Origin of the sequence: Clostridium cylindrosporum DSM 605, assembly GCF_001047375.1 — a bacterium.
Taxonomy (GTDB): Bacteria; Bacillota; Clostridia; order Clostridiales; family Caloramatoraceae; genus Clostridium_AB; species Clostridium_AB cylindrosporum.
This window is the reverse complement of the sequence record NZ_LFVU01000028.1, coordinates 115,343-173,013: the sequence shown is the minus strand read 5'-3', so window position 1 is coordinate 173,013 and position 57,671 is coordinate 115,343. Positions and strand designations below refer to the sequence as shown.

The 57,671-nt window shown below is 31.7% G+C and carries 56 protein-coding genes and 1 other annotated feature (2 of these 57 running past the window's edge); of the genes, 40 read left to right on the top strand and 16 right to left on the bottom strand.

What is annotated here, in order from left to right; translation table 11 throughout:
• The 3 genes in view from gcvPA to lpdA are tightly spaced (at most 26 nt apart) and all read left to right on the top strand, a layout consistent with a single transcriptional unit that may run on beyond the window.
• Nucleotides 1-971 carry the 3' portion of an aminomethyl-transferring glycine dehydrogenase subunit GcvPA gene (gene gcvPA / locus CLCY_RS11680; RefSeq protein ID WP_048571326.1) on the top strand. 370 nt of this gene lie to the left of the window's left edge, so the window shows 971 of its 1,341 coding nt (coding positions 371-1,341); its start codon lies beyond the left edge, outside the window; the stop codon is at nt 969-971.
• A gap of 2 nt (nt 972-973) precedes the next feature.
• A complete protein-coding gene (gene gcvPB, locus CLCY_RS11675) occupies nt 974-2,428 on the top strand; it encodes an aminomethyl-transferring glycine dehydrogenase subunit GcvPB (RefSeq protein WP_048571325.1) in 1,455 nt (484 codons plus the stop codon).
• Nucleotides 2,429-2,454: 26 nt separating this feature from the next.
• Nucleotides 2,455-3,852 (top strand): dihydrolipoyl dehydrogenase, encoded by a 1,398-nt coding sequence (lpdA, locus tag CLCY_RS11670; RefSeq protein WP_048571324.1) that lies wholly within the window; start codon nt 2,455-2,457, stop codon nt 3,850-3,852.
• Between the two features lie 49 nt (nt 3,853-3,901).
• Here lpdA and CLCY_RS11665 read toward each other — a convergent pair whose 3' ends face one another.
• Nucleotides 3,902-4,150 (bottom strand): GIY-YIG nuclease family protein, encoded by a 249-nt coding sequence (locus CLCY_RS11665; RefSeq protein ID WP_048571323.1) that lies wholly within the window; start codon nt 4,148-4,150, stop codon nt 3,902-3,904.
• A gap of 139 nt (nt 4,151-4,289) precedes the next feature.
• Nucleotides 4,290-4,540, top strand: a binding site (T-box leader).
• Nucleotides 4,541-4,590: 50 nt separating this feature from the next.
• Here CLCY_RS11665 and trpE point away from each other — a divergent pair.
• From trpE to nadC, 13 genes are all read left to right on the top strand, one after another.
• Entirely contained in the window at nt 4,591-6,012 is a 1,422-nt protein-coding gene (gene trpE, locus CLCY_RS11660) for an anthranilate synthase component I (RefSeq protein WP_242844976.1), read from the top strand.
• Nucleotides 6,009-6,581 (top strand): anthranilate synthase component II, encoded by a 573-nt coding sequence (locus CLCY_RS11655; RefSeq protein WP_048571322.1) that lies wholly within the window; start codon nt 6,009-6,011, stop codon nt 6,579-6,581. Before trpE ends, CLCY_RS11655 begins: the two co-directional genes overlap by 4 nt.
• Before the next feature lie 16 nt (nt 6,582-6,597).
• Complete coding sequence (gene trpD, locus CLCY_RS11650) at nt 6,598-7,614, top strand: anthranilate phosphoribosyltransferase (protein ID WP_048571321.1); 1,017 nt, start codon at nt 6,598-6,600, stop codon at nt 7,612-7,614.
• Nucleotides 7,614-8,363 carry an indole-3-glycerol phosphate synthase TrpC gene (gene trpC, locus CLCY_RS11645; RefSeq protein ID WP_048571320.1) on the top strand — a complete coding sequence of 250 codons (750 nt, stop codon included), beginning with the start codon at nt 7,614-7,616 and terminating at the stop codon, nt 8,361-8,363. The genes trpD and trpC overlap by 1 nt, the downstream gene beginning before the upstream one ends.
• Nucleotides 8,356-8,979, top strand: a complete 624-nt coding sequence (locus tag CLCY_RS11640) for a phosphoribosylanthranilate isomerase (protein WP_048571319.1) — start codon at nt 8,356-8,358, stop codon at nt 8,977-8,979. The genes trpC and CLCY_RS11640 overlap by 8 nt, the downstream gene beginning before the upstream one ends.
• A 10-nt stretch (nt 8,980-8,989) precedes the next feature.
• A complete protein-coding gene (gene trpB, locus CLCY_RS11635) occupies nt 8,990-10,189 on the top strand; it encodes a tryptophan synthase subunit beta (protein ID WP_048571318.1) in 1,200 nt (399 codons plus the stop codon).
• The gene (gene trpA / locus CLCY_RS11630) at nt 10,176-10,943 is read left to right on the top strand and encodes a tryptophan synthase subunit alpha (RefSeq protein WP_048571317.1); all 768 of its coding nucleotides are present in this window, start codon (nt 10,176-10,178) and stop codon (nt 10,941-10,943) included. Before trpB ends, trpA begins: the two co-directional genes overlap by 14 nt.
• Nucleotides 10,944-11,132: 189 nt before the next feature.
• Complete coding sequence (locus CLCY_RS11625; protein ID WP_048571316.1) at nt 11,133-11,591, top strand: RrF2 family transcriptional regulator; 459 nt, start codon at nt 11,133-11,135, stop codon at nt 11,589-11,591.
• Between the two features lie 27 nt (nt 11,592-11,618).
• Nucleotides 11,619-12,059, top strand: coding sequence for an RrF2 family transcriptional regulator (locus CLCY_RS11620; RefSeq protein WP_048571315.1), 441 nt, complete (start codon nt 11,619-11,621; stop codon nt 12,057-12,059).
• Nucleotides 12,060-12,113: 54 nt separating this feature from the next.
• Nucleotides 12,114-13,391, top strand: coding sequence for a homocysteine synthase (locus CLCY_RS11615; RefSeq protein WP_048571314.1), 1,278 nt, complete (start codon nt 12,114-12,116; stop codon nt 13,389-13,391).
• Nucleotides 13,392-13,555: 164 nt separating this feature from the next.
• The gene (nadA, locus tag CLCY_RS11610) at nt 13,556-14,473 is read left to right on the top strand and encodes a quinolinate synthase NadA (protein ID WP_048571313.1); all 918 of its coding nucleotides are present in this window, start codon (nt 13,556-13,558) and stop codon (nt 14,471-14,473) included.
• Nucleotides 14,474-14,485: 12 nt separating this feature from the next.
• Complete coding sequence (nadB, locus tag CLCY_RS11605; RefSeq protein ID WP_048571312.1) at nt 14,486-16,009, top strand: L-aspartate oxidase; 1,524 nt, start codon at nt 14,486-14,488, stop codon at nt 16,007-16,009.
• Nucleotides 15,999-16,832 carry a carboxylating nicotinate-nucleotide diphosphorylase gene (nadC, locus tag CLCY_RS11600; protein ID WP_082141811.1) on the top strand — a complete coding sequence of 278 codons (834 nt, stop codon included), beginning with the start codon at nt 15,999-16,001 and terminating at the stop codon, nt 16,830-16,832. Before nadB ends, nadC begins: the two co-directional genes overlap by 11 nt.
• A gap of 30 nt (nt 16,833-16,862) precedes the next feature.
• Here nadC and panD read toward each other — a convergent pair whose 3' ends face one another.
• From panD to panB, 3 genes are read right to left on the bottom strand one after another with little or no spacing between them, the layout of a single operon-like run.
• Nucleotides 16,863-17,246, bottom strand: a complete 384-nt coding sequence (gene panD / locus CLCY_RS11595) for an aspartate 1-decarboxylase (protein WP_048571311.1) — start codon at nt 17,244-17,246, stop codon at nt 16,863-16,865.
• A gap of 14 nt (nt 17,247-17,260) precedes the next feature.
• A complete protein-coding gene (panC, locus tag CLCY_RS11590; protein ID WP_048571310.1) occupies nt 17,261-18,106 on the bottom strand; it encodes a pantoate--beta-alanine ligase in 846 nt (281 codons plus the stop codon).
• Nucleotides 18,084-18,938: a 3-methyl-2-oxobutanoate hydroxymethyltransferase gene (gene panB / locus CLCY_RS11585; protein ID WP_048571309.1), complete on the bottom strand. Its 855-nt coding sequence runs from the start codon at nt 18,936-18,938 to the stop codon at nt 18,084-18,086. Before panB ends, panC begins: the two co-directional genes overlap by 23 nt.
• A 206-nt stretch (nt 18,939-19,144) precedes the next feature.
• Between panB and CLCY_RS11580 the strand changes: the two genes are divergently transcribed.
• From CLCY_RS11580 to bioC, 3 genes are read left to right on the top strand one after another with little or no spacing between them, the layout of a single operon-like run.
• On the top strand, nt 19,145-20,266 hold the full coding sequence (locus CLCY_RS11580) for an aminotransferase class I/II-fold pyridoxal phosphate-dependent enzyme (RefSeq protein WP_048571308.1): 1,122 nt from the start codon (nt 19,145-19,147) through the stop codon (nt 20,264-20,266).
• Entirely contained in the window at nt 20,267-20,983 is a 717-nt protein-coding gene (locus CLCY_RS11575; RefSeq protein ID WP_048571307.1) for an alpha/beta hydrolase, read from the top strand. It begins immediately after the preceding gene.
• Entirely contained in the window at nt 20,976-21,770 is a 795-nt protein-coding gene (gene bioC, locus CLCY_RS11570) for a malonyl-ACP O-methyltransferase BioC (protein ID WP_048571306.1), read from the top strand. The genes CLCY_RS11575 and bioC overlap by 8 nt, the downstream gene beginning before the upstream one ends.
• 30 nt (nt 21,771-21,800) lie before the next feature.
• Here bioC and CLCY_RS11565 read toward each other — a convergent pair whose 3' ends face one another.
• Nucleotides 21,801-22,544 (bottom strand): acyl-[acyl-carrier-protein] thioesterase, encoded by a 744-nt coding sequence (locus CLCY_RS11565; protein WP_048571305.1) that lies wholly within the window; start codon nt 22,542-22,544, stop codon nt 21,801-21,803.
• 297 nt (nt 22,545-22,841) lie between these two features.
• Here CLCY_RS11565 and metH point away from each other — a divergent pair, with 297 nt between their 5' ends.
• The 7 genes from metH to mnmA all read left to right on the top strand — a co-directional run bounded on the left by metH (nt 22,842) and on the right by mnmA (nt 34,792).
• Complete coding sequence (metH, locus tag CLCY_RS11560; protein WP_048571304.1) at nt 22,842-26,444, top strand: methionine synthase; 3,603 nt, start codon at nt 22,842-22,844, stop codon at nt 26,442-26,444.
• 447 nt (nt 26,445-26,891) lie between these two features.
• Complete coding sequence (locus CLCY_RS11555; RefSeq protein ID WP_048571303.1) at nt 26,892-29,024, top strand: xanthine dehydrogenase family protein molybdopterin-binding subunit; 2,133 nt, start codon at nt 26,892-26,894, stop codon at nt 29,022-29,024.
• Nucleotides 29,025-29,126: 102 nt separating this feature from the next.
• The gene (locus CLCY_RS11550; RefSeq protein ID WP_048571619.1) at nt 29,127-29,912 is read left to right on the top strand and encodes an FAD binding domain-containing protein; all 786 of its coding nucleotides are present in this window, start codon (nt 29,127-29,129) and stop codon (nt 29,910-29,912) included.
• Nucleotides 29,913-30,365, top strand: a complete 453-nt coding sequence (locus CLCY_RS11545; RefSeq protein WP_048571302.1) for a (2Fe-2S)-binding protein — start codon at nt 29,913-29,915, stop codon at nt 30,363-30,365. It abuts the gene before it with no gap.
• Nucleotides 30,365-32,674, top strand: a complete 2,310-nt coding sequence (locus tag CLCY_RS11540) for a xanthine dehydrogenase family protein molybdopterin-binding subunit (protein WP_048571301.1) — start codon at nt 30,365-30,367, stop codon at nt 32,672-32,674. The genes CLCY_RS11545 and CLCY_RS11540 overlap by 1 nt, the downstream gene beginning before the upstream one ends.
• 98 nt (nt 32,675-32,772) lie before the next feature.
• On the top strand, nt 32,773-33,384 hold the full coding sequence (locus CLCY_RS11535) for a nucleotidyltransferase family protein (RefSeq protein ID WP_048571300.1): 612 nt from the start codon (nt 32,773-32,775) through the stop codon (nt 33,382-33,384).
• 286 nt (nt 33,385-33,670) lie between these two features.
• On the top strand, nt 33,671-34,792 hold the full coding sequence (gene mnmA / locus CLCY_RS11530; protein ID WP_048571299.1) for a tRNA 2-thiouridine(34) synthase MnmA: 1,122 nt from the start codon (nt 33,671-33,673) through the stop codon (nt 34,790-34,792).
• 37 nt (nt 34,793-34,829) lie between these two features.
• Here the strand turns inward: mnmA and CLCY_RS11525 are convergent, their stop codons facing one another.
• Together CLCY_RS11525 and CLCY_RS11520 are read right to left on the bottom strand one after the other, a co-directional pair.
• Nucleotides 34,830-35,261: a DMT family transporter gene (locus tag CLCY_RS11525; RefSeq protein ID WP_048571298.1), complete on the bottom strand. Its 432-nt coding sequence runs from the start codon at nt 35,259-35,261 to the stop codon at nt 34,830-34,832.
• Between the two features lie 145 nt (nt 35,262-35,406).
• Nucleotides 35,407-35,562, bottom strand: a complete 156-nt coding sequence (locus CLCY_RS11520; protein WP_048571297.1) for a zinc-ribbon domain-containing protein — start codon at nt 35,560-35,562, stop codon at nt 35,407-35,409.
• Between the two features lie 468 nt (nt 35,563-36,030).
• Between CLCY_RS11520 and queD the strand changes: the two genes are divergently transcribed.
• The 5 genes from queD (at nt 36,031) to CLCY_RS11495 (ending at nt 40,431) form a co-directional block, all read left to right on the top strand.
• Nucleotides 36,031-36,384: a 6-carboxytetrahydropterin synthase QueD gene (gene queD / locus CLCY_RS11515; protein WP_048571296.1), complete on the top strand. Its 354-nt coding sequence runs from the start codon at nt 36,031-36,033 to the stop codon at nt 36,382-36,384.
• 3 nt (nt 36,385-36,387) lie between these two features.
• Nucleotides 36,388-37,164 (top strand): GTP cyclohydrolase FolE2, encoded by a 777-nt coding sequence (folE2, locus tag CLCY_RS11510; protein WP_048571295.1) that lies wholly within the window; start codon nt 36,388-36,390, stop codon nt 37,162-37,164.
• A gap of 18 nt (nt 37,165-37,182) precedes the next feature.
• On the top strand, nt 37,183-38,028 hold the full coding sequence (gene folP / locus CLCY_RS11505; RefSeq protein WP_152668163.1) for a dihydropteroate synthase: 846 nt from the start codon (nt 37,183-37,185) through the stop codon (nt 38,026-38,028).
• A complete protein-coding gene (gene folK / locus CLCY_RS11500) occupies nt 38,021-38,479 on the top strand; it encodes a 2-amino-4-hydroxy-6-hydroxymethyldihydropteridine diphosphokinase (protein ID WP_048571294.1) in 459 nt (152 codons plus the stop codon). The genes folP and folK overlap by 8 nt, the downstream gene beginning before the upstream one ends.
• An 89-nt stretch (nt 38,480-38,568) precedes the next feature.
• Nucleotides 38,569-40,431 carry an LTA synthase family protein gene (locus CLCY_RS11495; RefSeq protein WP_048571293.1) on the top strand — a complete coding sequence of 621 codons (1,863 nt, stop codon included), beginning with the start codon at nt 38,569-38,571 and terminating at the stop codon, nt 40,429-40,431.
• A gap of 49 nt (nt 40,432-40,480) precedes the next feature.
• Here CLCY_RS11495 and tyrS read toward each other — a convergent pair whose 3' ends face one another.
• Nucleotides 40,481-41,698, bottom strand: coding sequence for a tyrosine--tRNA ligase (gene tyrS, locus CLCY_RS11490; protein WP_048571292.1), 1,218 nt, complete (start codon nt 41,696-41,698; stop codon nt 40,481-40,483).
• Nucleotides 41,699-41,917: 219 nt separating this feature from the next.
• Here tyrS and CLCY_RS11485 point away from each other — a divergent pair, with 219 nt between their 5' ends.
• Nucleotides 41,918-42,181, top strand: a complete 264-nt coding sequence (locus CLCY_RS11485) for a hypothetical protein (protein WP_048571291.1) — start codon at nt 41,918-41,920, stop codon at nt 42,179-42,181.
• A gap of 29 nt (nt 42,182-42,210) precedes the next feature.
• Here the strand turns inward: CLCY_RS11485 and CLCY_RS11480 are convergent, their stop codons facing one another.
• Both CLCY_RS11480 and CLCY_RS11475 read right to left on the bottom strand, forming a co-directional pair.
• The gene (locus CLCY_RS11480) at nt 42,211-43,650 is read right to left on the bottom strand and encodes a L,D-transpeptidase family protein (RefSeq protein ID WP_048571290.1); all 1,440 of its coding nucleotides are present in this window, start codon (nt 43,648-43,650) and stop codon (nt 42,211-42,213) included.
• Between the two features lie 138 nt (nt 43,651-43,788).
• On the bottom strand, nt 43,789-44,841 hold the full coding sequence (locus CLCY_RS11475) for a hypothetical protein (RefSeq protein WP_048571289.1): 1,053 nt from the start codon (nt 44,839-44,841) through the stop codon (nt 43,789-43,791).
• 206 nt (nt 44,842-45,047) lie between these two features.
• On the opposite strand from CLCY_RS11475, the gene CLCY_RS11470 reads away from it, so the two are divergent.
• The 3 genes from CLCY_RS11470 to lysA are packed head-to-tail and all read left to right on the top strand — an operon-like array spanning nt 45,048 to nt 47,579.
• The gene (locus CLCY_RS11470) at nt 45,048-45,881 is read left to right on the top strand and encodes a sulfite exporter TauE/SafE family protein (protein ID WP_048571288.1); all 834 of its coding nucleotides are present in this window, start codon (nt 45,048-45,050) and stop codon (nt 45,879-45,881) included.
• Between the two features lie 2 nt (nt 45,882-45,883).
• On the top strand, nt 45,884-46,234 hold the full coding sequence (locus tag CLCY_RS11465) for a DUF1634 domain-containing protein (RefSeq protein WP_048571287.1): 351 nt from the start codon (nt 45,884-45,886) through the stop codon (nt 46,232-46,234).
• A 55-nt stretch (nt 46,235-46,289) separates the two neighbouring features.
• Nucleotides 46,290-47,579, top strand: coding sequence for a diaminopimelate decarboxylase (lysA, locus tag CLCY_RS11460; RefSeq protein WP_048571286.1), 1,290 nt, complete (start codon nt 46,290-46,292; stop codon nt 47,577-47,579).
• Between the two features lie 32 nt (nt 47,580-47,611).
• On the opposite strand, the gene CLCY_RS13390 is transcribed toward lysA, so the two are convergent.
• The 3 genes from CLCY_RS13390 to iadA all read right to left on the bottom strand — a co-directional run bounded on the left by CLCY_RS13390 (nt 47,612) and on the right by iadA (nt 49,961).
• A complete protein-coding gene (locus CLCY_RS13390; RefSeq protein WP_053083321.1) occupies nt 47,612-48,205 on the bottom strand; it encodes a hypothetical protein in 594 nt (197 codons plus the stop codon).
• 15 nt (nt 48,206-48,220) lie between these two features.
• Complete coding sequence (locus tag CLCY_RS11450) at nt 48,221-48,664, bottom strand: cell wall hydrolase (protein ID WP_048571285.1); 444 nt, start codon at nt 48,662-48,664, stop codon at nt 48,221-48,223.
• Between the two features lie 136 nt (nt 48,665-48,800).
• Complete coding sequence (gene iadA, locus CLCY_RS11445; protein WP_048571284.1) at nt 48,801-49,961, bottom strand: beta-aspartyl-peptidase; 1,161 nt, start codon at nt 49,959-49,961, stop codon at nt 48,801-48,803.
• 184 nt (nt 49,962-50,145) lie between these two features.
• Here iadA and CLCY_RS11440 point away from each other — a divergent pair, with 184 nt between their 5' ends.
• The 3 genes from CLCY_RS11440 to CLCY_RS11430 are packed head-to-tail and all read left to right on the top strand — an operon-like array spanning nt 50,146 to nt 52,670.
• Entirely contained in the window at nt 50,146-51,288 is a 1,143-nt protein-coding gene (locus CLCY_RS11440; protein ID WP_048571283.1) for a cysteine desulfurase family protein, read from the top strand.
• Nucleotides 51,288-52,433: a tRNA uracil 4-sulfurtransferase ThiI gene (thiI, locus tag CLCY_RS11435; protein WP_048571282.1), complete on the top strand. Its 1,146-nt coding sequence runs from the start codon at nt 51,288-51,290 to the stop codon at nt 52,431-52,433. The genes CLCY_RS11440 and thiI overlap by 1 nt, the downstream gene beginning before the upstream one ends.
• 57 nt (nt 52,434-52,490) lie before the next feature.
• Complete coding sequence (locus CLCY_RS11430; RefSeq protein WP_048571281.1) at nt 52,491-52,670, top strand: hypothetical protein; 180 nt, start codon at nt 52,491-52,493, stop codon at nt 52,668-52,670.
• A 45-nt stretch (nt 52,671-52,715) separates the two neighbouring features.
• On the opposite strand, the gene CLCY_RS11425 is transcribed toward CLCY_RS11430, so the two are convergent.
• From CLCY_RS11425 to CLCY_RS11415, 3 genes are all read right to left on the bottom strand, one after another.
• A complete protein-coding gene (locus tag CLCY_RS11425) occupies nt 52,716-53,870 on the bottom strand; it encodes an aminotransferase class V-fold PLP-dependent enzyme (protein ID WP_048571280.1) in 1,155 nt (384 codons plus the stop codon).
• A gap of 172 nt (nt 53,871-54,042) precedes the next feature.
• Nucleotides 54,043-54,765 carry an HAD-IB family hydrolase gene (locus CLCY_RS11420; protein ID WP_048571279.1) on the bottom strand — a complete coding sequence of 241 codons (723 nt, stop codon included), beginning with the start codon at nt 54,763-54,765 and terminating at the stop codon, nt 54,043-54,045.
• A 147-nt stretch (nt 54,766-54,912) separates the two neighbouring features.
• A complete protein-coding gene (locus CLCY_RS11415; protein ID WP_048571278.1) occupies nt 54,913-55,269 on the bottom strand; it encodes a phenylpyruvate tautomerase MIF-related protein in 357 nt (118 codons plus the stop codon).
• A 200-nt stretch (nt 55,270-55,469) separates the two neighbouring features.
• On the opposite strand from CLCY_RS11415, the gene pdxR reads away from it, so the two are divergent.
• Together pdxR and CLCY_RS11405 are read left to right on the top strand one after the other, a co-directional pair.
• Nucleotides 55,470-56,909 carry a MocR-like pyridoxine biosynthesis transcription factor PdxR gene (gene pdxR, locus CLCY_RS11410; RefSeq protein WP_048571277.1) on the top strand — a complete coding sequence of 480 codons (1,440 nt, stop codon included), beginning with the start codon at nt 55,470-55,472 and terminating at the stop codon, nt 56,907-56,909.
• Between the two features lie 3 nt (nt 56,910-56,912).
• Nucleotides 56,913-57,671, top strand: partial view of a D-alanine--D-alanine ligase gene (locus tag CLCY_RS11405; protein ID WP_048571276.1) — the 5' portion only. The gene runs 156 nt beyond the window's last position; the window shows 759 of its 915 coding nt (coding positions 1-759); it begins with the start codon at nt 56,913-56,915; the stop codon falls past the right edge of the window.

Sequence of the window (57,671 nt, the reverse complement as noted above, 5' to 3'; positions counted from 1 at the left end):
TTACTGGAATGGATGTTGCAAATGCATCAATGTACGATGCTGCAACAGCAGTTGCAGAAGCTGCTATGATTTCAGCATCTTCTACAAGAAAGAAAAAGATAGTTGTATCAAAGGCAGTACAACCAGAAGCTAGACGTGTACTTGCTACATACATGGATTTTAACAATATTGAACTTGTTGAAGTTGATGTTAAAGACGGTGTTACTGACCTTGAAAAGCTTGAAGCTGTAGTTGATAACAAGACAGCTGGGGTTATTATTCAAAGCCCTAACTTCTTCGGATGTATCGAAGATGCTGAAGCAATTGAAAAGATAACTCATGCTAACAAGGCAAATCTTGTAATGAGCGTTGATCCAATATCACTTGGAATTCTTAAGACTCCAGGGGAAATTGGTGCAGATATAGTTGTAGGTGACGGTCAATCACTAGGTAACTACCTAAGCTTTGGTGGACCATACCTAGGATTCATGGCTGTTACAAACAAGCTTATGAGAAAGATACCAGGTAGAGTTGTTGGTCAAACTGAAGATTCAGAAGGAAAGAGAGCTTTCGTTCTTACTCTTCAAGCTAGAGAGCAACATATTAGACGTGAAAAGGCTACTTCAAATATCTGTTCAAACCAAGGGCTTATTGCTTTAAGAGCGACTATATATATGTCACTTCTTGGTAAGAAGGGTATTAAGGAAGTTGCAACTCAATGTCTTCAAAAGGCACACTACGCATTTGATAAGCTAGTTGCTACTGGAAAGGTTAAGCCTGTATATAATGCTCCATTCTTCAAGGAGTTTGCGGTTGAACTTTCAAGTGACGTAGATGCTGCTAATGCAAAGCTTAAGGAAGCTGGAATTATCGGTGGATATAACCTAGGTAATGACTATGAAGACCTTAAGAATGCAACACTAATCTGTGTAACAGAAAAGAGAACTAAGGCTGAGATTGATAAATTAGCTGATGTATTGGGAGGAATATAACGATGAATCAATATAACAGTTTAATATTTGAAGTTTCAAAGCCAGGTAGAGTAGGATATACGCTTCCTAAATGTGATGTTGAAGAAAAAGAAGTAAAGAGTATTCTTCCAGAAGGTCTTCTAAGAACTGAGGATGCAAAGCTTCCAGAAGTTGCAGAAAACGAAGTTGTAAGACACTTTACAAATCTTTCAAATAAGAACTTTGGTCTTGATACAGGATTTTATCCACTAGGATCATGTACAATGAAGTACAATCCTAAGATAAACGAAGATATCGCTAATCTTCCAGGATTTAAGAATGTTCACCCATACCAAAGTGAAGAAACAGTGCAAGGTGCACTTGAGCTAATGTATGATTTATCAGACAGACTAGCTGAACTTACAGGAATGGATAGCGTAACGCTTCAACCAGCTGCAGGAGCTCACGGTGAAATGTTAGGTCTTATGATAATGAAGGCTTACCATAGAGAAAACGGACAAGAAAATAGAAATAAGATAATTGTTCCTGATTCAGCACATGGTACTAACCCAGCTTCAGCTGCAGTTGCTGGATTTGAAATAGTAGAAATTAAGTCAAATAGTGACGGTTCAGTTAACATTGATGCACTAAAGGAAGCTTTAGATGAAAATGTTGCAGGACTAATGCTTACTAACCCAAGCACACTTGGACTATTTGAAACAAACATAAAGGAAATTGCAACTCTTGTTCATGAAGCAGGCGGACTTCTATACTATGATGGAGCAAACATGAATGCTATCATGGGTATAACAAGACCAGGGGATATGGGATTTGATATAATCCACTTAAATCTTCATAAGACATTCTCAACACCTCATGGTGGTGGAGGTCCAGGAGCAGGTCCTGTTGGAGTTAAGGCAAGACTTGAAAAGTATCTTCCAACTCCAGTAGTTACTAAGAGTGGAGATAGCTACAAGCTTGACTACGATAGACCAAGCTCACTTGGAAAGATTAAGAACTTCTATGGTAACTTCGGAATCTCAGTTAGAGCATATACTTATGTTCTTACAATGGGAGCAGAAGGCCTTAAGTATGCTAGTGAAACTGCAGTACTTAACGCTAACTACATGAAGGAAACTCTAAAGAAGCATTACTCACTTCCAATGGACCAATTATGTAAGCACGAATTCGTACTTGCAGGAATAGGTGGATTATCAGAAGTTTCAACTCTTGATATAGCTAAGAGACTTCTTGACTACGGATACCATCCACCAACAATTTACTTCCCACTAATAGTACATGAAGCAATGATGATTGAGCCAACAGAAACTGAAAGCAAGGAAACTCTTGACAAGTTTATGGACGCTTTAATTAGCATAGCTAAGGAAGCTAAGGAAAATCCAGAACTAGTTAAAACAGCGCCTCATACTACAGAAGTAAAGAGACTAGACGAAGTTAAGGCTGCTCTAAAACCTGTTCTTAAGTGGAGTGCTCAATAACTAGAAGCTAGGAAGGTGTAATACTAATGCAAATGGATGTTGTTGTTATTGGTGGAGGCCCAGGTGGATATGTAGCTGGTATTAAGGCTGCACAACTTGGCGCTAAAACTTGTATAATTGAAATGGATAAGGTTGGAGGTACATGTCTTAATAGAGGATGTATACCAACAAAGGCTTTATATAGAAATGCAGAAATACTAAACATACTTCATGAAATTGACGAGTTTGGTATTAGCGTTCCTTCATATGAAGTTGACATAAATAAAGTTCATGATAGAAAAGAAAAGGTAGTTAGTACATTAGTTACAGGAGTTGAACAACTTATTAAGGCTAATGGAGTTGAACTAGTATCAGGAAAAGCTACAATTAAGGATAAAAACACAATTGTGGTTACTCTAAACGATGGTGAAACTAGAGAAATAACTACTAAGAATATTATTATAGCTACTGGTTCTGAGCCATCAATTCCTTCAATTGAAGGAGCAACTCTAGAAGGAGTTCTTACAAGTAACGAAATACTTGAGCTTCGTGAAATTCCAAAGAGACTTCTAGTTGTTGGTGGTGGAGTTATCGGAATGGAGTTTGCTGGTATATTCAATTCACTAGGAACTGAAGTAACTGTACTTCAAAGTGGTGACAGAATTCTTAAGTTTGCTGACTCAGATCTTACAAAGAGACTTGTTGCATCAGTAAAGAAGAAGGGTGTAAACATGCAACTTCATACAAGAATTCAAAAAATTGAACAAGGAGATGGATGCTTAAAGGTAGTTGCTGAAGGTAAAAAAGGCGAAGTTACTTTTGAAGCAGACAAGGTACTTATGTCAATTGGTAGAACACCACTTGTTAAAGGTATAGGACTTGAAGAAGTTGGTGTAGAATTCGACGGAAGAGGAATCAAAGTTAACGATAAGTTTGAAACTAACGTTGAAGGAATCTACGCTATAGGTGATGTTAACGGAAAGAGCATGCTTGCTCACGCTGCATCACATCAAGGAATTACTGTTGCTGAATTAATTATGGGTCACTCAAGTGATGCGGACCATAGCTTAGTTCCAAGCTGTGTATTCGTATTCCCAGAACTTTCAACAATAGGACCTTCAGAGGATGAACTTAAGGCTGAAGGTAAAGAATACAAGGCATCTAAGTTTATGTTTGCCGCTAATGGTAAAGCATTATCTCTTGGAGAAACTGAAGGTCTTGTAAAGGTACTAGCTGACATGGATGACACTATAATTGGGGTTCACATTCTAGGTCCTCATGCATCAGATCTTATCCATGAAGGAGTTTTAGCTGTATCAAGAAAGCTAAAGGTTAAGGATATTGCGGATACAATTCACGCACATCCAACTCTTTCAGAAAGCTTTGTTGAAGCTGTTTTAGGAATCAACAACGAAGCTATTCATATGGTACCAAAAAAGAAGTAATTAAAATAAGTGCACTTTAAAGGCTGTTAACTTTTGTTAACAGCCTTTTTTAATTATTAAATGAATTTATTAATTTAAGTTTTTGTTTTCTTGTGAGCTTTTTTATTGCATATTCTCTTTTCATAGCGTCTTTTTTATCAAGAAACTGTTCATAATAAACTATTTTTACAGGAAGTCTTGCTCTTGTATATTTAGATGCTTTTCCCTTTAGATGCATAGAAAGCCTTTTACTAAGGTCATTTGTCCATCCTGTGTAAAGGCTTTTATCATTACATTCTAAAATATATGTATAATTCATAATCATCACCACTTTTATTATATCTATTGGTTAATTACAGAACAAGAATAAATAAAAATATATTTAAAAATTATAAAAATTGATGTTGACATTGTATAATATTTCATTTACAATTAGTGCAAAGATTAATTGAAATATTTTCAAATCGTTGAGTAAGAGAAGTAGGCATTTTGGAGAACGCAGAGAGTCGATGGATGGTGTGAATCGATTTCAAAGGAATGTTGAATGGACTTACGAGAGGAAACTGAAATCATTATGAAAGTAGGGGACACGGCTTCCACCGTTAAAGGGATAGGATATCGAAAATAGTTTTTTCTGTATCTGAATTTGAGATAAGTGCTTTTGCATTTAATTAGAGGTGGCACCGCGTTAGTATACATCGCCCTCTATAGGTATATAACCTATAGAGGGCTTTTATTTTTTTGAAAGAGGGGATTGTTTTGAATATAAGTAAAGATGAGTTTAATACCTTACTAAAGAATAAGAAAAATTTTATTATAACTAATGCTATTAATGGAGATGAATTAACGCCTATTGGAGTTTTTCAGAACCTAACAAGTAAGAACAAAGCTCTACTTGAAAGTATAGGAAAAGATGGAAATAAGTCTAGATATTCTATTATAGCAATAACTCCATATAAAAAAGTTTATGGTGAGAAAGATATTATAAATATTGTAGATGAAAAAGGAAGCGAGACTTTAAATATAGATCCTTTAGAGTATTTAAAGATTGAAACAAATAAAGATATAAAAAGTGACTTTCCGTTTTTAGGAGGAGCTATAGGTTACTTTGGATATGATATGAAAAAGAACTATGAAAATATTGCAGATGCTAAGAGAGATACATTGAATGTTCCTGATTTTTATATGATGTTTTATAAAAACTATATAATATTTGACCATCTAATGGATACTGTTTATTTTGCAAAAACTATTTTAGCTGATGAAGATAATCCTTTATATGAGGAAATAGAGAAAGAATTTAGTAGTCTTGAAAAAGAAATTACAACAAATAGAGATATAAAGTCTATAGATCAAGGTGAAAAAATAGAATTTAATAGTAATATGGAAAAGTCACAATTTGAGAAAATGGTAACTACTGCAAAGGAATATATTAAAAATGGAGATATATTTCAGGTTGTACTTTCACAAAGATTTTCAGGTAAATTTACTTCGGATGAATTTTCTATATATAGAAAGTTAAGAAGGGCTAATCCTTCATCATATATGTTTTATATTGAATACGATGAATTTAAGGTTTTAGGATCTTCACCTGAAAGCTTAATTAGTGTGAAAGACGGAATTATAAAAACAAATCCCATAGCTGGAACTAGAAAAAGAGGAAATAATGACTTAGAAGATGAAAAAATTATCGAAGGGCTTTTAAATGATGAAAAAGAAGTTGCAGAACACTTAATGCTTGTTGACCTTGGAAGAAATGATGTAGGTAGGGTTAGTGAAATTGGAAGTGTTAAGGTAGAAAGTATGCTTAATCCTCAAAAGTACTCTAGAGTGATACATTTAACAGCTATGGTAAGTGGCAAGATAAAAAAAGATATTCATCCATTAGAAGGATTTAAGTCAGTATTCCCTGCAGGAACACTCTCTGGAGCACCAAAAATTCGTGCAATGGAAATTATTAATGAGCTGGAAGAAGATAAAAGAGGGGTATATGGTGGTGCAGTAGGCTATATTTCTTTCAATGGAGATATAGATTTTGCTATAGCAATCAGAACCGCTTTGTTAAAAGACAGTATTGCATATGTTCAAGCAGGCGCAGGTGTTGTTTATGACTCAATAGAAGAAAATGAATACTTTGAAACCTATAATAAGGCTCTTGGAGTTATGGAGGTAATGGGATGATTTTAATAATAGATAACTTTGATTCATTTACTTACAATGTTTATCAATATATAGGTAATCTTTATAAGGATATAAAAATATATAGAAATAACGAAATAACAATAGATGAAATAAAAATGTTAAATCCAAGAGGAATAATAATATCTCCAGGGCCTAAAACTCCTAAGGATGCGGGAATTTCAATGGATGTTATTAAGGAATTTTATAAAACTACTCCTATACTTGGAATTTGTCTTGGACATCAAGCAATAGGAGAGGTTTTTGGGGGAGAAGTTATAAGAGCTGAAAAAATAATGCACGGAAAAACATCGAATATAAATCATGATGGTAAGGGGCTTTTTACTGGCATAAATAAGCCTTTAAGAGTTATGAGATATCACTCCTTAGTTATATCTAAAGATTCTACCCTAGATGAATTTGAGGTTACAGCAAAATCAGAAGATGATGATGAAATAATGGGAATATGTCATAAGAAATATCCACTTCATGGGGTACAGTTTCATCCAGAATCAATTTTCACTGAAGATGGTATGAAGATAATTGAGAACTTTATAAATCTTATAAGGTAGTTTAGGAGGGGATAATATGGGGATTTTAAGAGAGTATCTACTAAAAATATCAGAAAAAAATGATTTAAGCTTTGAAGAAGCAAAAGAGGTTAGTAAGCACATATTAAGTGGTGATGTAACAGAGGCAGAAATTGGGGCGTTTCTTTTATCACTTAGAACAAAGGGAGAAATTGATAATGAAATCGCCGGAATGGCAAGTGGAATGAGGGAAGTTGGTACAAGGTTCAAAGGGGTTAATGGATTTATAATTGATAATTGTGGAACCGGTGGAGATAACCTTGGAACATTTAATATATCAACAACTGCATCTTTTGTTTTAGCAGGTGCAGGACTTAAGGTTGCAAAGCATGGAAATAGATCAATAAGTAGTAAAAGTGGAAGTAGTGATCTTTTAAGTGAGCTTGGTGTTAAAATAGATTTAGACGCTTCTAGAATTGAAAATATACTTGAAGAAGTTGGGATAGTATTTTTATTTGCACCTAAGATGCATCCTCTTATGAAAAATGTTATGCAAACAAGAGTGAATCTTCAGGTACCAACAGTTTTCAATTTACTTGGGCCACTTACAAACCCATTTGATTTAGATGGGCAGCTCCTTGGTATATATAGAAGGGAGCTTGTACCTAAAATAGCTAGTATTTTATCAATTTTAGGTAGAAAAAATGCAATAGTAGTTAATGGTTTTGGCGGAATGGATGAAGCATCACTTGAAGGAGAAAACTATATTGCGGTGCTGAGAGATGGAATTGTAGAAGAAAAATATATAAGTGGAAGTGATTTTGGATTTAATACTATTAAGAACTCTGAACTTAAAGGTGGTACACCTAAGGAAAATGCTAAAATCACATTAGACATATTAAATGGTAAAAAGGGAGCCCATAGAGATATTGTTATATTTAATGCGGCACTAGGCCTTCTTGCATCAAACTTCGTAAGGGATATTAAAGAAGGGGTTGAAATAGCAACAGAGTCTATAGATTCAGGAAAGGCAATAAATAAACTTAATTTACTTGCTAAGGAGAGTAATCGATAATGAGAAATATATTAGATGAAATAATTGAATACAAAAAAAGCATAGTTGAAGCATTTAAAAGAAAGCCTATTTCCTTTGTAGAAAAGGTTAAAAACAATCCATATGTAAGTATAATATCTGAGGTTAAAAGAGCATCTCCATCAAAGGGAGATTTGAATATAAATCTTGACCCGAGAACACTATCTAGTGAATATGAAAGACTTGGAGCTACAGCAGTATCAGTTTTAACAGATAGTAAGTATTTTAAAGGTTCATTTGAAGATTTAAGAATGGTTCGTGAAAGTGTTAATATTCCTGTACTTTGCAAGGATTTCGTTATAGATAAGGTTCAAATTGATTATGCAAAGCTAACAGGTGCAGATATAATACTTTTAATAGTCGCTGCACTTAGTGATGAATCATTAAAGGAACTTTACGATTACGCAAGAAGCTTGGATTTAGATGTTATAGTTGAAGTTCATAATGAAGAGGAAGTTAAAAGGGCTCTTAAGATTTCACCAAGAATTATAGGAGTTAATAACAGGGACTTAAAAACATTTAAGACAGATATAAGTATAACGTTAAAGTTAGCCCAAATGATTAAAGAATCTGGTGCTATATTAATAAGTGAAAGTGGAATTACAAGTAAAGAGGATATAGAAACTTTAAGCAAAGCTAAAATAGATGCAGTTCTTGTTGGGGAAGGATTTGTAAAGTCAAATAATTTAGATGAAAGTTTTAATGGATTAAGGATAGAAAAAAATGTGTAATACTCTAGTTAAGGTATGCGGAATAAAAAGTCCTGAAATAGGAAAATGTGTATATGCCGCAGGTGGAGATGCTATAGGACTTGTGTTTGCTAAAAGTAAAAGACAGTTAACACTTAGTGAAGCAGTTAACATTTCAAAGGACTTACCAAAGGATATTTTGAAAATTGGAGTTTTTGTAAACGAACCAATAGAATCTCTTATGAACTATGTAAATAAGGTAGGACTTGATATAGTTCAGCTTCATGGAGACGAAAGTAAGGAATACTGCGAAAAAATCAAACTTCCAGTTATTAAGGCTTTTTCAATTAAAGAAAGATCTGATATAGAAAAGGCATATGAATACAGGAACCTTTATGGATATTTATTCGATGCAAAATGCGAAAAATACAGAGGTGGAGAAGGAAAAGTCTTTGATTGGGATATGCTAAAGGATTTACCTACCTATATAAAGGATAGGTTAATCCTAGCAGGAGGACTTAACATTTCAAATGTAGAGGAAGCAATTAGGGAAGTAAATCCCTTTATGATTGATGTAAGTTCAGGTGTTGAGATAAACTATAATAAAGATGAGGCTTTAATTAAGGAATTTATATCATTAGTTAAAGAAACTAAGTAGGAGGATTAATATGAAAGATTATAACTATCCAAAAGAAGGATACTATGGTGAATTTGGTGGAAGATTTGTTCCTGAGGTTCTAATTAAGCCTGTTCTAGAACTTGAGAAAATTTATAAAGAAATTAAAAGTGATGAGGAATTTATTAAAGAATTTGAATACTATTTAAAAAACTATGTTGGTAGAGAAACTCCACTATACTATGCTGAAAACCTAACAAAATATGCAGGTGGGGCTAAGATATATCTAAAAAGAGAAGATCTTAATCATACAGGGGCACATAAAATTAATAATGCACTAGGACAATGTCTAATGACCAAAAGAATGGGTAAGAAGAAGGTTGTTGCTGAAACTGGTGCAGGACAACATGGAGTTGCTACAGCTACTGCATGTGCACTGATCGGTCTTGAATGTAAGGTTTTCATGGGAGAAGAGGATGTAAAAAGACAAGCACTAAACGTATTTAGAATGAGAATGCTTGGTGCAGAGGTTGTAGAGGTAACATCAGGTAATGGAACACTTAAAGATGCTGTTAATGAAGCTTTAAGATATTGGGTAGAATGTTCAGAGGATACTCATTATTGTATAGGAAGTGTAGTAGGACCTCATCCATTCCCAGAGATAGTTAGAGACTTCCAAAGTATAATTGGTAAAGAATCAAAGAAACAAATATTAGAGGCAGAGGGAAAACTGCCTGACGCAATTGTGGCATGTGTGGGAGGTGGAAGTAATTCAATAGGAATTTTTCACCCATTTATTAAGGATGCTGAAGTTGCACTTTATGGAGTTGAGCCTGGAGGGTTAGGGCCTGATAAACACGCTGCTACTGTAGCATATGGTAGAGTTGGAGTACTTCATGGTTCTAAGATGTTATTAATTCAAGATGAAAATGGTCAAATAATAGAGCCATATTCAATATCAGCAGGACTTGACTATCCAGGAGTTGGACCAGAACACTGCTTACTTGCAAAAACTGATAGAGCGAAATATGTAATTGCTACAGATGATGATGCAATAGAAGGATTCAAAACATTAACGAAGCTTGAGGGAATTATTCCAGCTATAGAATCTGCTCATGCAGTAGATTATGCAGTGAAACTTGCTAAGACAATGGATAAAGATAAAATTATAATAATTTGCTTATCAGGTAGAGGTGATAAGGACGTTGAAAGGTTAAGTTATTTAGTGGAGGAAGAAAATGAGCAAAAATAGGATAGAGAGCCTTTTTGAGACTCTAAAAGAGAAAAATAAAAAAGCATTTGTTGCATATCTTATGTCAGGTGAGAATTCACTTGAGAAAACAAAACAAGACGTATTAAAACTTGAAGAATTGGGAGCAGATTTAATTGAGCTTGGAGTACCATTTTCAGATCCAGCAGCTGATGGTGAAATCATACAAAAAGCAGGAATAAAAGCACTTAAAAATGGGGTGTCCATAAAAGATGTTTTAAGTTTAACTGCTGATATTAGAAAATCAAGCCAAATTCCAATAGTTATAATGACATACCTAAATCCAATTCTTTCACTAGGTGTTGAAGAATTCTTTTTAAAGGCTTCAGAAGCAGGAGTGGACGGAGTAATTATTCCAGATGTTCCTATTGAAGAGTCTTCAATTGTTAAAGATGAAGCTGATAAAAGAGGAATATCATTTATTCCACTTGTTACTTTAACATCAACTGTGGAGAGAATAGAGAAAATATGTAACTTAGCAAGTGGATTTGTTTATTCAGTTAATATACTTGGAGTTACAGGCAAAATGGATAAAATATCAAGTGGTGCGACAGAGTTATTACAAAGGGTAAAATCAATTTCAAGTGTACCTGTACTTGCAGGATTTGGGGTATCTACTCCAGAAAAAGCACGTGAAATGAAAAAGAATTGTGATGGTGTTATAGTTGGAAGTCAAATCATAAAACTTATAAATGAAAATAAATTTCAGGATATTAAAAAGTTAATTGATGCATAAAATTATGTTTTATAGACATAATTGCAAAGAGTCTTAATATGTAAAATTAAGACTCTTTTTTAATATTTTTCAATTAGAGTGATGAAGTTTAAGGAAAATTAAGTTTTGCTTATTGACACAGTTAATTTTTGGTTGTACTATTTATTTAACATATAGATTTAGTAGGAATTAATTCTTTGGAGGTAAGAGATGAAAATATCTACAAAGGGAAGGTATGGTCTTGAGGCTTTACTTGATATAGCTATATTTGGAAATGGAGATAGCGTATCCTTAAAGACTATTTCAAGTAGACAAGGGATTTCCCAAAAATATTTAGAGCATATCTTTATAGCGCTTAAGAAAAAGGAAATAGTTATTAGTCTTAGAGGGGGGCAAGGAGGTTATAGAATCTCAAGACCCCTTAATGAAGTTACAATAGGTGAAGTATTAAGAGCACTTGAAGGATCATTATCACCTGTAAAGTGCATTTCAGAAAACACCAATGGAAAATGTGAATTTTATGATAAGTGTATAACAAAGGACGTATGGGTAGACATAAAAACTGCAGTAGACGATGCTGTTGATAGTATAACTTTAAAGGATTTAGTAGAAGAATATAGCAGGTTAAATGATGAAAACGTGCATAATTATATTGAATACTTTATCTAAACTTTATGGAAAGTTGAGGTGTTACAAATGAAGCTATCTACAAAGGGGAGATATGGCCTTCGTGCTATGATAGATCTCGCAGCTAATTCTAAAGGCGATTACCTGCCACTTCATACAATAGCTGATAGACAAGGTATTTCAGAAAGATATTTAGAACAGGTTTTTTCAGCACTTAAAAAAGCAGGACTTGTAAAAAGTATTAAAGGTGCTCAAGGGGGGTACGCCTTATCAAAGGATGCTGCTGAAATAACAGTAAAGGATGTTTTATCTACATTAGAGGGTGATATTTCTGTTATAGAAAACGTTGAGTATGATAAAAACAATTTACTAAGACATTGTATAAAAATAAATGTATGGGATAAAATGAATGAGGCTATTGATGGGGTAGTGTCAGTTATGACACTTGAGGATCTAGTTAGAAGATACAGAGAGATACATGGGGAAGTTGATATAATGTACTATATTTAAATTAATATAGATTTTTTATATGGGATTTAAGTTTATTTATTAGGAGGGAAAACTATGGAAAGAAAATTAGGTTTTGACACACTACAAGTTCATGCTGGACAAAAGGCAGATCCAGTAACAGGTTCAAGGGCGGTACCAATATACCAAACTACATCATATGTTTTCGATAATACAGAACACGCTGCAAATTTATTTGCACTTAAGGAGTTCGGAAATATATATACAAGACTTATGAACCCAACTACAGATGTATTAGAGCAAAGAGTTGCAGCTCTTGAGGGTGGAGTTGCTGCACTTGCAGTTGCATCAGGATCAGCTGCTATAACATATGCGATTATGAATATAGCTGAAGCAGGAGATGAAATAGTATCAGCAAGCACTTTATATGGAGGTACATATAATCTATTTGCATCTACTTTACCTAAGTTTGGAATCAACACTATATTTGTTAATCCAGATGATCCAGAAAACTTTAGAGGTGCAATTTCTGAAAAAACGAAAGCGATTTATATAGAGTCAATTGGTAATCCTGGAGCAAACATTGTAGACATTGAAAAAGTTGCAAATATCGCACATGAAAACGGTTTACCGCTAATCGTTGATAACACATTTGGTACTCCTTACCTTATAAAGCCAATAGAGCATGGAGCAGATATAGTTGTACACTCTGCAACTAAGTTCATTGGTGGGCATGGAACATCAATTGGTGGAATCATAGTTGACTCAGGTAACTTTGATTGGGCTGCATCAGGAAGATTTAAGGGACTAATTGAACCAGATAACAGTTATAATGGAATTGTGTATGCTGAAGCTTTTGGTAACATAGCATATATAATTAAAGCTAGAGTTCAACTTTTAAGAGATACTGGAGCTGCACTAAGCCCATTTAATGCATTCCTTCTTTTACAAGGACTTGAAACGTTATCATTAAGAGTAGAAAGACATGTTTCTAATGCTGAAAAAATAGCAGATTTCCTATCAAAGCATGAAAAGGTATCATGGGTAGACTATCCATATCTAGAAGGAAATAAGTATCATGATCTAGCTAAGAAATACCTTCCAAAGGGAGCAGGTTCAATATTTACATTTGGAGTAAAGGGTGGACTTGATAGTGCTAAGAAGTTTATAGAAAGTCTTGAAATTTTCTCACTACTTGCAAATGTAGCTGATGCTAAGTCACTAGTAATTCATCCAGCAAGTACAACACATGCACAATTAAATGAAGAACAACTAAAAGGTGCAGGAGTTAGTGAAGACCTTATAAGAATATCTGTTGGAATAGAAGATGTAAATGATTTAATTTATGATCTTGATCAAGCATTAAATAAATAATTTATAAAAACACCTTAGGGAATTTCCCTAGGGTGTTTTTGTTTTCTACTATTAAATACAATTTAACAAAATTATAACGAAGTTGACACTTAATCTATAATGTGTAAATATTCTTTTAAGAATTATATGAAATAAATTGTTAATAAGAAGGGAATAGTAACAATATGATAAAGGCAGATTTAATTAAAGAAATTAGCAGATTAAAGAAGGAAAAGAATGCTATAATACTTGCACATAATTATCAAATTCCAGATATACAAGATATAGCAGACATAGTAGGAGATTCGTTAAAATTAAGTCAGGAAGCAAGTAAATTAGATGCAAAAATAATTGTTTTAAGTGGAGTTCATTTTATGGCTGAAAGTGCCAAAATACTTTCTCCAGAAAAGAAAGTACTTATTCCATCAATGAATGCAGGTTGTCCTATGGCTGAAATGATCAATGTAGAAAAATTAAGAGAGTTTAAAGCTCAGCATAAGGGAGCTCCTGTAATTTGCTATGTTAATTCATCAGCAGAGGTTAAGGCAGAAAGTGATATATGTTGTACATCATCAAATGCACTTAAAATAGTTAAAGGGTTAAAGGAAGACAAGATTCTGTTTATTCCAGATAGAAATCTAGGAGATTATATATCAAAACAAGTTCCTGAGAAGGAAGTAATATCCTACAATGGTTTCTGTGTAACCCATAATAGAATAAGAATGGAAGAAATAGATGAAGCATTTGAAAAGCATAAAGGGGCACTTCTTCTAGCACATCCAGAGTGTGATCCTGAGGTAGTAAAAAGAGCTGATTTTGTTGGAAGTACAACTGAAATTATAAATTATGCTAAAAGTTCATCTGAGAAGGTATTCATTATAGGTACGGAAATAGGTGTAATGCATAAACTTGAAAATGACAATAGAGGTACAGGAAAAGAATTCTACTTACTATCTGACAGCTTAGTATGTTCAAATATGAAACAAAACAAACTTGAGGATATATATACTGTGTTAAGAGATGAAACAAATGAAATATTTGTAGATGAAGAAATAAGACTAAAGGCAAAGAAGTCACTAGATAGAATGCTAGAGTTAAGTTAAAGGTGTGAGGTAATGGATTGTTTAAAGTACGATGTGATAATAATAGGAACAGGAATAAGTGGGTTATTTACAGCTTTAAATATAGATAAAAGAAAAAATATATTAATGTTAACTAAAAAAGCTCTTGGTTCAGGCAGTAGCGAATTAGCCCAAGGGGGAATTGTTTCCTGTATAGATAAAGATTCACATTATAAAGATACATTAATAGCAGGAAGTTACTACAATGAAAAAGATGCTATAATTACACTTCAAGATGAATCAGAGGACAGTATAAATAAATTAATAGAGCTTGGGGTGGATTTTGATAAAGATGAAAGTGGAAATTTCCTATATACAAAAGAAGGTGGACATTCAAATGCAAGAATTCTTCACCATAAAGATGCTACAGGTAAGGAAATAATTAGAGCGTTAACTGATAAAGTGAGAGAAAGAAAGAATATAAAGGTTTTAGAAAATACATCAGTAATAGATATTCTAAGTAAAAAAGAAATAAATGCTGTTATATCCATTGGGGACTCACTTAAAATATTTTATGCAAAGAGCGTTGTTATAGCAACAGGTGGTATAGGTCAGGTATATAAAAATACAACCAATCCTTTGGACATAACAGGTGATGGTATTGCAATTGCAAGTAGAGCAGGAATTAATATATGTGATATGGAATTTGTTCAGTTTCACCCAACAGGTATGTATAGCGTAGATGAGGAAAGAAGAACTTTAATTTCAGAGGCAGTTAGAGGCGAAGGTGCAGTTTTAAGAAATATAAAAGGTGAAAGATTCATGGAAAAGTATCATGAGATGAAGGAACTTGCACCTAGAGACATAGTATCTATAAGTATATTTAAGGAGCTAATAGAAACAAATAGTGATTATATATTTCTAGATGTAACACATTTAGATAAAGACTTTATAAAAAACAGGTTTCCTAATATATATGAAAAATGTTTAAGTCTTGGAATTGATATTTCAAAGGATTATGTAAAAGTTTCTCCAACACAGCACTATTTAATGGGTGGTATAGAAACAAACCTTAATGGAAGAACGAATTTAAATGGAATATTTGCATGTGGTGAATGTGCAAGAACAGGGGTACATGGTGCAAATAGACTAGCAAGTAACTCCTTATTAGAAGGAATTGTATTTGCAAATAGGATATCAAGGGAGATTAATTCTATATCTTTTTCAGAAGCATCAATATCAAAGGAAGATTTAGAAAAAGATTTAAAACTATATAAAGGTAAGTTTAATAATTTTAATTGTATTTTAGATTTAGATGATATAAAAGATAATATAAAAGAAATAATGGAAAAATACGTTGGGGTTATAAAAAATGATGAAAATCTTACAAGGTCACTTGATACAATAAATAAAATAAAGCAGTCATTGGAAAATAACTTAAAACTATCAAAGGATTATTTTGAAGTTATTAATATAGTAACAGTATCAAAGCTTATTATAGAGGGAGCAATAAAGAGAAAAGAAAATATAGGAGCTCATTTTAAAGCTGACCTTAGGAGGGATTGTATTGTTAGATAGGTTTTTAATAATAGATATAATAAAAAATGCACTTATTGAAGATATGAATGCAGGGGATTTAAGTAGTAATTTAATTGATAATGAAAAACTTGGAAGTGCTGCTATAACTGCAAAAGAGGATGGAATAGTTTCAGGGATAAGTGTTGCTAAGGAAACCTTTAGATTTATTGATGAAGATATAAAGTTTACATCTTTAAAAGAAGATGGAGAAAATGTTTTTAAAGGTGAGGATATAATTATTATTGAGGGAAAATTAATAAGTATTCTTAAAGCAGAGAGGGTAGCCTTAAACTTTCTTCAAAGAATGTCAGGAATAGCTACAAAAGCTAAAATGTATGCTGAAAAGGTATCAAAATATAATGTAAAAATAGTTGATACTAGAAAAACTACACCAGGACTTAGAATCCTTGAAAAGTATTCTGTAAGGATAGGTGGATGTTATAATCATAGATATAATTTATCAGATGGGGTAATGATAAAAGATAACCACATAAAGGCATTAGGCGGTATAAAGAGCGCTGTGCAAAAAGCAAAAAGTTTAGTTCCTCATACTTCAAGAGTGGAAGTTGAAGTTTCAAATCTTCTAGAGGTTCAAGAGGCAATAGATTCAAATGCAGATATAATAATGCTAGACAATATGAACTTAGAAGACATGAAAAAAGCTGTGGAAATGATAAATAAAAAATGCATTGTAGAGGCTTCTGGGAATGTAACACTAAATACTGTTGAAGGCGTTGCAAGTGTTGGCGTTGATATTATATCTGTAGGAGAACTTACACATTCTGTTAAAAGTTTAGATCTTAGCTTAAATATAAAGGGTTAGATATAAATCTAACCCTTTTACTATACATATCTAAAATAATTCCCCATGTTTTTCGTAGTGAAAGACATCTCTTATTGAGTTATCATCATTTACGAAAACCACATTAGGCTTATGCTCCTTAGCTTCATCTGGAGTTAAAGATACATATGACATGATTATTACTTTATCATTAGCCTGTGCACATCTTGCAGCAGCTCCATTTAAACAAATAACTTTGCTTCCCTTTTCACCTCTTATAGTATAGGTTTCAAACCTTTCACCGTTATTTATATTTACAACTTGTACCTTTTCATATTCAAGTATGTTTGCAGCGTCTAAAAGGTCACTATCAATAGTTATGCTACCTACATAATTAAGGTTTGCCTCTGTAACCGTAGCCCTATGAATTTTTCCTCCAAGCATTGTTATATTCATTATATCACCTATTTCTATTTAATATTGTAAAGTAAATTGTCTATAAGTCTTGTTTTACCTATAAATACAGCTATAGCAATTAAAACATTTTCCTTTATAGTTGTAATTGGTTTTAGAGTATCTTGACTAACTATTTCAATATAGTCAATTTTGGCTAAAGGTTCCTTTGATATTTCATTTTTTATTATTTCTATAATACTTTTAGCATCTTTATTTTTATCAAGTTCAATTTTAGCTTTTTTAAGCGCTTTACTTAAGCAAAGGGCAGAAATTCTTTCTTCACTATTTAAATAAGAATTTCTAGAACTTTTGGCAAGTCCATCATCTTCTCTATAGATTGGACATGGAACAAGGGTAGTATCTATATTAAGGTCTTTCACCATTTTTTCTATTACTTTGTATTGCTGGAAGTCCTTTTCACCAAGATAGGCTTTAGTACAGCTTGTTATATTTAAAAGCTTCATAACAACTGTTGTAACTCCCCTAAAATGAGATGGGCGAGATTTACCACAAAGACAATCTGTAATTCCTGTAACCTCAACGAAACTTGAAAATCCATTTGGGTACATTTCTTGAACAGTTGGAGCAAATAAAATATCTACACCTGAATTTTTACAAATATCAGAGTCACCTTCTAAGTTTCTAGGGTATGTAGATAAATCTTCGTTTTCTCCAAACTGAATAGGGTTAACAAATATAGATACTATAATCTTAGTATTCTCAATCCTAGCCCTATCTATTAATGATTTATGTCCCTCATGTAAATATCCCATAGTAGGTACAAATCCAATAGTTTCATTATTTCTTTTAAATTCATTTATCTTGTTTTTAATTTCTTTAATTGTTGTTATTACTTCCATAAAACCCCTCACTTATATCATAGTTAATTTCAGATAAAGAATATGAATGTTCGATTAACGGGAAGTTTTCCTCATTAACATCTTTAATATAATTTTGAATTGCAAGATTCATACTTGCATCTAGATTTGCATAGTACTTTACAAACTTTGCTTTAAAATCCTTGAACATCCCTAGCATATCTGAATAAACAAGTATTTGTCCAGTTGTATTCATACCAGAACCTATTCCTATTGTAGGTATAGATATAGCCTCATCAATAAGCTTTGTAACTTCAAGGGGTATACATTCAAGTACAATAGAAAACACTCCAGCATCCTCAAGTCGTTTTGCATCTTCTATTAAAGATTTAATTTCACTATCATTTTTTCCTTGAACCTTATACCCACCAAATTTATTTATGGATTGAGGAGTAAGTCCAAGATGACCCATAACAGGTATTTGTGCCTTTACAATTCCTTTAATTGAATCGATTACATCACTTCCACCTTCAAGTTTAACTGCATTGCAAAATCCTTCCTTTACAAGTCTTCCAGCATTTTTTATCGCATCATAGGTTGAAGTTTGATATGACATAAAAGGCATATCTGTTATAAGTAAAGAATTTTTAACGGCACGTGAAACAGCTCTACTGTGATGAATCATATCATCCATAGTTACACTTAAAGTATTTTCATATCCAAGTGCAACTGTACCTAAAGAATCTCCAACGAGTATTCCATTTACACCTGATGAATCAATAATTTTAGCAGTGGTGTAATCATACGCCGTAAGTAAGGTAAGCTTTTCATTTCTTTTTTTTGCTTCCTTAAATGTTAAAACCGTATTTTTCATAAATAATCCTCCAATTTAGGTGTAGTTCTAATTGATACCACCCTAATTAAAATTTACTTAAAAATTAAAGAAATTTCAAGTTTTTATGTGCAATAAGTAAATAAATAAAGAATAGATCATTGTAAACTAGTTATAATAGGATAGTTTACAATGGTCTTTTTTTAATGTAAAATGAAAAAAATCTATAAATTATCTAAGGAGTAGATATGGAAGAGTATTTTAAGGAAAAAATTAAAGAGGTAAAAATAAATAATCTTTATAGATGTGAAAAAGAAATAGATTCTATAAATATAAAAATCAATTTAGCCAGTAATGATTATATGAATATGTCACAAAATGATATTCTAAAGGATAAGGTAATAGAAGCTTCAAAACTCTACGGAGTAGGAAGTCCATCATCTAGACTTGTCTCTGGTACACTTAGTATTCATAAGGAACTTGAAAGAGAAATTAGTAAAATTAAAAAAACAGAGGATACGATATTAGTTGGTTCAGGCTATATTGCAAACATCGGAGTAATAAATGCTATATGTAATAGGGACTTTGTTATATTTTCAGATAAAATAAATCATGCAAGTATAGTTGATGGTGCTATTTTAAGTAGAGCAAATTTTGTTCGTTATAAGCATGGTGATTATAAGGATTTAGAGAACCAAATAGCTAAATATATAGATAAGAAAAAAGTAATAATTACAGATGGTGTTTTTAGCATGGATGGTGACATAGCACCTTTAAAGGAAATATGCCGAATTGCAAATGATAGCAATTCAGTTTTAATAGTAGATGATGCACATGGATTTGGTGTTTTAGGGGAAAATGGAGGGGGAAGTATTGAGTACTTAGGCCTTCAAGGGGAGAATATAATTCATGTTGGAACACTAAGTAAAGCAGCAGGTTTATATGGTGGGTTTGTATCAGGTAAGGGATATGTTATTGATTATCTTAGAAACTTTTTAAGAGGATTTATATATTCAACTGCGTTGCCTCCAACTGTTGTTTATCCTGCTATAGAATCTATTAGAATTTTAGCTGAAATGAAAGAGGAAAGAAGAATACTTCAGGAAAACTCTAACTATTTAAGGGAAAGACTAATTGATATGGATATGGAAACTTTAGGATATGATACACCAATTGTTCCTATTATTTTAAAATGCGAAAAAAAGGTTTTAGAAGTTTCGAAAAGACTTTTAGATGAGGGAATATATGTTCCGGCTATAAGAGTACCAACGGTACCTAAAAATCAGGCAAGGCTTAGAGTATCATTAGGTCAAAAAACAACAAGGAAAGAAATAGACATCTTTTTAGAAAAAATTAAGGGGATAGTATAGATGAAAAAGATTTTAATAATATCGGGATGGATTGGAAATAGGAAGATATTTTCCCCTATAATAGATAAATTACAGGGGAGTGATATAAGATTTATTGATTTTCAGCAAATAGATAATAAGGAAAGTATAGTAGTTAAAGTTAATGAAAGTATAAAGGAATTTAATCCAGATATAGTTATAGCATGGTCTATGGGAACACTTGCACTACTTAAAGCTTTAGAAGAAAAAGTTGTTAAAAGTAAGCTTGTTTTAATAGCTCCTACTAGTAAATTTACTAAGAATGAACATAATAGCTTTGGGTGGATCAGTAGAGTAGTAGATTCTATGATAAAATCACTAAAAACAAGTAAGGAATTAACTCTAGAAAAGTTTTGTAATAATATGCTCACTAAAAATGAAATGAAATATAAAAGCTTAGTTATAGATAATTTAGAATTAGGGGATTTGTTGATAGATAGTAGCACTTTATCAAATGGACTTCTATTTTTAAGAGACGTGGAAGCTTCTAATATAGATAAAATAGAAAATGAAACCCTTATAATTCACGGAGAAGAGGATTTTATATGTAGTGTACATGGAGCAGAATATATAAATAAAAAGCTTAAAAACTCAACTTTAAAGGTTATAGATAACTGTGGTCATATACCGTTTATTACCAGCAAAAAAGAGTTTATCAATATTTTATATAATTTCTTAGGGGATATTAATAATGATTAATAAGGAAAGAGTAAAGTGTAGATTCAATAAGTCATCAGTTGATTATAATAAATATGCTAAGGTTCAAGTTACAATGGCAAGTCGTCTCATGAATATGATAAATAAAAGTGATATAAAAACTATTCTTGAAATAGGATGTGGAACAGGTAATCTAACTAATATGTTGTTAGATAAGTTTAGGAATGTAAGTTTAACTGTTATGGACTTATCAGAAAAAATGCTAGATGAAACTAGGAAGAATATATCAGTTAGAAATCTTGAAAATATAGAATTTATTTGTCATGATGGTGAGACCTGTGAACTAAACAAAAAATATGATTTAATAATATCAAATGCAACATTTCAATGGTTTAATTCCTTAGAAGAGTCAATAAAAAAATATATAGACCTTTTAAATGAAAATGGACAACTTCTTATATCAACATTTGGTGAGGATACCTTTATAGAACTTGAAAAGTCAGGAATTAAAGCAGCAAGGGAGCTAAATGTGGAGCATAACTTTAAGCTCAGAAGGTCATTTGTAGGAATAGATGAGATAGAAAATATAATAAAGAATCAAAATATAAATTATAAAGTTGTAGATGAAAAATTAAAAGAATATCATAAAAGCTCTAGGGATTTTATAAAGTCAGTTAAAAAGATAGGTGCAAATACTTGTGGAAGTGAAGGGGGAATTACTCCTCCGAGAGTTATTAAAAAAGTTTTAGAGGTTTATGATAGGGATTTTGTTGAAAATAAATTTGTGTATTCTACGTATCACTGTATATATATTTCTATTAATAAGTAATGGCTTCCTTATAAAGGAAGCCATTACTTATTATTTCCAAAGAATTTCTATATCACAAAGTCGATTATCTTCATTATCACATATAGTATGTAAGGTTCTTGTATTATTACCTTCAGTTATTATGTTAGCTTTTGAAGTTATGCTTCCACCATATCGTTTCTCCTTAGAATAAAGTATTCTAACATTTAGTGGAGTTTTACTTCCCATAAATTCAATGCTAAGAGTTTCTAGAGCCCATGTTATATACTTTGAGTTGTTTACATGATTATTAGTATCAATATCTGTATATCTAACGTCAAATTTAGCCTCAATAGTGAAATCATTTACCCTTTGGGGTTTCATAACTTCAACAACTTCTTCATCACCTTCAATAAGTCCAAAACACTTAATATCATGAAAGGATAATCTTATAGGTCGTCTTCTTTTAGTATCTAAGTACATCCAAGAACTTTTTCCTTCAACTATAACATTATCATCCTTATCTTTTATTTGAAAAACTCTGTAGGCAAAGAATTTTTTATATGAATAAGGAATAGTTGTAACAGATATTTTCTCGTTATAGTGAGGTAGCCTAGTAATATCAATATCCCATTGGCAGATAACCCACCCTCTATTAACTTCCTTTAAAGCATCAACATTTAGCCCAACACTAGTTGCTTGAAAAGTTGCAAGGTCAGTAAAATAATTAATTATAGATGGAAGGAAGGCTTTGTTGGTAAAATCTATATCATCATATCTAACTACATAATCAGTTGTAATAGGTACTCCGGCCATTAATTAACACCTCTATTTCAGTTAATATATTCGCTATAGAAATTATACCATAAAACCTAGTATTTTATAGAAATTTACTTATCTAAAGTATTATTGTGTAGGTAAAAATTATATTTTGTAAAATATAAATTAATGGAAGATTCAAATAATAGTAATAAAATTGATTTTATCATACTTTTTTCTGATAATTTAATCTAAATTTATTAATTTTAATTGAAACTAGGATTTAAAAAAGTTAATATATATATATTATTTGTAATTAAAGAAGAATATTAATTTTTATTTTGAGGTGTGGTTATGGGATTTAAAGAAAGGTTAAAAGAAAAGATACTTGTTCTTGACGGTGCAATGGGAACAGCAATTCAATCATATAATTTAACTGAAGAAGATTATAGGGGAGAAATATTTAAGGATAGCAAGTTTGAATTAAAGGGAAATAATGATCTTTTAGTTTTAACAAGACCAGATGTTATTAAAGAAATACATACAAAGTATTTAGAAGCTGGTGCTGATATTATAGAAACTAACAGTTTTAACGCAACAAGAGTTTCACAGTTTGATTATGGAACTCAAGATATTATATATAAATTAAATTTTGAAGCAGCAAAGCTTGCGAGAAGTTGTGCAGATGAAATTACTTCTAGAAGTCCTGAAAAACCAAGATTTGTTGCAGGGTCTGTTGGACCAACAAATAAAACTTTATCATTATCACCTGACGTTGAAAATCCAGGATTTAGAGCTATTTCCTTTGATGAAATGGTAGATTCGTATAAGGAACAAATGGAAGGTCTTATTGATGGTGGAGTAGATGTAATCCTAATTGAAACAATATTCGATACTTTAAATGCAAGAGCTGCAATTTTTGCTTTAAACCTAATTAATGAAGAAAGAAATATTGAAGTTCCAATAATGATATCTGGAACTTTAACAGATAAAAGTGGTAGAACACTATCAGGACAAACACTTGAAGCGTTTATTGAATCCATTAAAAATGAATATGTTATATCAGTAGGACTTAACTGTTCATTTGGAGCAAAGGATTTAATACCATTTATTAAGAAGCTTTCAAATGAAGTTCCATATTATGTAAGTGTATATCCAAATGCAGGTCTTCCTAATAGATTTGGTGAATATGATGAAAAGCCAGAGGTAACAGCTGAAAACCTAAAGGAACTTGTTGATGGACAGCATTTAAATATTGTTGGTGGATGCTGTGGAACTACCTATGAACATATAAATAAAATAGCTGAACTTGTGGATGGGAAAGCCCCTAGAGTTCCTAAGGAAAAGGTTCTTGAAACAAGATTTGCAGGACTTGAACTTGTTCGTGTAACAAAGGAAAATAATTTCTTAAACATTGGTGAGAGAACAAACGTTGCAGGATCTAAAAAGTTTGCAAGACTTATTAAAGAAAAGAATTATGATGAGGCACTGTCTATTGCAAGGGATCAAGTTGAAAATGGTGCACAGGCAATTGACATAAACTTTGATGATGGAATGTTAAACTCAGAGGAAGAAATGGATATATTCCTAAAACTTCTAGCCTCAGAGCCGGAAATATCAAGGGTTCCTGTGGTTATTGACTCTTCTAAGTATTCTGTTATATTAAGTGGACTTAAGGCTATTCAAGGAAAATCAATAGTTAATTCAATAAGTCTTAAAAATGGAGAAGAAGAGTTTATTGAATATGCAAAAACTATTAAAAGATTTGGTGCTGCAATAGTTGTAATGGCATTTGATGAAACTGGACAAGCAGATACCTATGAAAGAAAGATTGAAGTTTGTAGTAGAGCTTATAACATACTAGTAGATAAGGTTAATTTCCCAAGAGAAGATATAATCTTTGACCCTAATATTCTAGCAATTGCAACTGGTATGGAGGAGCATAATAGCTATGGTATTGATTTTATAAGAGCAACTAAGTGGATAAAGGAAAATCTGCCTGGGGCTAAGATATCAGGTGGACTTTCAAATCTATCATTCTCATTTAGAGGAAATAATATAATAAGAGAAGCTATGCACTCAGTGTTCTTATATCATGCAATTGAAGCAGGAATGGATATGGCAATACTAAATCCAGGAATGATTCAAATATATGATGAAATAGATAAGGACCTTTTAGAAAAGGTTGAAGCGGTTGTATTAAATACTCATCCTGAGGCATCAGAGGAGTTAATAGAATTTGCTGAAAAGTATAAAGGCGAAGGTGAAAAAATAGAAGAAAACAAGCTAAAGTGGAGAGAGGCAAGTGTAAATGAAAGATTAAAACACGCTTTAGTAAAGGGAATTGTTGATTTCGTAGAAGAGGATGCAATAGAAGCTAGGGCTAACTTTGAAAGATCTTTAGATGTAATAGAAGGTCCTTTAATGGATGGTATGAAAGCTGTTGGGGAACTATTTGGTGAAGGTAAGATGTTCCTTCCTCAGGTTGTAAAAAGTGCCAGAGTTATGAAAAGAGCAGTAGGGGCATTAATGCCATATATTGAAGAGGAAAAGGAAAAAGGATCATCAAACTCAGGAACTATTGTAATTGCAACAGTTAAGGGAGATGTTCACGATATTGGAAAGAACATAGTAGGTGTTGTACTGGCTTGTAATAATTTTAATGTTATTGACCTTGGAATAATGGTACATCCTGAGGAAATAGTAAAGGCTGCAAAGGAAAATTCAGCGGATATTGTTGCTCTTTCAGGGCTTATAACTCCATCTCTTGATGAAATGGGAATTGTAGCTGAAATGATGGAGAAGGAAGGTCTTGATATTCCAATAATGGTAGGTGGAGCAACAACAAGTAAGGTGCACACTGCTGTTAAGCTTTCCCCTAAGTATTCCGGTGGAGTTGTACACACTCTTGATGCATCAAAGGCAGTTGAAGCTGCGAAATTCTTAGCAGATAAGAATAAAAGAGTAGATTACTTAAAAAATATTAATGAAGAGTATGAATCAATAAGTGAAAGCTACAGAAAAGAAGATGAAAAGCTTTTATCATTTGAAGAGGCTAAATCAAATAAGCTTAACATTGATTGGAATGAAATAGATGTAAAGACTCCAGAATTCACAGGAACTCAAAAGATAGAAGTACCAATTAATGAGCTACGTGAAGGAATTGATTGGACATTTTTCTTTGTAGAATGGGGAATTAAAAAGAGTTTCCCAAATGTACTTGAAGATGAAAGGTACAAAGATGAAGCTAAAAAGCTTTATGATGACGCAAATGAAATGCTTGATGAACTTGAGAAAAATGAAAAAATACTTCCAAATGGAGTTTATGGAATATATAATGCAAACTCTGATAATGAGGATATTATTATATTCAGTAATGAAAAAGAAGTAGAAAGATTTAATACATTAAGACAACAAAAGGTTACAAATGATGGTGTTAATTTATCACTTGCAGACTTTGTAGCACCACTTAGCAGTGGAAAGAAAGATTTTATCGGAGGGTTTATAGTAACCGCAGGAAGAGAATTAGATAAAATATATGATAATTATAAGGCAGAGGGAGATGAATATAAAGCACTAATGGTAAAAATTCTATCACATAGAATTGCAGAAAGCTTTGCATCATATCTTCATAAAACACTTCAAAATAAATATTGGAGTTTTGAGGTAGAGGGGATAAGACCTGCCTTTGGATATCCTTGTCTTCCTGATCACTCAGATAAGGTTAAATTATTTTCACTACTTGATGGTGAAAATAACACAGGTGTTACTTTAACTGATAGTTTTATGATGGAACCAGTTTCAAGTGTATGTGGATTATACATTGTAAAAGATTTTGCAAGATACTTCTCAGTTGATAGTATAACAAAGGAACAAGTTGAAGATGTTACAAAGAGAAAAGATGTAGATATAGAATTTACAAAGAAAATGCTTGCAAATAACTATAGAGAAAAATAAAATGTTGAAATCAGGTAGGGTAATTACTCTATCTGATTTCATTTAAAAAAGCTATTTAATAGAAAACTTCTATTAAATAGCTTTTAATTTACATATAACATAATAAGTAGGACAAATAAAGTAGTGGTAGTACTTTACCTGCCCTATTTAGGAAAGGAAATTGAATTGATATAGGAATAAACTATAATAATTATAGAAAAATGTAATATAATAACAAAATTTGTTTGAAATTTTGTATTTCCTATTAATCATTATAAAATGTAAAATTAAGAAGAATTTAAAACCAATTAATTAAATGTAATGATAGTTTAAAGGTATTAACTATCAATTTTATTATCACTACGTTATCCTAGTGATAGTATAACGTAGTTGAATTGGAATTTCAATACCTATCTTTAAAAATAAATATATTTATATAAAAACCTTTTAAAACTTGGAGGTGAAGTAATGGGTGAAATAAGTAAGGGAGTATCTAAGGGAGATGGACTAGGACTTATACTTGGAAGAAATGCATACCTAGAGGATAAGATTCCTTGTAATACACTTTTTGTTAAGGTTTTAAGATGTTCATCCTCTAGAAATATAAAGTATATAAACATAAATGATGCTGTTAAGATTCCTGGTGTTGAATGCATACTAACAAATAAAAGTATACATAAAGTGGGAACTAGTGAACTAGGAGAAGATGAATTTAATTCAATATTTCCAAATGATATTGCACTTATTGCAGCATTAGACGAAGAAAGTGCAAATGAGGCAATGAAACTTATAAAAATTGAATATGAATTAGATGAGATTAAGATTCTAAGTATAAATAAGAAAGATGATTTAAGCGTAATATATAGTTTTGGAAATGTTGATAAGGAGTTTAAGCACGACCTCGTTATACTGGAGGAAGTATACCGAACTCAATCTATTTATCAAGGGTTCCTTGAAACCTGTAGGTCATATACCTATTTTGATCAATATGAAAGACTTGTTGTGGTATCTACAAGTGAAGTCCCATTTTTAGTTAGAAAGATTCTTTCAGAAAGACTACAAGTTCCAATAGGAAAGATTAGGGTTATAAAACCTAAAACAGGTGGCGGTTATGGGGGAAAGAGTATAGTAAGCTCTGAGTACTATCCAGCTATTATAACTTTAAAAACAGGAAAACCTGCAAAGGTTATTTATACAGTTGATGAAACCTTTAATATGGTGGAAGAAAAGAGTGAAACAGATGTTAAGGTTAAATTAGGAGCTACAAGAGAGGGGAAAATTAGTGCAATAGATATAGAGATATCCCAAGGACCAGTTAACCGTGTAGATTACAGTGACCATCCTATTATTGATGCTGCATCAGAGGTTATGAGTTTATATAATTTTAAAGCTGCAAGATTTTTAAGTAATATTTCAGCAAATAGGTTAAAGAAATCTGATTTAAGCGAAGTAGTATTTGGAATTGAAAGCACAATAAATAATCTAGGTAAAAAATTAAATATGGATATCATTAAGATTCATGAAATCAATATGATCAAAAAAGGTAATGAAATAAATCAAAGGATACTAGATGATAAAAATTATGCTTTAGATTATTGCATAAAAAGGGGAAAAAAGCTTATAGAATGGGATGAAAAGTACCCTAAAAAGCAAGTAGCATCAAATAAAGTTCGTGGAATTGGAATGTCAATAGCAAGACAAGATATAGGAGTGCCATATGAAGACGCTGCTTCATCCACAATTAAATTTAATGAAGATGGTACATTTATGTTAACTATAGGAACTAATGACCTTGGAATATGTAGTAGTACAATACTCTCGCAAATTTGTGCTGAAGCTATTGGAGTTACAACAGATAAAGTCATGGTTTTATCATGTGATACAGACCTTATGCCTTTTTATAGTAATACATATTCTACTAAGACACTTTATGCTCTTGCTAATGCTGTGAAAAAAACTGGAGAAAAAATGAGGAAACTAATTATTGAGACAGCTGGGGAAATTCTAGGTACAGATGTATCTTTAATTATCTATGATGGGGAGACAATAAGAATTAAAAACTCAGATAAAGTAATGACTATGAGAGAATTTGGTAAAAAGGTTGTATACGCTTTAAAGCAATTATTTGTATGTGACTCCTATACATTTAAAAAAACAACACCATCATATATGGCAGGATTTGTTGAGGTTGAGGTAGATACTGAAACAGGAAAAATTCGTGTAGAGAATTTTGTAGGTGTTTTTGATATTGGAACAGTTATAAATCCAACTCTTATGAAGGTAGAAGCTGAATCTTCAATTCTTCGAGGAATAGGAATGGCAATGTATGAGGAAGTTAAAAAGAATAGTGAAAATAACATGGATTTAAATCCTTTAATATATAGAATCCCAACAAGAAATGACTTTGGAAATATAACAGTAGAATTTACAAATACCTATGATGCAAGTGGTGTATATGGTGCAAAATCAAGTTTAAATATTGGGTTTAATACAGTTCCAGCTGCGATTCAAGAGGCTGTATATAATGCAATTGGTGTAAGAGTTAATGAATTACCAATTACATCAGAAAAAATAATTATGAATAATAAAACTTCTAAGTAATTAGTTAATTTCCTTCATTTGAAGGTGATTATAAATTAGCTAATTTATAAATTTTAATTAGCTAAACATATTTTAATAAGGGGTGGTAGAAAAGTGGCAATTATGACAATAGGTGAATACAAAAAGCCTACAAGTGCTAAGGAGGCATATGAACTTATGACTTCCAAAAAAGGTTCAGTATTAATAGGAGGAGGGGCTTTTGTTCATCTTACTCCTAGACATATTGGACTTGCAATTGATTTATCAGATACAGGACTTGATTATATTAAGGAAACTGATGATGCAATTGAAATTGGGGCAATGGCAACATTAAGAGACATTGAGGTAAATGGTATTTTAAAGGGATATTTTGATAATGTACTATCAAAGTCTGTTGAGAGTATTGTAGGTCTTCAATTAAGAAATTCAGCAGCTGTTGGTGCAACAGTTTATTCAAGGTATGGATTTTCAGACTTTATAACAGCTCTAAGAGTTTTAGACACTAAAGTAGTTCTTCATAATGGGGGAGAAATATCACTAGATGAATTTATCGAATCAAAAAGAGAAAAGGACTTACTTGAAAAGATTATCATTAAAAAAGAAGATTTAAGAGCATCTTTTCAAATGATGAGAAATTCAATAGCTGATTATGCAATTTTAAATGTTGCAGTTTCAAAATCAGGAAACAAATTCAAAATTGCAGTAGGTGCAAGACCAGTTATTGCAGAGTTTCCATTAAAGGCAATGGAATATATAAACTCTAATGAAGTAAATGAAGAAACAGCTGATATGGCAGGTAAAATTGCATCAGAAGAACTTAAATTTGGAAATAATGGCTTAGGTTCAAGCGAATATAGAAGGCATCTTTGTAGAGCGCTTGTAAAGTCAGCAATACTGGAGGTGCTATAGATGAAAGTTACTTTAAATATAAATGGGAAAGATCATAATTTAGAAATTAAACCACATGACTACATTCTTGATGTATTAAGAAAAATTGGATGCCATAGTGTAAGACGTGGATGTGAAACATCATCATGTAGTGTATGTACTATTCTTATGGATGGAAAGCCTATTCACTCATGTTCAACCTTTGCAGCTAGATGTGAAGGCCACAAGATAGTAACTGTTGAAGGCGCAGGAGAAGAAGGAAAAAGATTTGCAGAAATAATAGTAGAGTCAGGTGTTGACCAATGTGGATATTGTAGCCCAGGGTTTATATTAACTGTTCTTGGAATGAAAAACGAACTTAAAAATCCTACAGATGATGAAATAAAGCATTATCTTGTAAATAACCTTTGTAGATGTACAGGATATGAAGGTCAATTAAGAGCAATTAGAAAGTTCTTAGAGGAGGTAAAATAATGAAAGAGGTAACTAGAAGTCTTCCAAAAGTAGATGGTTTAGGGTTAGTCCTTGGGAAACCTGTTTATACAGATGATTTAGCAGATCCAAATGCACTTGTTGTAAAAATTTTAAGAAGCCCACATGCATTTGCAAAAATAAAATCAATAAACACTGAAATTGCTAAGAAAGTTCCAGGAATTGAATGTATATTAACTCATCATGATGTACCAAAGGTTAGATATACAAGAGCTGGACAAGCTTATCCAGAAACATCACCACAGGACACACTAATATTAGATGAGTATGTACGTTATGTTGGAGATGACGTTGCAATAATTGCAGGGGTAGATGAGGAATGTGTTGAAAAGGCTAAAAAACTTATAAAAGTTGAATATGAAGTTTTAGAGCCAATTCTTGACCTTGAAAAAGCTGAAGGAAATTCTATAATAATACATCCAGAGGATGACTGTGAGTGTCTTGTAGACGTAGGTTATGACCCTACAAAAAATATAGTATGTAAACTTAAATATGATCATGGAGATATAGAGAAAGTTTTTGCTGAAAGCGATCTTGTACTTGATAGAACATATTATACACAATCTTCTCATCAAGGTTTTATGGAAACATTTAGAAGTGCTACACATATAGATGAACATGGTAGATTAGTTGTAATATCTTCAACACAAGTACCTTTTCATGTTAGAAGATCTCTTGCAAAAGCTCTAGAGATGCCAATCGGTAAAATCAGAATAATAAAACCAAGAATCGGTGGAGGATATGGTGGAAAGCAATCTGGTAATTCAGAATACTATCCAGCATTAGTTACTATGAAAACTGGAAAGTCAGCTAAAATTATCTTCACAAGGGAAGAAACCTTTGAAGCTGGACTTCCAAGAATACCAATGAGATTAGATATTAAGGTTGGAGCAAATAAAGACGGTAGAATTACAGCAATTGATCTTAAGGCTGTTGGTAGTGCAGGAGCCTATGGAGAACATGCAAACTCTATACTATTTGCAACTGTTATGAAGGTTTTAAACCTTTATAATAAAATAGATGCAGGTAGATACGTAGGAACAGGGGTGTATACAAACACTGTACCTACAGGAGCGTTTAGAGGATTTGGAGCAACTCAAGGTGTATTTGCCCTTGAAAATACTGTAAATGAAATTGCTGATATATTAAAAATGGATCCTACAGTAATTCACGATAAGAACATGATTAAAAAGGGAGAAAAAACGATTAAATTTAGATGTAATGGGATTGAAAATAGAGGCCCAGATGAAGTAATGCAAAGTTGTGGACTTGAGTACTGTGTTAAAAGAGGTAAGGAACTTATAGGATGGGATGAAAAGTTCCCAGGAAAACAAGTAGGTCCTAACAAATTCCGTGGAGTTGGTATGGCTATAGCAAGACAAGGTTCTGGCGTACCATACCAAGATATGGGCTCAGCCACATTAAAGTTTAATGATGATGGTTCATTTATGTTATTTATTGGTGCCACTGATTTAGGTACAGGAAGTGACACTATTCTTTCACAAATTTGTGCTGAGGCAATTGGTGTTGAAACAGAAAATATTGCAGTTTTATCATCGGATACTGACCTTACACCATTTGACAGTGGAGCCTATGCATCAAGTACAACATATGTATCAGGTAATGCAGTTAAGAAAACTGGAGAGAAAATGAGAAGTATGATAATGGAAGAAGCTGCAAGGGTTCTTAATGTTCCACTATCAACAATTACCTTCGAAGATGGAGTAATAAGTGTTGAGGGAACAAGTCATAGCATAACTCTAGGAAATCTTGCAAAGACGCTTATGTATGCACAAAAGCAATTGGTTGCAAGTGATTCATATGTAGGTCACAAATCACCACCACCATATATTGCTGGGTTTGCAGAAGTAGAAGTTGACACTACTACAGGAAAGGTATTCCTTGAAAACTTTGTAGGAGTTCTAGATATAGGAACACCTATTAATCCACTTCTTGCGAAAATACAAGCAGAAGGGGGTATACTTCATGGAATAGGAATGGCTCTACATGAAGAAGTTAGAACAAGTAGTACAGGAAAGATGCAAACAAATACCTTTATGACTTATAAGGTACCTACTAGAAAGGACTTTGGAAAAATTATTACTGAATTTGATGATAGTTATGAACCAACTGGTCCTTATGGAGCAAAGTCTGTTGGAGAAGTAGGGCTTAATACATCTTCGCCAGCTATTAGAGAAGCTATCTATAATGCAGTAGGAGTAAGAGTAAATTCTATACCTATAACACCTGAAAAGGTACTTATGGCCCTTAAGGAAAAGGAAGCAAAATAACATATATAATTAATAGATAAAGTGCAAAGGCCAGTATGATAAAACATTATTATACTGGCAGCCACTTTATTTATTATAAATTGAGGTGAAAATGTAAAATGGAAGTAGAGGGAATTGTTTTAGCCGCTGGTTTATCAACAAGAACAGGTGACAATTATAAAATGTCATTAGATATAGATGGGAAATCTATTATAGAAAGATGTATAGAGGGGATGTATGATGTTTGCTCTAAAATAATCGTTGTAGGAGGACATCGTATAGAAGAAATACACTCGATTCTAAGTAGATATAATAAGGTTAAGGTTGTTTACAATGAGAATTATAGAGATGGAATGTTTAGTTCTGTAAAAGAAGGGGTAAGGCATATTACAAAGGAGCGTTTTTTCTTTACTCCAGGGGACTACCCAATAATCAATAAAAACACATACAATGCCATATTAAAGATTGATTCAGATATTGTTATTCCAAGGTTTAATGAAAGAAAAGGACATCCAATTTTGATAAAAAGCTATTTGATAGAAGACTTACTTAACAATTGTAATTATACTAGTTTAAGAGATTTTGTGAGAAGTAAATATGCAATAATTATAGATGTAAATGATTCTGGAGTATTAAAAGATGTTGATACTATGGAGGACTACGATTCTGTTATGAAAATTGTATTAGATAATAAAGAAAATATGATTAAGAAATTACAAATAACTATATGATGGTTATTTGTTTTTTTTATTATTAAAAGGTTAAAATAGATATAAATAGTGATAAAAATAAGTTTATGTAATAAGTGTTAGCAATTAAATTATTTATCTGTCAGAAAATTAGCAGAAAGCAACAAATTATTTCTCAGGAAATAAAATGTGCTATATTTCAATATTTTATATTAAAATTAAGAAGTATTTTTAAATTTCATGTATAATGTTATAATATTAAAGGATTACTAGGGAGTAAAATGAAGTTTACGCTTGTTAATATAGATTGAGTAAGAAGGTGAAGCTAATGAAAGATAAGAAGGATATTAAGGTTGTTGTGGGAATGTCAGGTGGAGTAGATTCATCGGTTTCAGCACTTCTTTTAAAGGAGCAAGGATACGACGTCATAGGTATATTCATGAAAAACTGGGACGAAAAAAATGAAGATGGTGTTTGTACAGTTGAAGAAGATTATGATGATGTAAGAGCTGTATGTGATCAAATTGGGATACCATATTATACCGTAACCTTTGTCAAAGAGTATTGGGATAGGGTTTTTACTTACTTCCTTGAAGAGTATAAAAAAGGAAGAACACCTAATCCAGATGTTATGTGTAATAAGGAAATAAAGTTTAAGGCTTTTTTAGATCATGCTATGAAAATAGGAGCAGACTACATAGCTATGGGACACTATGCCCAAGTTGAAAACAGAGATGGAGAATACTGTCTTATAAGAGGTAAGGATAATAACAAGGATCAAACATATTTTTTATGTGAATTAACACAGGAACAGCTTTCTAAAACAATGTTTCCAATTGGACATCTTGAGAAAAAGGAAGTTAGAGAAATTGCTACAAAGGCAGGACTTAAAACGGCCTCTAAAAAGGACAGTACAGGGGTATGCTTTATAGGAGAGAGGAACTTTAGAGAGTTTTTATCGAATTATCTTCCAGCAAAACCAGGAAACATAAAAAGTTTAGATGGTAAAGTTTTGGGAAAACATTATGGGCTTATGAATTATACACTAGGACAGAGAAAAGGCCTTGGAATAGGTGGAGCAGGTGAGCCATGGTTTGTTGTAGATAAAAATCTTGCTACAAATACCCTATATGTTGTTCAAGGTGAAGATAATCCATTATTATTATCCTTTGGATTAGTAGCTAAGGATATAAACTGGATTAATAAGTCCCAAGATGAAAATGAATTTAACTCTACTGCTAAGTTTAGATATAGACAGCCAGATCAGGGAGTGAAAGTAAAACCTATAACTAAGGATACAGCATTAGTTATTTTTGATGAACCACAAAGGGCTATAACTCCAGGTCAAGCAGTTGTATTTTATGATGGAGATAAATGTCTTGGTGGAGGTTTTATAGACGCATACTTTAAGACTGAAAGAGATCTTCAAGAATATATAGAAAAAATATAAATTAAAGCAGCCAAAATGGCTGCTTTAATTTATATTATTATCCTTTGCACTTGAAAATAATAATTCCAATAATCATTATTCCAACGCCTATAAATTTAGATAACCCAAACTCAACAGGAGCAGTTCCAAATAAAGTAAACTTATCAATTGCTGCAGCTGTTAAAAGCTGCGCAACTAAAATTGTAGAAACTGCACAGGTAGGCCCAAGTAGTGATACACCCTTTATAACTGTAAATGTTATTAAGGCACCAATAATACCACCTGTTAAGTATAATTTATCTACTTCAACAATCTTTCTAAAGTCACCATTTGCTACGAAAAGTAAAGCTAAAATAGAAACAATTAGTGCAGTTCCATGAACAAATGCACTTGCTTCCCAAATACCTATTCTCTCGTTTAGACGAGTATTAAAAACTCCTTGGAAACTCATAAGTGCTCCAGCTACAATAGAAAAAATAATACCAATCATATTTAAACACCTCGGTATTATTCTAAATAAAACTGCTTGTTTTTATACATATATGTATATGGAATAAAATGCAACATGAAAATCTATAGCTAAAGCATTCCATTAAAAAAGGAACCTAAAAAGGTTCCTTGAAAATCAAATTTAATTAAAATTCTCTACTTTGGTTTTTCTTAGCTCTTCTACAATCAGGGCATCTCTTAGGTTCATTTTCGAATCCTTTTTCTGCGTAGAACGCTTGTTCTCCTTCAGTGAAGATAAATTCCTTTGAGCAATCTTTGCATACAATTGTCTTGTCTGCCATTTTACATACCTCCTGTAGTTTAGGGATTCACCAGATTCAATAGACTCATTCTCCCGAAATAGAAGGGTAAACATGGTCTAGACGGGTTAAATTCCTAATTAAAATTTTTAATTATTATATCATTTTTTTAATTTTCAGGCAACAATATTGTTATATTTTTAAGTATGTAAATAATCTTAGTAATAATTAATAGATATCTGCAAAGATTATATATAAAGTATAAATAATATAGAATTTTATTAGACAAAATATAGACATAGATTATTCGACAAAATATTTCTAATTAAAATAAAAAAATATATATTTAAATATATTATTCTCTAATTGATAGTTTTATTGCAATGATATATAATAAAGTTGTTAAAATTACAAAATTCATTCAGTAAAATTTATAGGTTTGTATAATTCTATAAGTATATTGTATAATTGTGTAGGAAAATATAAAATTAGATGGAGTTGAATTAATTTATGATACTAATAAAAGAGTTTGAATTTGATGCTGCACATAACTTGGTAAAATATCATGGTAAATGTGAAAGATTACATGGGCATACTTATAAGTTAATTGTGAAGATTGAAGGAGAACCAGGTGAAGAAGATATGGTTTTTGACTTCGTTGAGCTTAAGAGAATAGTAAAAGCTAAAGTAATAGATAAGTTAGACCATTATTATTTAAATGATATTATAGAACAGCCAACAGCAGAAAACATAGCAAAATATGTATGGAATGAACTAGTTGATGAAATAAAAAGAGATAATTGTAAATTATTTGAAATAGAAATATGGGAAACTAAAACTAGTGGCCTAATATATAGGGGGTAAATCATGAAGGACGTACAAAGCCAAAAGGATACGAGAAACATAGCATTAAAGAAGGTAGGTATAAATGATTTAAAGTGGCCTATTAAGGTTCTGGATAAAACATCAGGAGAGCAAACAACAGTATCTACTATGGATTTATCTGTTTATCTACCACATGACCAAAGAGGAACTCATATGAGTAGATTTGTTGAAGTTATTAAAGAAGCTCCACAATTCTCACCTAAGGGTCTTGAAGAAATGCTAAAACACTTAGTAGAAAGATTAGAAGCTAAAACAGGACACTGTAGAATCGCATTTGATTACTTTGTAACAAAGGCTTCTCCTGTGACTGGAATAATGGCACCATATGATGTTCAATGTTGCTTTGATGCAGAATATTCAGTAGAAACTGGATTTAAGTTTATTTTAGAAGTAGCAGTACCTGCAACAACACTTTGTCCTTGTTCAAAGGAAATTAGTGAATTTGGAGCGCATAACCAAAGAGCTATTATTAAGATGAAGATTGAAATGGATAAGCTAATTTGGATTGAAGACCTTGTAAAGATAGCTGAAGAAAGTGCAAGTTCTCCAATATTTACTCTACTTAAGAGACAAGATGAAAAGTGGGTAACTGAACAAGCATACCTAAACCCAAGATTTGTTGAAGACGTTGCACGTGAAACAGCTGCAAGACTTGAAGCTTATGAGGGAATTACTTGGTACAGCACTTATGTTGAAAGTATAGAAAGTATTCATAACCACAATGCATTTGCATACACAGAAAAAGGTTGTACTTTATAGGAAAAGAGATGTATTAGGATGAGAAAAAACATCACATTAAAAGATGGAAAAGTATATAATTTTGATAATATGAAGATAATGGGCATACTTAATGCTACCCATAACTCCTTCTATGAGGAATCAAGAGTTTCATCATTAAGCTCAGCTGTAGAAAAAGCTAAGGAAATGATAGCAAATGGTGCAGATATACTTGATATAGGTGGAGAATCTACAAAACCAGGTTCTGATCCTGTTGATGTAGATGAGGAGATACAAAGAGTAGTTCCCCTTATTAAAGAAATCAGAAAAGTTAATAAAGATGTTTTAATTTCTGTAGACACATATAGAGCAAAAACAGCTGAGGAAGCAATTAAAGCAGGAGCAGATATTATAAATGATATTAGTGGTCTTACATTTGATGATAGGATGGCTGATGTTGTTAGAGATTATGATGTACCTGTAATAATAATGCATATCAAGGGAACTCCAAAGGATATGCAACAAAATCCTCAATATGATGATGTTGTTAAAGAAATGAAGGAGTTTTTTAGAGATAGAATAGATTATGCAATCTCTAAAGGAATAAAAGAAGATAAAATAATGCTTGATCCAGGAATAGGGTTTGGTAAATTATATGAACATAATATTGAAGCAATGAAGAAAATAGAAGAATTTTATGAATTTGATATGCCTATTCTTCTTGCTGTATCAAGAAAAACTACTATTGGTGTAGCACTTGGTAATTTACCACCTGAGGAAAGACTAGAAGGAACTATGGCAATAACATGTTATGCAGCTTTAAAGGGAATTGAAATGATTAGAGTGCATGATGTTTTGGAAAATTATAGAGCTGCTAGAATGGCTGAGGTATTAAGAAATGAATAAAGCATATATAGCATTTGGAAGCAACATAGGAGATAGACATAAAGCAGTGGAAGATGCCTTTGTAATGATTGAGCAAAGAGGTATGAGAATTACGGCTAAATCTAAAATGTATGAAACAGAGCCATACGGTTATACAGATCAACCTCCTTTTTTAAACGGAGCTATAGAGGTTGAAACTCATTTAAATTGCAGGGAAACCCTAAAAGCGCTTCTAGACATAGAAAATGATATAGGAAGAGTTAGACTTATTAGATGGGGACCTAGAATTATTGATCTTGATATACTTATGTTTAATGATGAAGTACACGACGAAGAAGATTTAAAAGTTCCACATACAGATATGGTTAATAGACAATTTGTTTTGGAGCCTCTTAATGATATTTGTCCTGATAAGATTCATCCACTTCTTAATGTAACAATAAGAGATTTACTAGAAAATTTAAAGAAGTAGCATATGCTACTTCTTTTTATATTGTACTATGTTTAACTCAAGGATTCAGTATGTAATATACTTTTAAATGCTTGAAAGGAGCTGAGATTTTGAACTCTACACAAAAAATACTAAAGAACAATTTAGATATACTTTTATTTATATCTATAATCTTTTTAAAGCTTATATCTTCAAATATTACACTTAAACTAAATGGCCTTTCATTTTATACTATTATAGGGTGTTTAGGCTCAGTTTTAGTTTTATTAGGTTTTTCATATTTCTTTACTAAAAGAATTCGAATACCTATTTTCTTCGTGATTAATATAATCGTAACTTTAATTATTTATATAGACAATGTATACAATAGATACTTCTTAGATGTAACTACAATTGGGCTTATAAAGCAGCTTGGAATTACAGGAGAAGTTAAGGACAGTGTATTTAATCTTATAACGATATTTGACTTACTTTATATTTTAGACCTAATTATTTTAATTCCTTTTTATCTTAAGAATAAAAGAGAGATAACTAGGGGAGAGTTAAAGTTTAATAAAAGGGTAATATCATCTATATCTATGCTTATAATAGGCTTTATGTTATCCGCATTAAGCGTTATTGGACTTGCTAAGATGCAAGTTGGGATACTTAATAGCTTTTATGATAAAAAAGCAATTGTTAGAGAAGTTGGGCTTCTAAATTATCATGTTCTTGATATAAATAAATATATTAATAATTATATGCTAAAAAAATCTTCAATAACCGAGGATGAAAAGGCACAGGTAGAAGCATTTTTTGAAAATAAAAATAAGACAAGCTTAAATAATCCTAAATATAATGGAATAGCAAAGGGAAAAAATCTTATTGTTATTCAGCTTGAAGCTTTCCAAAGCTTTGTTTTAAATAAGAAGATAAATGGGGTAGAAATAACTCCTAATTTAAATAAGCTTGCTAAAGAAAGTTTAAACTTCAAGAATTATTATTTCCAAACCTCACTAGGAGGAACATCTGACGCTGAGTTTTTATCTAATACGTCACTTTTACCAGCAAGGGAAGGCTCTGTATATTATCAGTATGCACAAAACGAGTATAATTCTCTTCCTAAATCTTTAAAAGAAAGTGGATACTATACTGCTGTTATGCATGCAAATAGGCCAGGTTTTTGGAATAGACAAGAAATGTATAAGGCTCTTGGATTTGATACTTTTCAAAGTGAGAAAAACTATAAAATAGATGATGTGAAGATTCTTGGATTAAGTGATAAGTCATTTTTTAGACAAAATATAGAAAAGTTGAAATCATATCCAAAGCCATTTTATGGTTTTATGATATCTTTAACAAGTCATTTTTCTTTTAGAGATGAGAAAAACTCTCTAAAGGATGTTATGAATGTTGGGGAATATGAGGGTAGTTTAGTTGGTGACTATATAAAAACTGCTAGGTATACAGATGAAGCATTAGGACAATTTTTAAATGATCTGAAAAAAGAAGGACTATATGATAATACTGTAATAGCAATCTATGGGGATCATTCTGCTATATCATCTGATAAGAGAGATCAACTTGCAAAGGTAGTATATGGAAAAGAGACTATTTCAGAGTTTGAATGGCAAGAGGCTCAAAAGGTAGTATCAATGATTCACATACCAGGTAGTAATTTAAAAGGGGATGTGGACTCTGTAGCAGGACAGTACGACCTTTATCCTACACTTGCTAATCTATTTGGATTTAAAACAAAGGTAACCCTTGGACAAGACCTCTTAAATAAAAGTGAAGGTTTTGTAGTAACTAGAGCAGGAAACTTTGTAACAGATAGTGTTATTTATGTTAAGGCAGAGGATAAGATATATGATAGGAAAACAAAAAAGGAATTAAATAAAAAGGATTATCAAAAGTATTTTGATAAAATGAACGAGTATTTTACAGTCACAGATAAAATCATAGAAAATAATTTAATAAAAGTATTTAATTGAAAATAAATAAAAATGCTACCTAGATTAATCTAGGTAGCATTTTCATATTTTATTTTAATAGAATCTTATTATATTTTTTCTTTCCTCTTCTTATAAGTAGGTATCCTTCGCTAAACATATCCTCAGTTAGGCTTAAGTTAAAGTCTTCAACTTTATCATTATTAGCATAAAGCCCACCTTGAGTTATAAGTCTTTTTCCTTCACTTTTTGAAGGTATTAACTTTGTTGAAACAAGTATATCAAGTAATGATTTTCCAATATCATCACAAGTAATTTCAACGGCTTCTACGTTATCAAGATTACCGCTTCCTTCAAATAAAGCCTCAGTAGCCTTTTGTGACGTAATTGCAGCTTCTTCTCCATGAATAAGTTTAGTAACTTCAAATGCAAGTACCTTTTTAGCTTCATTTATAGCTGAACCTTCAAGAGAAGATAACTTTTTAACTTCGTCCATTGGAATAAATGTTAAAAGAGACAGGCATTTTTCAACATCTGCATCTGCAACATTTCTCCAATATTGATAAAATTCATATGGAGAAGTCTTTTCAGGATCAAGCCAAAGAGCTCCTTTTTGAGTTTTACCCATTTTCTTACCTTCACTATTAGTAAGAAGAGTACAAGTCATTGCAAAGGCACTTTTACTTTCTTTACGTCTAATAAGTTCCATACCAGCTAACATATTTGACCATTGGTCATCTCCACCTAGTTCCATTTTACAATTGTACTTTTTGTTAAGAACATAGAAATCGTATCCTTGCATAAGCATGTAGTTAAATTCTAAGAAAGAAAGGCCTTTTTCAAGTCTTTGTTTAAAGCATTCTGCTGTAAGCATTCTATTAACTGAAAAATGTACACCAATATCTCTTAAAAACTCTACATAATTAAGGTTAAGTAGCCAATCAGCATTGTTAACTAAAATTGCCTTATCATCAGTAAAGTCTATGAACTTTTCCATTTGTTTTTTTATACAACTAACATTATGATCTATATCTTCGTGAGTTAGCATATTTCTCATATCCGTTCTTCCACTAGGATCTCCGATCATCGCAGTTCCACCGCCAATTAGTGCAATAGGTCTATGACCTTCTCTTTGCATGTGAGCCATAAACATCATAGCTATAAAGTGACCTACATGAAGTGAATCAGCAGTAGGGTCAAAACCTATATAAAAAGTTACTTTTTCTTTTTCAAGTAATTCTTTAATTTCTTCTTCATGGGTTAATTGTGCTATGTATCCTCTTTCCTTTAATATATCAAATACAGACATTTAAAAACCTCCTATTAGGTAAAATACACATTTGTACATAAGGACATTTTATCAAACATGTATAGAATTATCAAATTTAAGTTTATTTCATTAATAAGTATAATTGTAGAATAAATATTATACAAAGTAATTACTATGAACTTATAATATTTACTCAATATAGAAAAAGTGATAAACTTGATGTATATTAGTGTATGTTTTACTTTAAGGAGGACAAGTATGATTAAGATAATACTTAAAGATGGAAGAGAATTTGAAAATGACCCTGCTTATGGATATAACCTAGACAGAGTTAAGGATATATGGGATTGCCTAAATTCAGTTGGTGTTTATAGCTTAGCTTACAAAAATATGAAAAACTTAAATCTTTTTGATAAAAACATAGAGGATGTAAATGATATTATTAATTCTACTCCTGAAAAGGATGGAGATATGATTAATATTTATAGACAGGATGTTAAGGATATTATAGAAGTTAAATAGAAAAAAAGGAAGCCATTTGGCTTCCTTTTTTAGTTAACAAAAACTTTAGTTCCAGCACCTACATTATCATATATCCATTTTGCTTCATTTACAGGAAGACGTATGCATCCACTAGATAGTCTAACCCCTACTCTTGAATCTACAGCTTTATTTTTATTGCTTGAGCTATAAAGAGTAGAGTGGAATAGATATGAACCATTAAATCTTACGAAATACTTTGCTCCAACACTTGGGTTAGATGGTGCAGTAAACCATGCACCACGATTACTTACTGTAAATGTTCCTCTTGTGGTAGGAGTTCTGTTTTTACCAGTTGCACATTGTATAGACTTAACTAGACTATATGATCCCTTTTTACCAGTGAATATATTTGTAAGTTGTCTATCTATATCAACCCATATAAAATACTTAGTACCACTTGAAAATCCTTTGCTGTTTACATATTGCTCAAGTTGAGCCTTTGATAATCTATTTTTATTAGTAGCTGGATCCCTTGGTATTGAAAGGTATGATGATGATATCCATCCTCTTTTACCTGATCTTGTATCACGAACGTTATACCATTTACCACCTTTATCACTTAAAATTTCAACTTTGCTACCTTTAGATAGACTAACAACAGCTGATGAAGAATTAGGTGATGATGTTAATTTTCCACTTTTAGTTAATGTAGCATATACTGCTGATGATTTAACTAATTTATCAACTGATGGTGGTTTAGGTGGTGCTGGGGCTACTGCAGTAACTTCAGCAGAGTACTTTGTAACTATAGTACCTTGTATATCCTTAACTATTGATAATACTTTATACTTTCCTGCTTGAGGTATCTTATAAGTTATGTAATTTGATACAGATTCAGTTGAAGTATATATCTTCTTATTATCCTTATAAATTTCCCATTTATATTTTAGAGAGTCTCCCGTAGCATTACTTGTCCACTTTATTGTTTCGCCTACCTTTAAAGATGAAGCACTTCCTACTACAGATTTAATAGTAGCAGGAACATAAGGTTTTTTCACAATAATATTGTCAGATTTTTGGCTAACAGTTTTTCCATTAGCATCAGTTACCGTTACATTAACATAGTATGTATCTATATCTGTAAGTATAGAAGAGAAAATATTGCTTTCACTCTCCTTAGTTGATATAAGTTTTGAATCCTTGTAAAGGTCAAATTTATATGTAAGGTTTTCACCAGTAGCATCTAATGTCCAAGTAACATTAGTATTTGGTGAAATAGTTCCAGTTTTATCACATTTAAGTGATTTAATTATAATTTCAGTTGGCTTTGTAGTATCTTCAGGTAAAGTAGGTCCTGAAGTAGGTTCTGATGTAGTACTTTCAGAAGAAGCAGTTCCTGAAGATACTTGATCAGTTTCTGCATTTACAGTCATTGGTGTAAGTAGTGAAAAAGCTAATAAAAAGCTACATACAAATCCAATAATTTTAGATAATTTCTTGTTATTCATATTATTACCTCCCACGTTAATATATACATAATAATCTTAATTTTACACTAAAATGTTTCGAAATTGTTACAATCGATAAAAAATATTGTTAACATAAAAAATTCCCTATAGTCAAGGCTATAGGGAATTTATGCCACATTATATATCACTAAAAAAATCACATACTTTTGATCTTATATATTCTTTGAAGAAACTATTCTTTTCAACATGGAGATTAATCATAGTAGATATGGCTTCCATGTATAAGTCATAGGTTTTTGCATCAAGAAAGGTATCTACTAAGACATTTTGAAGAGTTAAGTATGTTGTTTCATCAATTTTTCCTAATTTTATCATTTCAATAAGCTTTAAGTCTAATTCTTCAATTGACTTTTTTATTTCATCTAGATAATCAATATAGCTTATATTGTCTTCATAGGAATTAAGCCTATTTTGTATATTAGTATGAAGAGTATAAATTATTTTAGATAAAATACTAGAGACAGAATTAAAGTTATATATTTTGGCAAGTAAGTTTTTAAGCTTTAACTGAGATATATACATTATATCAAGTGAAGGTACAGTAGAATTAGGTTCACTTATAAATAGTACCTTGCTTGGAAATTCTAAGTCTTCAACATTTAAAGATTTCTCTGTGCTTAATTTAGTAACAAGATTATCAATATCCTTGTGTTCCTCAATATACTCTATAAATACATCATTCATTATACTAAAATAAGGATCAGTTTTTCCTGCTGTTTTAAAGGTACCTGATATAACCTGTCTTAGTTTAGCGTATGTATATGAAGTAATTTCATTATTTATAATTCTATTTATGAAAGAATTATCTACTAAAGAGAGTTCAGTAGATGCTATTGACCTAAAATTTTCTAAATTTATGGTATTACCAGTAGATAAAAGATATATTTCTTTTCTAAGTGAAAGGTTTAGTTCTAAATTATAAAACATACTACTTAAAAGTTTCTCTGTAGAGTAAACAGTGTATTCCTCTTTAAATATATCCATAGCGAGTGGAACAGCAACTTCCATAATATCGACATTTGGAATGTAACTATCTATAGATTTATATAGCATGCCACTAGGGTAGACAACTTCTATTTTACTTGATACTGTTTCAACGGTTTCTATTTTAAGGTTTTCATCCTGTGTTAATGAATCATTTTTGCGAAATAATAAACTAAATATTCCCATGTTAGAGTACCCCTTAAATAAATGTTTTGTATATTATGTCTAATTAAATTTAAAAATAGACTATAATTATAATTATATATGTAATATTGATGGATAACAAGGAGAAAAAATGGCATAAATTGCAAAACTATTGTTGAAGTTAATGAAAATTAAAAGTTATGTTATAATTTTAAATATAATTTATAAATTAAGGAAGTGGTTACAATATGATAATATACATAGAGATATTTTTCATAAGTATACTTGCAGGGATCATAGGTTCACTTTTAGGACTTGGTGGAGGACTTATAATAACACCGGCTTTAACACTTTTATTTGGAGTAGATATTAAATATGCAATTGGGGCAAGTTTAATATCTGTTATTGCAACATCAACAGGGTCCGCTATAGCCTATATAAGGGATAAGATAACTAATATAAGAATAGGTATGTTTCTTGAGGTTGCTACAACTATAGGTGGAATTTTAGGAGCATTATTAACTGGTTTTTTACCTGCGACCGTATTATATGTAGTATTTAGTTTACTATTAATGTATTCAGCTATTAATATGATAAAGAATAAAAATGATAGTGTTCAAAGAGATTTAGTAGAAAATAAGATAGCTAAGAAGTATAGTTTGATGGGTGAGTATTATGATAAATCCTTAAAAAAGAGCATAAAGTACTCTGCAACTAACATATATTCAGGGTTTTCCATAATGTTTGGTGCAGGTATTGCATCAGGACTTTTAGGAATAGGCAGTGGGAGTTTTAAGGTTATAGCTATGGATACATTTATGAAGCTTCCTCTTAAGGTATCATCTGCAACAAGTAATTTTATGATGGGTGTGACAGCAGCAGCAAGTGCTTTTATATATTTTTTTAGAGGAGATATTGATCCTTTAATTGCAGGGCCTGTAGCATTAGGAGTGCTTTTAGGTGCAATGATAGGGGCAAGAGTTATGCAAAGGCTTAGTAGTAAAACACTAAGAAAGATATTTATTCCTATTTTAATATATGTCTCTGTAGAAATGATTTTAAAAGGATTGGGGGCACTATAATAATGAAGGGAAGAAATGCAGAAGAATTAATAGTAAAGCTTTTAAGAGTTGGAGTTATTGTTAGTTCAATCTTAATAACAATTGGATTTATTATGTTATATGTAAAGGGTGATACTGGATATACAAACCTATACCCTAAAACATTTTTGGAAGTTTTTAATGGTGTCATAAATGCTGAGCCATATTTTATAATTTTACTAGGTCTTTTGATATTAATAATAACTCCTGTTTTAAGAGTTTTTATAAGTATTTTTGTGTTTTTGCTAGAAAAGGATTATATATACGTTAAGATAACAAGTTTAGTTTTAATAATTCTCTTATCTAGCTTTTTTGTAGGACTTTATGTAAAATAATATGATAGAAATATATACAAAAGTAACAGGTAGATGTATTTTAGGGGGATAAATTATGTTTGGTTATGAGTTTTTAACAAGAGATAAAAATGGGATACTAGAAATCGAAGGATGCAATTCCTTAGATTTATTAAAGGAATATGGAAGTCCACTTTATGTTATGAATGAAAGTGATATTATTAATAGATGTACTCAAATAAGAGAAAATCATATTGAAAAGCATGGTGGATTTGCAGTATATGCAAGTAAGGCCTTTTCTAATAAAGCAATGTACAGACTTATTAAATCACAGGGACTTGGTATTGATGTTGTCTCAGGAGGAGAAATGTATACTGCAAAATCGGTAGATTTTCCAATGGAAAATGTAGTTTTCCATGGTAACAATAAATCACCACAGGAAATAGAAATGGCAATCGAATATGGAGTCGGAAGGGTAATTATTGATAACTTTTATGATGTTGAAAATGTTATAAGAATATCTAATGAAAAGAAAAAGAAAACAGGAGTTATGGTTAGAGTTGCTCCAGGCGTTGAGGGGGATACTCATGATTTCATTAAAACAGGACATGAAGACTCTAAATTCGGATTTTCCCTTAATGATGGAAGTCTTGAGAAGGCAGTAGAAATGCTTCTTAAGGCTGAGTATGTAAATTTTAGAGGTATACATGCACATGTAGGTTCACAGCTTCTAGAAAATGAAGTTTTTAAGAAGGAAGTTAGCGTTCTAGCTAAGCTATATAGAAAATTAACTGATATGTTCAACATAGAAATTAATGAAATTAATCTAGGTGGAGGATTTGGAATTTTCTATACAGAGTCGGATACTAGACTAGATGTTTCTTATTTCACTGACCTTATGAATAGTGAAGTGGATAGAGAGTTTAAGGAAAATGGCCTTAAAAGACCAATGATTATTATTGAGCCAGGTAGATGGGTAGTTGGAGAAGCTGGGGTTACTCTATATACAGTAGGTGCTATTAAAAACATAGAAGGTGTTAGAAAGTACATTAGTGTAGATGGTGGAATGACTGATAATCCAAGACCACCTCTTTATGGAGCAGAGTACTTAGCTGTGGCAATTGAAAATGCTGATAGAGAAGAGGAGAATGTAACAGTAGCAGGGAAATGCTGTGAGTCAGGTGATATACTAATAAATAAAATTTCACTTCCAGAAAGAAAAAGTGGCGACCATATAGGAATATTAAGTACTGGAGCATATAATTATTCAATGTCTAGCAACTATAACAGATTACCAAAGCCAGCAGTTGTAATGGTTAAAGAAGGCACATCTAGACTTATAGTTAAAAGAGAAACATATGAAGATATAATAAGAAATGATATATAAAGTAATAGGCACCTAAATTAGGTGCCTATTTTTTATGGCCTTTGAGATGGTAATGTAAATCCTGGGGCTTGTTGTGCTGCAGTTGTAACAAATTTAATAGCATAAAGGTCAGCCATAACTTTTGCTCCTGAAGCATCAGTTAAAATTATATAGTTTATTCCAACTTCATTTAATACCCCTGTTCTATCAGTTAAAAGGTTTGTTCCTATTAAGAATTCTACTCTAACTATTCTCCCTATTTGTGTTCTTAAATAGGATTGTATCATGCCCTGATCAAAAGGTGTTGTTGGCTGTCCTTGTGAGGTTGCAGGATTTACTCCAAGTCCGATTAGGGATGAACCTGCATTAGTACCAGCACCCATAGTACCAGTACCCATAGCACCAGTACCCATAGCACCAGCACCTGTACCAGTAGGAATATCTGTGCCAACAGTAGCGCCTAAATCAAGTCTCTCGAAATCAGATTCAATTGAAGAGTCTATGAAGCTATCACCTCTAAATTGATCAAATACATCATCTGATACTATATCATCTGATGAGGAAAAAACTGGTGGGAAATAGTATGAGCTTTCAAAGCTCTCAGTATCGAAAATTTCATCTTGAAAGAAATTGTTATTAATTGACATATATACCTCCTAAAATTAAGTAGTAAAGTATTTAGGTGTTGGGTCATAAAAACAATGTTGAACAATTCTAGTCGCAAATACACCACTTTGGTTTCTAGGGAAATATGTGGCGCATTCAGGACTAAAAGGGTTATAATACCAAAGTGCTGTTCCAGTGCCATAGACCTTATTATTAGCTAAAGCCCAGTCTACAATGTCATAATGTTTTTGGTCTGGAGCCATATTATATATGTTTTGAGGATTTGGAATACCATTTACCGTAGTTAAAGCACAGGTAAATTGATAAGGTTGAAGTAGAACTTTTCTAAGGTCTCCTTGATTAACTCTTAGATATTCACCACCAGAAGCATTTACCCTATTCATTATTACAGAGGCAACTGCTTTCATTCCATTGTCACCTTCTCCATCTGCTTCGCATTTTAGCATTCTTGCGAAAAGCTCCCTGGCGCTTAAGGGCATGTTGTTCACCTCACAAAGATTCATCTCTATAATATATACAAAAAGAATTAAAAATGTTCCAAAAAAATAAAAAGGAGAAAAACTTCTCCCTTAGAATTTAACTTTAAATAATATTTTAATTAGACATAATAGGTAGTTAGGCTTCAAACTTACCCTTTACAACTGCTTTATAATTTTCCACCATTATTTTTCCCCTTGATATTAGGGTGTGGAGGTTGTAATCTTTATCAAGAAGCATTATATCTGCAGAGAATCCTTCTTTGATATGGCCTTTATCAAGAAGTTTTAGTAGTTTTGAAGGATTTGAGGTTAGGGGTATAATTGCCTTATCTATACTCATTCCATCACGAACAAGATCTCTAAAGACCTCAAGGTTAGTTGATGGAAGTCCAATTGTAAGATCTTCTAATTTTCCACTTTCATTGAAAATAGGCATACTTCCTCCAGAGTCGGAGCTCATAGTTATATTTTCTATATTGCATCCTTCATCTAAAAGTGCTCTATAAGAAGTTGTTGGATCAACAACATCATCACCATTTGGCCTTATTCCAGTAGTTATATCAACATATCCTCCTAGTTTACAATAATCAATACATTCTTTAAAAAGCTTTGAGTTTCTATTTATATGGGTTGGAAGTATATTGTAAAGTGGTATCTCAGAGCTTTCTACAAGGTGTTTTAGTGGGTCAATCATTGATCTTCCATCTCCTATGTGTATATGAGTAATTCCACATTTACCTGAAATTAGACCACCAACTCTTGCTTCACTTGCGAGATGGATTAAGTCATAATCAGATGGATGACTACCTCTATGATCAGATATTGCAATTTCTCCAATACCTATAATTTTATCTACAAAGATAATATCACCTCTAGCACTAGAGGTTAGTGTTCTGGTTGGGATTTGATAGGACCCGGTCCAAATATAAGTAGTTATACCTTCTTCATCAAGGGAGTTAGCCTTAGCAAGAAGGTTACCCATACTTCTTGTAGAACCATCAGTACCAAGAAGTCCTACGCATGTAGTGATTCCATTTAGAGTAAGATTACTAAGCGTCATTTCTGGGGTCCTACTAGAAAAACCCCCTTCCCCACCTGCTCCAGCTATATGAACATGTAAGTCAACAATACCAGGAAGTGCGGTGAAATTACTTCCATCAATAGTCTTACAATCTGGAAAATTTTCTGGAATTTTAATATCTTCAGAGATATATAGAATTTTATCATAACAAATTAGAATATCTTTCTTACCAAGTGAAGTAGGGGAATATATATTAATATTCTTAATTAGTAACATCTTTTCACCTCCTAAAAGTTTAAAAAGAAATCCATTAATTTAGTTTCCCCAGGAATTATATTTTAAAACATTATAAATACTATGAAATATGTAGAAAATAATAATAATAAGCATACAAAAAAGTGACTTTTTCAATTATAATAGTTAAGTGAATACTTAAGAGTATATTTTAGGGAGCGAAGAAATGAATATAGTATATTTTGATAATAGTGCTACGACAAAACCACATAAAGAAGTTATAGCTGAAGTAGTAGATTGTTTAGAAAATTTCTATGGTAATCCATCCTCGGCATATAAACTAGGAATTGAAGCAGAGAAAAAAATAAAAATAGCCCGCGAAAGGGTTGCAAAACTTATAGGGGCGGCAGCACAAGAAATTATTTTTACTTCGGGAGGAAGTGAATCTAATAATACTGCTGTTAAAGGATTAGTAAAAAAAGGAGATCATGTTATAATTTCCAGTGTTGAACATAAAAGCATGCTACAAACTGTCCGTGAGATGGAAAGTGAAGGTATAGAAGTTACATTATTACCTATTAATAATTACGGAATCATAGATATAGAAGTTTTAGAGGGTTCAATAAAAGGAAATACAAAACTTGTTTCTGTAATGCATGTAAATAATGAAATAGGTTCTATTCAACCTATAAAAGAAATCTCAAAAGTAGTTAGAGAAAAAAGCAAAAAAGCAAAAATACATGTAGATGCAGTACAATCCCTTGGAAAGATTCCAATAGATGTTAAGAATATGGATATAGATTTAATGTCATTAAGCGCCCATAAAATACATGGACCAAAGGGAGTTGGAGCTTTATACATAAAAAAAGGGTTAGTTATAAAGCCTTTAATCTCAGGTGGAGGTCAAGAAATAGATCAAAGAAGTGGAACTGAAAATGTACCTGGGATATCAGGTTTTGGTGTCGCTGCCTTATTAACCTATGATAAATTTGATGAGAAGTTTGCAAAGGTTAGGGATTTAAAAGAAAGATTTATTAATAGTTTATCAGATATAGATGATATTATTATTAATAGCCCAATAGACGAAAATCATGTAAATAATATTTTAAATGTATCATTTGGAGGAATAAGGGGAGAAGTTCTTCTCCATTCACTTGAGGATTATAATATATTTGTTTCCACAGGCTCAGCTTGTTCAGCAAAAAAAGCATCAGATAGAAACTACGTTCTTCCTGCACTAGGGATTAGTGATTTTTATATAAAAGGGACAATAAGGTTTAGTTTTTCTTATATAAATACTATTGATGAAATAGATTATACTATTGATGCAATTAAAAAGGTTTTACCATTTTTGAGGAGGATAAAATAATGAATAAAATACTACTTGTTAAATTTGCAAGTGAAATAACTTTAAAGGGACTAAATAGAAGAAACTTTGAGGATACACTTATAAAAAACATAAAAAGAAAAATAGGAAAAGAAGTCTCAATGAAAAAGGATTCAGGAAGACTTTTCATTGAAGGTTATAGTGAAGAGCATATTGACTTAATAAGAAAAACATTTGGTATTCTTTCTGTTTCTGTTGCAGATGTTGTTGAAAAGGAAGTTGAATTAATAGGGGAAGCAGCAGTAAGACAATTAAAGGAAATGGAAGGAGTTAAGACATTTAAGGTAGAAACGAAAAGAGGAGATAAGAATTTTCCACTTAACTCCCTTGAGATTTCAAGAAAAATAGGTGGAATAATTCTATCAAATGTAAATGAACTTTCAGTTGATGTACATAAACCAGATATTGTTGTACGCGTTGAAGTTAGAGATAGAGCATATGTATATTCTAAGGAAATTAAAGGTGTTGCAGGTATGCCATACTCATCAGCAGGAAAAGGAGCTCTGCTTCTTTCTGGGGGAATTGATAGTCCAGTTGCAGGCTATATGATGGCAAAGAGAGGACTAGAAATAGTATCTGTATATTTCCATAGCCATCCATATACAAGTGAAAGAGCTAAGGAAAAGGTTGTTGAACTTGCAAGAATACTATCCGAATATACATCAGGTATGAAGCTATATATAGTTCCATTTACAAAAATACAAATGGATATTATTGAAAAGTGCAGACACGATGAACTTACGATTATTATGAGAAGATATATGATGATGATAGCAGAGAGAATTTCTAAAAAAGAAGGAGGAATTGCGCTTGTAACAGGTGAAAGTTTAGGGCAGGTTGCATCACAAACACTTGAGAGTATGTTTGTTACAAACCATGTAGTAGAAATGCCAGTGTTTAGACCACTTGTAGGAATGGATAAAACAGATATTATAGATATTAGCCGTGAAATTGGAACATATGAAACCTCAATTCTTCCATATGAAGATTGTTGTACTATATTTGTTCCAAAGCATCCAAAAACAAAGCCTAGACTTGAAGATATAGAATCTTCAGAGGAAAAGGTTGAGGGAATAGAAGAAATGCTTAACGAAGCAATTGAAAATGCAGAAGTAATTAGACTATAAAGATTATGGCATGAAGGCATATGTTTTCATGCCATTTTTAAGAGAAGGGATGAAAAAATGAAGAAAATAATTAATAGTAATTGTAAGAGATGTCCTGACTTTGAGAAGAAAAACTGTATGGGAGATTTATCAGATTGTTTATGTAGATTTTGCCCGAGAAATATTGGACTATGTATTAGGGTAAGATGGTGTAGAGAAACAGAGTCTCCAATGGACAACCTATGTGAAATAGAGTAGTTACATAAAAATAATAAGCTAGGGATAATAATATCCCTTAGCTTATTATAATAGTTTTAAAACATTATTAATACTGTCTATTGTATACTTAACTTCATCTATTGTATTAAAGTGGCCAAAGCTAAACCTTACAGTTCCGCTAGGAAATGTTCCAAGTGTTTTGTGTGCACTAGGAGCACAGTGTAGGCCAACTCTAGTCATAATACCATATTCTTTATCAAGTAAAAATGCAATTTCCGAGTTATCATAATTCTCAAAGTTTATAGAAACAGTGGATGTTCTACCATCAGTCCCCTTAATACCTGCTATTTTTGCGCTATTTATAGATAAGACATCATTAATAAATAAAGATGAAAGTTCTTTTTCTTTTTCCTCAATAGCACTTAGGCCATAGCTGTTAACATACTTAAGTGACGCGTTAAGACCATATATACCAGGTATATTTAAAGTTCCTGATTCAAATTTATCAGGCATATAATCTGGTTGAGTTTCAGATTCTGATAAGCTTCCAGTTCCACCTTCATAAATAGAGCTAACCTCATTTGCAAAGTCCATATCTATTAGAAAACCACCTATTCCTTGAGGTCCAAGAAGACCTTTATGTCCTGTAAAAGTTAAGGCACTAAGATTGAATTTTTCAAAATCGATTGGAATAACCCCTGCTGTTTGAGCAGAGTCTACAACAAAGTATATATTATGTTTTTTACATATAAGACCAACTTCCTCAAGTGGGAGAATAGTTCCACATACGTTTGATGCATGTGTCATTATAAGCATTTTAGTATTAGGTTTAATCAAAGGTTCAATGTCACTAGGGTTAAGCTTTCCTTCACTATCACACATAACCTTATCAAATTCCACACCTATTTTTTGAAGAGACACAAGTGGCCTTACTACAGCATTGTGTTCCATTGATGAAATAATAACATGATCACCTGGTTTTAAGTATCCCCTTGTTATCATATTTAAGCTTTGAGTTATGTTCGATGTAAATACAGCATTTAAAGGATCATTAAAATTAAACATTTCACATAATAATTCACGTGTTTCATAAACGATTTGACCAGCAGAGTAGGAGCTTTCATAACTTCCACGTCCAACGTTGCTTCCAACATTTAATATGTAATCAGACATAGCCTCTGCAACTCCTGGAGCTTTTGGGAAGGTTGTTGCAGCATTGTCTAAGTAAACTTTTTTCATCGTTATCCTCCTAAGTTAAGTGTTTATATAGTTTATCATAGGTAATTACATTACTTTTTACCATAATGAGTATATAATACATAATATTATATACTCATTATACAAAAATTTATAAAAGTCTTAAATAGGTATCCATAATATCTATAAAGGGGACAAATCGTCCCCTTTATGTTTATATATGAAGTTCATCTGGTTTTAACCTATATATAACATCTTTTCTTTCTACGATAATGTTTACTTTCTTCCTCACATCATCATCATTTAAAACTTTACCTAATAGTTCACGGGTAGCATTGATGCATGTAGGATGCCCAACTAGTTCAAACATTGAAAAGTCACCACTGGTATCGCCATAAGCATAGCTTTTAGAAAGGTCTAAATCATATTTTTCCTTAAGAGAGAATATAGATTTATGTTTATTTATGCTATCCCACATAGGGAGACATTCTCCGGTGTACATATCATCTTTAAGTAGGTATTTGGTACCTCTATAGTCATCAAAACCATGTTTTTTAGACATTTCACGAACAAGTTCCTCAGGACTCCCTGAAATTGTAATTACAATATGTCCCTGTGATTTATGCCACTTAATCATGTCCCTTGTGTATTTATAAACTCTATCTCCCTTTTGATTTACTACCCTTTTTGCAATAAATTCTACATGAGATTTATGTAATCCCTTTATAGCATCTATATAAATATCAGCCATTTTGAGTAGATAATCATCATAGACTCCAAGTCTTCTATCCCATTTTTGGTATTCAGGCCTAACCTCCTTATACCATCTTTCAGATTCTATTATTTCGTACTTGATAAGTTTTTTAAATACCTCTGTAATAAGACCCTCTCTATAAAGAGTCCCATCAATATCAAAAAATGCGGCTATATTGCTCATAGTGATAACCTCCTATAAGTTCTTATTTATATTATATTACAAAAGTTATATTTAAAAGTAATAATATTTTAAAAATTAAGTTTTTTTAACATGGAATAAACCTAGTGAAAAGCCGCCTAAATTTTTAGGCGGCAAAAGTGCTATAAACTAAAGATTAAAAAGTTCACTGTTCCATCCCCAGTTTTCAGAAGCTGCTTCTGTGAATATTATGTAGATATTTTTAGGATCCATTCCAAGATATTTGTTATATATACTACAAATTTTCTTTGTTAATGCTTCTTTTTCTGAGCGGCTCTTACTTCCAATCATCTTGATTTCAATTACAGCTCCATTATCAAGTTCTCGTCCTTGAAAGTAAAGAGTTTCAGCATCTTTGAATCTTATAAAAAGCCATTCCTCACTTTTGCCAGGAAGAATTTCTATAGCTTTTCCTAGTTTAGATTTTAATTTTTCAATTTTTTCACATGTTAATTTACAACTTACACTACTGTCTATATAAGGCATTATATACCCTCCCTACAAAAGTATTTAAACTTAATTATATATACCATTAAATAGAATGTAAATAGGTGGAAGGCTTTATCGTAGTTTAGTGTATACTAATAATATATAATATATACCACACAGAAATTAAAATATATTAGATGTGGTACTTTAAATATAGGTTCTAGTATGGGAAAATAAAATTGTAGAGGTGTTTGTAAATGTTTAATATGAAGTTTAGTGGAAACACACCAATATACCTTCAGCTTGGATATCATATAAAATCTCTAATATTGAAGGGTTTTATAAATCCACATAGTAAGCTTCCTTCAACTAGGGAACTAAGCTCTATTCTTGGTATAAGTAGAAACACAACTATGATGGCATATGAATATCTTGAAGATGAGGGTTTTTTATATACAAAGAAAAATAAAGGTGCCTTTGTTTCCGACATAAAGATAAGTGAAACTAAGGTGCTAAACATAGATTATAGTGATAAGATATCTGAGGATGCAAGGCTTTCAGAGAGTCTTGATATTATAAAAACAGAACCTAAATGGAAAAAAGGTATGATTTCATTTAAAAGCATTTCCCCAGATAATGAATTATTTGATATTGAAGAGTTTAAAAGAGCTTTTCTTTATAGATTATCCGATGAAGGAAGTAAGATTTTAAACTATGGCTATGCAAAGGGATATGATAAGCTGATTAATTACCTTTTAGGGTATATGGAGAAAAAGGGCGCTAATATAGAAGGTAAGGACATTTTAATAACTAATGGATTTACAGAAGGATTTGATATTGTGCTGTCCACTTTAACTTCTAAAGGGGACAAGATACTCTGCGAAAATCCAACACATAATACCGCACTAAAAATTATGAAATTACATGGACTAAATATATGTTCTATAGATATAAATGAAGATGGTATAGATATTAACCTATTAAAAGAGAAACTCGAAGAAGAGAATATAAAAATAGCTTATATGATACCTTCTTATCATAATCCTACGGGAATTGTAATGCCACCTGAAAAAAGAATAGAGGTATATAATATTCTAAGAGAAAATAAAGTTCCATTAATAGAAGATGGTTTTAATGAAGAACTTAGATATTCAGGTTCCCATGTGACACCTATGGTATCTTTATGTGGAGAGGGTAATAGCGTTATTTATATTGGAAGTTTTTCTAAGATTCTATATCCAGGTATGAGAATTGGTTGGATTCTTGCAGATAAAGCATTGATTTCTACATTAGAAAGTGTTAAGAGAAGTAGAAATATACATACCTCTTTTTTAGACCAAGGAATTTTGTATGAATACTTATCAAATGGATACTTTGAAAAATATCTAAAAAGAATTAGAAAAATATATAAGGATAAGTATGAATTTGCTATAGAATGTGCAAAGAAGTATATCCCACATGAAGCGATTCTTGGTCAAGGGGGACTTCATATATACGTCCGTTTAAAAAATGTAAATGCAAGGGAACTTTTAAAGCTTTGTTATGCTGAGGGAGTGTTATTTACTCCAGGTGATATATTTTCAGACAAAAATACAGAGGATAAAAGCTTTAGGTTAGGCTTTTCAAGAACTTCTGATGACGAAATAGAAAAAGGCTTTAAAATTATTGGAAAGTATGTAAAAGTTTTGGAGGGATAATAAATGTTAAAAATCGGAGTGCTTATGGGAGGAATCTCATCAGAGAGAGAAATATCCTTAAGATCAGGAAATGCAGTATGTGAACATTTAGATAAATCTAAATATAATGTTGTGCCTATAGTTTTAGATAGTAAAGATGATGTTATAGAAAAGGTTAAGGGAATAGATTTTGCTTTTTTAGCATTACATGGGAAGTTTGGAGAGGACGGGGTAGTTCAAGGTGTTCTAGAAACTCTTAATATTCCATATTCAGGATGTGGTGTTTTAGCAAGTTCTTTATGTATGGACAAGGATATGACTAAAAAAGTCCTAAGATTTGAAGGAATTAATACAGCGGACTGGACTATGGTTTCATCTGTAGATGATATTAATTATGAAAAGATAAAAGAAATTGGATATCCTGTTTTTGTAAAGCCTAATTCTGGTGGCTCTAGCTTTGCAACAGTTCTTATAAAAGAAGAAAAAGATATAGAATCCGCAGTAGTTGAAGCATTAAAGTATGATACTGAAGTAATGATTGAAAAGTATATAAAGGGGTATGAGATAAGCTGTCCAGTTATAGAAGGAAAGATGTTTCCAATAGTTGCAATAGAACCTTCAGGAGAGTTCTTCGACTTTACTTCAAAGTATACAGATGGTGGAGCTAAAGAATTTGTAGTAGAATTTGAAGAGGACTTACAAGGAAAAATAGAAAAAATGGTTGTTGGAACTTTTAAGGCATTAAAGTGTAATGTATATGCAAGGGTAGACATTATAATTAGT

Excerpts from the sequence above, each read along its gene's own strand:
- panC (WP_048571310.1), bottom strand. The coding sequence starts at position 18,106 with ATGGAAGTAATAACAACAATTAAAGAAATTAAAAACAAGATAAATGAA.
- CLCY_RS11415 (WP_048571278.1), bottom strand. The coding sequence starts at position 55,269 with ATGCCTTATATAGACAGTAGTGTAAGTTGTAAATTAACATGTGAAAAA.
- trpD (WP_048571321.1), top strand. The coding sequence starts at position 6,598 with ATGGGGATTTTAAGAGAGTATCTACTAAAAATATCAGAAAAAAATGAT.
- CLCY_RS11555 (WP_048571303.1), top strand. The coding sequence starts at position 26,892 with ATGGGTGAAATAAGTAAGGGAGTATCTAAGGGAGATGGACTAGGACTT.
- CLCY_RS11475 (WP_048571289.1), bottom strand. The coding sequence starts at position 44,841 with ATGGGAATATTTAGTTTATTATTTCGCAAAAATGATTCATTAACACAG.
- queD (WP_048571296.1), top strand. The coding sequence starts at position 36,031 with ATGATACTAATAAAAGAGTTTGAATTTGATGCTGCACATAACTTGGTA.
- panD (WP_048571311.1), bottom strand. The coding sequence starts at position 17,246 with ATGAATATAACAATGCTTGGAGGAAAAATTCATAGGGCTACGGTTACA.
- CLCY_RS11450 (WP_048571285.1), bottom strand. The coding sequence starts at position 48,664 with ATGCCCTTAAGCGCCAGGGAGCTTTTCGCAAGAATGCTAAAATGCGAA.
- CLCY_RS11465 (WP_048571287.1), top strand. The coding sequence starts at position 45,884 with ATGAAGGGAAGAAATGCAGAAGAATTAATAGTAAAGCTTTTAAGAGTT.
- CLCY_RS11545 (WP_048571302.1), top strand. The coding sequence starts at position 29,913 with ATGAAAGTTACTTTAAATATAAATGGGAAAGATCATAATTTAGAAATT.
- CLCY_RS11430 (WP_048571281.1), top strand. The coding sequence starts at position 52,491 with ATGAAGAAAATAATTAATAGTAATTGTAAGAGATGTCCTGACTTTGAG.
- iadA (WP_048571284.1), bottom strand. The coding sequence starts at position 49,961 with ATGTTACTAATTAAGAATATTAATATATATTCCCCTACTTCACTTGGT.
- CLCY_RS11565 (WP_048571305.1), bottom strand. The coding sequence starts at position 22,544 with ATGGCCGGAGTACCTATTACAACTGATTATGTAGTTAGATATGATGAT.
- folK (WP_048571294.1), top strand. The coding sequence starts at position 38,021 with ATGAATAAAGCATATATAGCATTTGGAAGCAACATAGGAGATAGACAT.
- folP (WP_152668163.1), top strand. The coding sequence starts at position 37,183 with ATGAGAAAAAACATCACATTAAAAGATGGAAAAGTATATAATTTTGAT.
- trpB (WP_048571318.1), top strand. The coding sequence starts at position 8,990 with ATGAAAGATTATAACTATCCAAAAGAAGGATACTATGGTGAATTTGGT.
- lpdA (WP_048571324.1), top strand. The coding sequence starts at position 2,455 with ATGCAAATGGATGTTGTTGTTATTGGTGGAGGCCCAGGTGGATATGTA.
- CLCY_RS11470 (WP_048571288.1), top strand. The coding sequence starts at position 45,048 with ATGATAATATACATAGAGATATTTTTCATAAGTATACTTGCAGGGATC.
- CLCY_RS11575 (WP_048571307.1), top strand. The coding sequence starts at position 20,267 with ATGAAAAAGATTTTAATAATATCGGGATGGATTGGAAATAGGAAGATA.
- metH (WP_048571304.1), top strand. The coding sequence starts at position 22,842 with ATGGGATTTAAAGAAAGGTTAAAAGAAAAGATACTTGTTCTTGACGGT.
- CLCY_RS11540 (WP_048571301.1), top strand. The coding sequence starts at position 30,365 with ATGAAAGAGGTAACTAGAAGTCTTCCAAAAGTAGATGGTTTAGGGTTA.
- CLCY_RS11420 (WP_048571279.1), bottom strand. The coding sequence starts at position 54,765 with ATGAGCAATATAGCCGCATTTTTTGATATTGATGGGACTCTTTATAGA.
- bioC (WP_048571306.1), top strand. The coding sequence starts at position 20,976 with ATGATTAATAAGGAAAGAGTAAAGTGTAGATTCAATAAGTCATCAGTT.
- gcvPB (WP_048571325.1), top strand. The coding sequence starts at position 974 with ATGAATCAATATAACAGTTTAATATTTGAAGTTTCAAAGCCAGGTAGA.
- nadB (WP_048571312.1), top strand. The coding sequence starts at position 14,486 with ATGGATTGTTTAAAGTACGATGTGATAATAATAGGAACAGGAATAAGT.
- CLCY_RS11620 (WP_048571315.1), top strand. The coding sequence starts at position 11,619 with ATGAAGCTATCTACAAAGGGGAGATATGGCCTTCGTGCTATGATAGAT.
- CLCY_RS13390 (WP_053083321.1), bottom strand. The coding sequence starts at position 48,205 with ATGTCAATTAATAACAATTTCTTTCAAGATGAAATTTTCGATACTGAG.
- CLCY_RS11615 (WP_048571314.1), top strand. The coding sequence starts at position 12,114 with ATGGAAAGAAAATTAGGTTTTGACACACTACAAGTTCATGCTGGACAA.
- CLCY_RS11640 (WP_048571319.1), top strand. The coding sequence starts at position 8,356 with ATGTGTAATACTCTAGTTAAGGTATGCGGAATAAAAAGTCCTGAAATA.
- trpC (WP_048571320.1), top strand. The coding sequence starts at position 7,614 with ATGAGAAATATATTAGATGAAATAATTGAATACAAAAAAAGCATAGTT.
- trpA (WP_048571317.1), top strand. The coding sequence starts at position 10,176 with ATGAGCAAAAATAGGATAGAGAGCCTTTTTGAGACTCTAAAAGAGAAA.
- lysA (WP_048571286.1), top strand. The coding sequence starts at position 46,290 with ATGTTTGGTTATGAGTTTTTAACAAGAGATAAAAATGGGATACTAGAA.
- nadA (WP_048571313.1), top strand. The coding sequence starts at position 13,556 with ATGATAAAGGCAGATTTAATTAAAGAAATTAGCAGATTAAAGAAGGAA.
- CLCY_RS11525 (WP_048571298.1), bottom strand. The coding sequence starts at position 35,261 with ATGATTGGTATTATTTTTTCTATTGTAGCTGGAGCACTTATGAGTTTC.
- CLCY_RS11535 (WP_048571300.1), top strand. The coding sequence starts at position 32,773 with ATGGAAGTAGAGGGAATTGTTTTAGCCGCTGGTTTATCAACAAGAACA.
- folE2 (WP_048571295.1), top strand. The coding sequence starts at position 36,388 with ATGAAGGACGTACAAAGCCAAAAGGATACGAGAAACATAGCATTAAAG.
- tyrS (WP_048571292.1), bottom strand. The coding sequence starts at position 41,698 with ATGTCTGTATTTGATATATTAAAGGAAAGAGGATACATAGCACAATTA.
- CLCY_RS11550 (WP_048571619.1), top strand. The coding sequence starts at position 29,127 with ATGACAATAGGTGAATACAAAAAGCCTACAAGTGCTAAGGAGGCATAT.
- CLCY_RS11425 (WP_048571280.1), bottom strand. The coding sequence starts at position 53,870 with ATGAAAAAAGTTTACTTAGACAATGCTGCAACAACCTTCCCAAAAGCT.
- pdxR (WP_048571277.1), top strand. The coding sequence starts at position 55,470 with ATGTTTAATATGAAGTTTAGTGGAAACACACCAATATACCTTCAGCTT.
- thiI (WP_048571282.1), top strand. The coding sequence starts at position 51,288 with ATGAATAAAATACTACTTGTTAAATTTGCAAGTGAAATAACTTTAAAG.
- CLCY_RS11485 (WP_048571291.1), top strand. The coding sequence starts at position 41,918 with ATGATTAAGATAATACTTAAAGATGGAAGAGAATTTGAAAATGACCCT.
- panB (WP_048571309.1), bottom strand. The coding sequence starts at position 18,938 with ATGAAAAATACGGTTTTAACATTTAAGGAAGCAAAAAAAAGAAATGAA.
- mnmA (WP_048571299.1), top strand. The coding sequence starts at position 33,671 with ATGAAAGATAAGAAGGATATTAAGGTTGTTGTGGGAATGTCAGGTGGA.
- CLCY_RS11655 (WP_048571322.1), top strand. The coding sequence starts at position 6,009 with ATGATTTTAATAATAGATAACTTTGATTCATTTACTTACAATGTTTAT.
- CLCY_RS11580 (WP_048571308.1), top strand. The coding sequence starts at position 19,145 with ATGGAAGAGTATTTTAAGGAAAAAATTAAAGAGGTAAAAATAAATAAT.
- CLCY_RS11625 (WP_048571316.1), top strand. The coding sequence starts at position 11,133 with ATGAAAATATCTACAAAGGGAAGGTATGGTCTTGAGGCTTTACTTGAT.
- CLCY_RS11520 (WP_048571297.1), bottom strand. The coding sequence starts at position 35,562 with ATGGCAGACAAGACAATTGTATGCAAAGATTGCTCAAAGGAATTTATC.
- CLCY_RS11665 (WP_048571323.1), bottom strand. The coding sequence starts at position 4,150 with ATGAATTATACATATATTTTAGAATGTAATGATAAAAGCCTTTACACA.
- CLCY_RS11480 (WP_048571290.1), bottom strand. The coding sequence starts at position 43,650 with ATGAATAACAAGAAATTATCTAAAATTATTGGATTTGTATGTAGCTTT.
- CLCY_RS11440 (WP_048571283.1), top strand. The coding sequence starts at position 50,146 with ATGAATATAGTATATTTTGATAATAGTGCTACGACAAAACCACATAAA.